The 56,916-nt window shown below is 63.2% G+C and carries 52 protein-coding genes and 1 riboswitch (2 of these 53 running past the window's edge); of the genes, 14 read left to right on the forward strand and 38 right to left on the reverse strand.

What is annotated here, in order from left to right:
• From BMX94_RS06120 to fba, 10 genes are all read right to left on the reverse strand, one after another.
• Positions 1 to 442, reverse strand: the 5' portion of a protein-coding gene (locus tag BMX94_RS06120; RefSeq protein WP_091004824.1) for an ABC transporter permease. The gene continues 569 nt to the left of window position 1, outside the view; the window shows 442 of its 1,011 coding nt (coding positions 1-442); its start codon is at positions 440 to 442; its stop codon lies off the left edge, out of view.
• A 3-nt stretch (positions 443 to 445) separates the two neighbouring features.
• Positions 446 to 1,366, reverse strand: a complete 921-nt coding sequence (locus tag BMX94_RS06125) for an ABC transporter permease (RefSeq protein ID WP_091005009.1) — start codon at positions 1,364 to 1,366, stop codon at positions 446 to 448.
• 156 nt (positions 1,367 to 1,522) lie between these two features.
• Complete coding sequence (locus BMX94_RS06130; protein ID WP_091004826.1) at positions 1,523 to 2,191, reverse strand: helix-turn-helix transcriptional regulator; 669 nt, start codon at positions 2,189 to 2,191, stop codon at positions 1,523 to 1,525.
• 2 nt (positions 2,192 to 2,193) lie between these two features.
• A complete protein-coding gene (locus BMX94_RS06135) occupies positions 2,194 to 3,381 on the reverse strand; it encodes a MalY/PatB family protein (protein WP_091004828.1) in 1,188 nt (395 codons plus the stop codon).
• A 362-nt stretch (positions 3,382 to 3,743) separates the two neighbouring features.
• Entirely contained in the window at positions 3,744 to 4,400 is a 657-nt protein-coding gene (locus tag BMX94_RS06140) for a cytidylate kinase-like family protein (protein ID WP_091004830.1), read from the reverse strand.
• A gap of 14 nt (positions 4,401 to 4,414) precedes the next feature.
• Positions 4,415 to 5,062 carry an amino acid ABC transporter permease gene (locus BMX94_RS06145; protein WP_091004832.1) on the reverse strand — a complete coding sequence of 216 codons (648 nt, stop codon included), beginning with the start codon at positions 5,060 to 5,062 and terminating at the stop codon, positions 4,415 to 4,417.
• A 3-nt stretch (positions 5,063 to 5,065) separates the two neighbouring features.
• A complete protein-coding gene (locus BMX94_RS06150) occupies positions 5,066 to 5,836 on the reverse strand; it encodes an amino acid ABC transporter permease (protein ID WP_091004833.1) in 771 nt (256 codons plus the stop codon).
• Positions 5,837 to 5,875: 39 nt separating this feature from the next.
• On the reverse strand, positions 5,876 to 6,778 hold the full coding sequence (locus BMX94_RS06155) for a transporter substrate-binding domain-containing protein (protein WP_091004835.1): 903 nt from the start codon (positions 6,776 to 6,778) through the stop codon (positions 5,876 to 5,878).
• A gap of 129 nt (positions 6,779 to 6,907) precedes the next feature.
• Entirely contained in the window at positions 6,908 to 7,639 is a 732-nt protein-coding gene (locus BMX94_RS06160) for an amino acid ABC transporter ATP-binding protein (RefSeq protein ID WP_091004837.1), read from the reverse strand.
• A gap of 579 nt (positions 7,640 to 8,218) precedes the next feature.
• A complete protein-coding gene (gene fba, locus BMX94_RS06165) occupies positions 8,219 to 9,091 on the reverse strand; it encodes a class II fructose-1,6-bisphosphate aldolase (protein WP_091004839.1) in 873 nt (290 codons plus the stop codon).
• Positions 9,092 to 9,364: 273 nt separating this feature from the next.
• On the opposite strand from fba, the gene BMX94_RS06170 reads away from it, so the two are divergent.
• Positions 9,365 to 10,456 (forward strand): hypothetical protein, encoded by a 1,092-nt coding sequence (locus tag BMX94_RS06170; RefSeq protein WP_091004840.1) that lies wholly within the window; start codon positions 9,365 to 9,367, stop codon positions 10,454 to 10,456.
• Between the two features lie 83 nt (positions 10,457 to 10,539).
• Here the strand turns inward: BMX94_RS06170 and BMX94_RS06175 are convergent, their stop codons facing one another.
• From BMX94_RS06175 to BMX94_RS06190, 4 genes are all read right to left on the reverse strand, one after another.
• Complete coding sequence (locus BMX94_RS06175; protein WP_091004842.1) at positions 10,540 to 11,346, reverse strand: ABC transporter ATP-binding protein; 807 nt, start codon at positions 11,344 to 11,346, stop codon at positions 10,540 to 10,542.
• Positions 11,347 to 12,432, reverse strand: coding sequence for an ABC transporter substrate-binding protein (locus tag BMX94_RS06180; RefSeq protein ID WP_091004843.1), 1,086 nt, complete (start codon positions 12,430 to 12,432; stop codon positions 11,347 to 11,349).
• Complete coding sequence (locus tag BMX94_RS06185; protein ID WP_091005010.1) at positions 12,432 to 13,178, reverse strand: ABC transporter permease; 747 nt, start codon at positions 13,176 to 13,178, stop codon at positions 12,432 to 12,434. The genes BMX94_RS06180 and BMX94_RS06185 overlap by 1 nt, the downstream gene beginning before the upstream one ends.
• A 126-nt stretch (positions 13,179 to 13,304) precedes the next feature.
• Positions 13,305 to 13,643 (reverse strand): thiamine-binding protein, encoded by a 339-nt coding sequence (locus BMX94_RS06190; protein ID WP_091004845.1) that lies wholly within the window; start codon positions 13,641 to 13,643, stop codon positions 13,305 to 13,307.
• Positions 13,644 to 13,694: 51 nt separating this feature from the next.
• Positions 13,695 to 13,807, reverse strand: a riboswitch (TPP riboswitch).
• Between the two features lie 517 nt (positions 13,808 to 14,324).
• On the opposite strand from BMX94_RS06190, the gene BMX94_RS06195 reads away from it, so the two are divergent.
• Positions 14,325 to 14,537, forward strand: a complete 213-nt coding sequence (locus BMX94_RS06195; RefSeq protein WP_091004846.1) for a hypothetical protein — start codon at positions 14,325 to 14,327, stop codon at positions 14,535 to 14,537.
• Positions 14,538 to 14,670: 133 nt separating this feature from the next.
• Here the strand turns inward: BMX94_RS06195 and BMX94_RS06200 are convergent, their stop codons facing one another.
• Positions 14,671 to 16,182, reverse strand: a complete 1,512-nt coding sequence (locus BMX94_RS06200; protein ID WP_091004848.1) for an aminotransferase class I/II-fold pyridoxal phosphate-dependent enzyme — start codon at positions 16,180 to 16,182, stop codon at positions 14,671 to 14,673.
• Positions 16,183 to 16,518: 336 nt separating this feature from the next.
• On the opposite strand from BMX94_RS06200, the gene BMX94_RS06205 reads away from it, so the two are divergent.
• Positions 16,519 to 16,875 (forward strand): phage holin family protein, encoded by a 357-nt coding sequence (locus BMX94_RS06205; protein WP_091004850.1) that lies wholly within the window; start codon positions 16,519 to 16,521, stop codon positions 16,873 to 16,875.
• Between the two features lie 27 nt (positions 16,876 to 16,902).
• Here BMX94_RS06205 and BMX94_RS06210 read toward each other — a convergent pair whose 3' ends face one another.
• On the reverse strand, positions 16,903 to 17,253 hold the full coding sequence (locus tag BMX94_RS06210) for a winged helix-turn-helix transcriptional regulator (RefSeq protein WP_091004852.1): 351 nt from the start codon (positions 17,251 to 17,253) through the stop codon (positions 16,903 to 16,905).
• 155 nt (positions 17,254 to 17,408) lie between these two features.
• On the opposite strand from BMX94_RS06210, the gene BMX94_RS06215 reads away from it, so the two are divergent.
• The 6 genes from BMX94_RS06215 to BMX94_RS06240 all read left to right on the forward strand — a co-directional run bounded on the left by BMX94_RS06215 (position 17,409) and on the right by BMX94_RS06240 (position 23,574).
• Positions 17,409 to 17,963, forward strand: coding sequence for an NADPH-dependent FMN reductase (locus tag BMX94_RS06215; protein WP_091004854.1), 555 nt, complete (start codon positions 17,409 to 17,411; stop codon positions 17,961 to 17,963).
• A 478-nt stretch (positions 17,964 to 18,441) separates the two neighbouring features.
• Positions 18,442 to 19,809 carry a M18 family aminopeptidase gene (locus BMX94_RS06220; protein WP_091004856.1) on the forward strand — a complete coding sequence of 456 codons (1,368 nt, stop codon included), beginning with the start codon at positions 18,442 to 18,444 and terminating at the stop codon, positions 19,807 to 19,809.
• Positions 19,810 to 19,886: 77 nt separating this feature from the next.
• Entirely contained in the window at positions 19,887 to 20,849 is a 963-nt protein-coding gene (bsh, locus tag BMX94_RS06225) for a choloylglycine hydrolase (protein ID WP_091004857.1), read from the forward strand.
• Positions 20,850 to 21,281: 432 nt separating this feature from the next.
• On the forward strand, positions 21,282 to 21,842 hold the full coding sequence (locus BMX94_RS06230; protein ID WP_091004859.1) for a glutathione peroxidase: 561 nt from the start codon (positions 21,282 to 21,284) through the stop codon (positions 21,840 to 21,842).
• Entirely contained in the window at positions 21,842 to 22,408 is a 567-nt protein-coding gene (locus BMX94_RS06235) for a MarR family winged helix-turn-helix transcriptional regulator (protein WP_286160043.1), read from the forward strand. The genes BMX94_RS06230 and BMX94_RS06235 overlap by 1 nt, the downstream gene beginning before the upstream one ends.
• Positions 22,405 to 23,574 carry a cation diffusion facilitator family transporter gene (locus tag BMX94_RS06240; RefSeq protein ID WP_091004861.1) on the forward strand — a complete coding sequence of 390 codons (1,170 nt, stop codon included), beginning with the start codon at positions 22,405 to 22,407 and terminating at the stop codon, positions 23,572 to 23,574. Before BMX94_RS06235 ends, BMX94_RS06240 begins: the two co-directional genes overlap by 4 nt.
• A gap of 139 nt (positions 23,575 to 23,713) precedes the next feature.
• Here BMX94_RS06240 and eno read toward each other — a convergent pair whose 3' ends face one another.
• From eno to BMX94_RS06255, 3 genes are all read right to left on the reverse strand, one after another.
• Positions 23,714 to 25,006, reverse strand: coding sequence for a phosphopyruvate hydratase (gene eno, locus BMX94_RS06245; RefSeq protein WP_091004863.1), 1,293 nt, complete (start codon positions 25,004 to 25,006; stop codon positions 23,714 to 23,716).
• A gap of 585 nt (positions 25,007 to 25,591) precedes the next feature.
• Positions 25,592 to 26,719, reverse strand: a complete 1,128-nt coding sequence (locus tag BMX94_RS06250; protein ID WP_091004865.1) for a 5-methyltetrahydropteroyltriglutamate--homocysteine S-methyltransferase — start codon at positions 26,717 to 26,719, stop codon at positions 25,592 to 25,594.
• A gap of 73 nt (positions 26,720 to 26,792) precedes the next feature.
• On the reverse strand, positions 26,793 to 27,722 hold the full coding sequence (locus tag BMX94_RS06255; RefSeq protein ID WP_091004866.1) for a LysR family transcriptional regulator: 930 nt from the start codon (positions 27,720 to 27,722) through the stop codon (positions 26,793 to 26,795).
• A gap of 443 nt (positions 27,723 to 28,165) precedes the next feature.
• Between BMX94_RS06255 and BMX94_RS06260 the strand changes: the two genes are divergently transcribed.
• Positions 28,166 to 29,425, forward strand: a complete 1,260-nt coding sequence (locus BMX94_RS06260) for an Nramp family divalent metal transporter (protein ID WP_286160044.1) — start codon at positions 28,166 to 28,168, stop codon at positions 29,423 to 29,425.
• Between the two features lie 480 nt (positions 29,426 to 29,905).
• Here the strand turns inward: BMX94_RS06260 and BMX94_RS06265 are convergent, their stop codons facing one another.
• The 6 genes from BMX94_RS06265 to ahpC form a co-directional block, all read right to left on the reverse strand.
• Positions 29,906 to 30,769, reverse strand: a complete 864-nt coding sequence (locus BMX94_RS06265) for a class C sortase (RefSeq protein ID WP_091004868.1) — start codon at positions 30,767 to 30,769, stop codon at positions 29,906 to 29,908.
• Between the two features lie 88 nt (positions 30,770 to 30,857).
• Entirely contained in the window at positions 30,858 to 32,513 is a 1,656-nt protein-coding gene (locus BMX94_RS06270) for a SpaH/EbpB family LPXTG-anchored major pilin (RefSeq protein ID WP_091004870.1), read from the reverse strand.
• Positions 32,514 to 32,598: 85 nt separating this feature from the next.
• Positions 32,599 to 34,266 (reverse strand): isopeptide-forming domain-containing fimbrial protein, encoded by a 1,668-nt coding sequence (locus tag BMX94_RS06275; protein WP_177171352.1) that lies wholly within the window; start codon positions 34,264 to 34,266, stop codon positions 32,599 to 32,601.
• On the reverse strand, positions 34,259 to 36,832 hold the full coding sequence (locus tag BMX94_RS06280; protein WP_091004874.1) for a DUF7601 domain-containing protein: 2,574 nt from the start codon (positions 36,830 to 36,832) through the stop codon (positions 34,259 to 34,261). The genes BMX94_RS06275 and BMX94_RS06280 overlap by 8 nt, the downstream gene beginning before the upstream one ends.
• Positions 36,833 to 37,115: 283 nt before the next feature.
• On the reverse strand, positions 37,116 to 38,804 hold the full coding sequence (locus BMX94_RS06285; RefSeq protein WP_091004875.1) for an FAD-dependent oxidoreductase: 1,689 nt from the start codon (positions 38,802 to 38,804) through the stop codon (positions 37,116 to 37,118).
• 102 nt (positions 38,805 to 38,906) lie between these two features.
• Positions 38,907 to 39,470, reverse strand: a complete 564-nt coding sequence (gene ahpC / locus BMX94_RS06290) for an alkyl hydroperoxide reductase subunit C (RefSeq protein ID WP_091004877.1) — start codon at positions 39,468 to 39,470, stop codon at positions 38,907 to 38,909.
• An 808-nt stretch (positions 39,471 to 40,278) separates the two neighbouring features.
• On the opposite strand from ahpC, the gene BMX94_RS06295 reads away from it, so the two are divergent.
• Positions 40,279 to 40,701: a Fur family transcriptional regulator gene (locus BMX94_RS06295; protein WP_091004879.1), complete on the forward strand. Its 423-nt coding sequence runs from the start codon at positions 40,279 to 40,281 to the stop codon at positions 40,699 to 40,701.
• Here the strand turns inward: BMX94_RS06295 and BMX94_RS10520 are convergent.
• The 5 genes from BMX94_RS10520 to BMX94_RS06315 form a co-directional block, all read right to left on the reverse strand.
• On the reverse strand, positions 40,625 to 40,933 hold the full coding sequence (locus BMX94_RS10520; protein WP_143052280.1) for a hypothetical protein: 309 nt from the start codon (positions 40,931 to 40,933) through the stop codon (positions 40,625 to 40,627). The genes BMX94_RS06295 and BMX94_RS10520 overlap by 77 nt on opposite strands.
• Before the next feature lie 179 nt (positions 40,934 to 41,112).
• Positions 41,113 to 42,066 (reverse strand): helix-turn-helix domain-containing protein, encoded by a 954-nt coding sequence (locus BMX94_RS06300; RefSeq protein WP_091004881.1) that lies wholly within the window; start codon positions 42,064 to 42,066, stop codon positions 41,113 to 41,115.
• 199 nt (positions 42,067 to 42,265) lie between these two features.
• Positions 42,266 to 44,929 carry a ferrous iron transporter B gene (gene feoB / locus BMX94_RS06305; RefSeq protein ID WP_091004883.1) on the reverse strand — a complete coding sequence of 888 codons (2,664 nt, stop codon included), beginning with the start codon at positions 44,927 to 44,929 and terminating at the stop codon, positions 42,266 to 42,268.
• Between the two features lie 186 nt (positions 44,930 to 45,115).
• Entirely contained in the window at positions 45,116 to 45,370 is a 255-nt protein-coding gene (locus BMX94_RS06310) for a FeoA family protein (RefSeq protein WP_091004884.1), read from the reverse strand.
• Between the two features lie 138 nt (positions 45,371 to 45,508).
• Entirely contained in the window at positions 45,509 to 45,796 is a 288-nt protein-coding gene (locus BMX94_RS06315) for a FeoA family protein (RefSeq protein WP_286160045.1), read from the reverse strand.
• A gap of 494 nt (positions 45,797 to 46,290) precedes the next feature.
• Between BMX94_RS06315 and BMX94_RS06320 the strand changes: the two genes are divergently transcribed.
• Together BMX94_RS06320 and BMX94_RS06325 are read left to right on the forward strand one after the other, a co-directional pair.
• Positions 46,291 to 46,575, forward strand: a complete 285-nt coding sequence (locus BMX94_RS06320; RefSeq protein WP_091004886.1) for a type II toxin-antitoxin system RelB/DinJ family antitoxin — start codon at positions 46,291 to 46,293, stop codon at positions 46,573 to 46,575.
• A complete protein-coding gene (locus tag BMX94_RS06325) occupies positions 46,556 to 46,933 on the forward strand; it encodes a type II toxin-antitoxin system PemK/MazF family toxin (protein ID WP_177171353.1) in 378 nt (125 codons plus the stop codon). The genes BMX94_RS06320 and BMX94_RS06325 overlap by 20 nt, the downstream gene beginning before the upstream one ends.
• A 340-nt stretch (positions 46,934 to 47,273) precedes the next feature.
• Here BMX94_RS06325 and BMX94_RS06330 read toward each other — a convergent pair whose 3' ends face one another.
• From BMX94_RS06330 to BMX94_RS06360, 7 genes are all read right to left on the reverse strand, one after another.
• Positions 47,274 to 48,599, reverse strand: coding sequence for an MFS transporter (locus BMX94_RS06330; RefSeq protein ID WP_091004889.1), 1,326 nt, complete (start codon positions 48,597 to 48,599; stop codon positions 47,274 to 47,276).
• Between the two features lie 594 nt (positions 48,600 to 49,193).
• Positions 49,194 to 51,734, reverse strand: a complete 2,541-nt coding sequence (locus BMX94_RS06335; protein ID WP_091004891.1) for a DNA topoisomerase I — start codon at positions 51,732 to 51,734, stop codon at positions 49,194 to 49,196.
• A 44-nt stretch (positions 51,735 to 51,778) separates the two neighbouring features.
• Complete coding sequence (gene tatC, locus BMX94_RS06340; RefSeq protein ID WP_091004895.1) at positions 51,779 to 52,567, reverse strand: twin-arginine translocase subunit TatC; 789 nt, start codon at positions 52,565 to 52,567, stop codon at positions 51,779 to 51,781.
• A 21-nt stretch (positions 52,568 to 52,588) separates the two neighbouring features.
• Positions 52,589 to 53,260 carry a Sec-independent protein translocase subunit TatA/TatB gene (locus BMX94_RS06345; protein WP_091004897.1) on the reverse strand — a complete coding sequence of 224 codons (672 nt, stop codon included), beginning with the start codon at positions 53,258 to 53,260 and terminating at the stop codon, positions 52,589 to 52,591.
• A gap of 67 nt (positions 53,261 to 53,327) precedes the next feature.
• Entirely contained in the window at positions 53,328 to 53,648 is a 321-nt protein-coding gene (locus BMX94_RS06350) for an STAS domain-containing protein (protein WP_091004899.1), read from the reverse strand.
• A 15-nt stretch (positions 53,649 to 53,663) separates the two neighbouring features.
• Complete coding sequence (locus BMX94_RS06355) at positions 53,664 to 54,590, reverse strand: tetratricopeptide repeat protein (protein ID WP_177171354.1); 927 nt, start codon at positions 54,588 to 54,590, stop codon at positions 53,664 to 53,666.
• Between the two features lie 316 nt (positions 54,591 to 54,906).
• Entirely contained in the window at positions 54,907 to 56,205 is a 1,299-nt protein-coding gene (locus BMX94_RS06360; protein WP_091004902.1) for an aspartate aminotransferase type Ic, read from the reverse strand.
• A 160-nt stretch (positions 56,206 to 56,365) separates the two neighbouring features.
• On the opposite strand from BMX94_RS06360, the gene BMX94_RS06365 reads away from it, so the two are divergent.
• The gene (locus tag BMX94_RS06365) at positions 56,366 to 56,668 is read left to right on the forward strand and encodes a hypothetical protein (protein WP_091005016.1); all 303 of its coding nucleotides are present in this window, start codon (positions 56,366 to 56,368) and stop codon (positions 56,666 to 56,668) included.
• A gap of 185 nt (positions 56,669 to 56,853) precedes the next feature.
• On the opposite strand, the gene BMX94_RS06370 is transcribed toward BMX94_RS06365, so the two are convergent.
• Positions 56,854 to 56,916 carry the final stretch of a glutaredoxin family protein gene (locus BMX94_RS06370; protein WP_091004904.1) on the reverse strand. It continues 255 nt past the right edge of the window, so only the last 63 of its 318 coding nucleotides appear in the window; its start codon lies off the right edge, out of view; its stop codon occupies positions 56,854 to 56,856.

The following is a 56,916-nucleotide window of genomic DNA, read 5'->3' on the forward strand; positions in this document are numbered from 1 at the left end:
CCCGGCCTCCGCAGTAGCCAGCAAGTGAACCATACGCGCATCCGATTACAAGGACCGCAGCTGCGGTAATGAGACCAACCGACAGGGAGATGCGAACACCGTACATGCATCGTACGAGCATATCCCGCCCCATCTCATCGGTACCAAAGAGATGGGTAGCACAAGGGGCGAGTTTCTCCTCTCCACGGAATACTTGGTCGTAACTTGCAGACTGCGTAAGCGGCCCGAGGAAGCCAAAGATTGCGACGACCACCAGGAGAATAAGCGCGAACACAGCGACTTTATTCGAGCAAAAGACGCGTATGCGGCGGCGAGCTATGGACTCCTCAACCGGAATCTCTGAGCCAACGTTCACTCCAAGGGGCACCGGATCGAAGTCATCTGGGAGAAGCTCTATCCCGGCGACGGATGCCGGACGAACGGCTTTAGTATCCGACTGCATGGTTTACTCCTCATCCAGCTTGATTCGCGGATCGATGACGCAGTACACGATGTCGACCAGGAGAAGAATCACAATGATGAATGCGGTATAGAAGATGGTAGTTCCCATGATCACGGGGTAATCGCGTTGTGAGATGCATTTGACCAGATAGGATCCAAGCCCAGGTATGGAGAAGACCGTCTCCACCACGAGATTGCCCACCAGGATTCCGGCTGCAAGCGGCCCCAGAGTAGTCACAATGGGGATGGCGGCATTGCGCAGGGCGTGCTTAAAGAGAATCACCTTGGTCCTCATGCCCTTTGCCTTGAGAAAGCGAGTGAAATCCTGCGAGAGTACATCAAGGAGCGATGCACGCGTAATGCGGGAGAGAATCGCGCTTGGGCCTGCGGAGAGCGCCAACACTGGCAGAACATATCCCTGCCAGCTTGTAAGGCCAGAGGTCGGAAGCGCATGGAGAACCATTCCAAATACGTACAGCAGGATAACCGCTAGAACAAAGCCAGGAAGCGAGGAGAAAAGACTTGAGAGAGACGTAATGACACGATCCATCGCGCTTCCACGACGATAAGCAGCAAGGATGCCGAGTGGAATGCCAATGAGACAGCTGAGGATAATGGCAATAATCCCTACGCTGAAGGAAACGGGAAACTTGTCGGCAATGATGTCGTTAACCGAATAGCCAACGTTCACGATAGAGGTGCCGAGATCACCATGGATTAGCCTGCCAAGGTAGTTAACGTACTGAACCGGAACGGGCTGGTCAAGGCCATACTTTGCCATAATGAGCGCCTGCGCCTGTTCGGAAAGCTTATCAGAAGTGAAAGGACCTCCCGGAACCATGTTCATGAGGAAGAATGTGAGCGTGGCAACGACAAAGATTGTCAGTACCCCGAAGCCAACTCGTTTTGCTATGTACTTGATCATGTCCATCCCCCTTAACGGGCCTGACCATGCTGTTCAGAAAGAATGTGCACCTTTCATTACAAATAATTGGACTATTTATCCATCTCTTAAACAATCTTTCTAAGTACGAAACAAGCGGTGGCTGGCTGGTTGTCTTGTCGATTAATGGCTCGGAGCCTAGGAAAGTTCCTTAAGGTAGTTGTAGATAGTGCTCTTCGAGACGCCCATCCGTGCAGCAAGCATTGCGGCTGAACGTTGGTACTCGAAAAAGCCTCTCTGCTCGAGCAGTCTCACAAGCTCTACCCGGTCAGTCTTAGAGAGGGCCTCAACCGGTTTGCCCAGACGTTGCAAACAATCGTCGACAAGGGCATCCGCATCCTCAGAGACCTGCGAAGTGCTGTGATAGAGAGTGTCCCTGAGCTCTCCGCCGACCTTGACCATCCCGGCAAGCAGGTCCGCGGCGCGAGTCAGCTCCGTTACGTCTACGTTGACACCTATGGCCATTACGTAGCCGTCCCCCCTGATAAGCCACGTGGATGACTTGACGAGTCTTCCGTCAGCGGTGTGGACCGCCTCGCAGTTAATGTCCAAAAACGGATCGAAGTCCTGATCGCCATCATCGTATGTCGTGTCAACACCGTAGATGGAAAGCGTTGAACCCACCTGGCGTCCAGAAATCTGTCCATTGTAGATTGAAAGCACGGTGAAGGTTTTCCCGATGACCTCCTGGACGAGCGTTTCGCACGAAGAGCCCATGACGAGGGCAATGCCACACGCAAGTCTGTCAAGCATCTCGAATGCTTCGCCGCGGGTCATGTGCGTGTACTGCAAGCCTTCATGTGACATGGCTACCCCTTTTTACGAAATCCACAGCAAGACACGGCGGCCTTCAAACGCTCCATGGCTTCACACGTCTGCTGGTGTCGACCGGAGATGTTAATTCTGCTATAGCGTTCAAGATGCCTGCCGTATTCTGACCCCTGCTCCACTTCCAGTAGCGCCTTGCGCTCGAAGAAGGAATTGAGCTCCTCTCCCTCAAGCGAAATTCCATCCCAGCGCACCCAGCATACGTAGGTCCCTTCGGTCGGATAGACATATCCCAAACCCCCGTCCTCGATTGCTGAGGCAATAATCCTGCGGTTTTCCCCCATGTATGAGACGCATTCGCGGAGCCACGCAAGTCCCTCGGGAGTGTAGGCAGCCATAAGCGCCTGGCGCCCAAATGGGTCGATGCTGCCAAAGTGGTCGCGGGTACGTTGTGCCTCGAAACGCTCGCGAAGAGCATCATCCGGAACGATTGCGTTGGCAAAATTGAGGCCGGTGCACGAGAACGACTTTCCGATTGACGTGAGGACGATGGCATTATTACGCCCAGGGCCAAGCGACGCATAAGGGACCGTTTCGTGTCTTTGGAAGGTAACCTCTGCAAAAATCTCATCGGATACGACAATTGTCCCGTACCTGCGCGAGAGCTCCGAAACGGACATTAACTCGTCGCGTGTCCAGACGCGTCCAACCGGATTTGCGGGATTGCAGATGACGAGCAGCTTGTTATGCTCATCTGCCATCAGCCGCTCAAGACCGGCAAGGTCCATCCGGTAGTATCCGTTCTCCTCGATAAGAGGATTGTAGACGGTCTTGAGGCCAAGCCGAGTCGCTGCCTGCTCGTAACGATAGTAGACAGGCGGCTGAACAATCATTGAATCCTGCGGTCCGAGTAGCATTCGCAAGCAGGTTGCAACGGAGAAAATCGTCCCTAGTGTAGGAACAACCCATGCGCCATCAATCTCCCAGTTGCGAGCGTTGGCCATCCACCACTCGATGCGATCGCGGTAGCCATCAATGGGCCATGTGAACGCATAGTAACCATTCTCGGCGTATTCAACTAGAGCCCTCCGTATGCAGGGGGCAGTTTTGAAATCGAATTCCGCTCCACCCATACTTGCAACTCCAGCGGAGCGAATGTTTATTGGGGTAAGCTCCTCTTGAAGGCTTCCCAGACCATCGCGCGACACCTCTTCGGCCACAAACCCCATAATGTCACCTTTTTACTATTTGTCCAACTGATGGACAAATAGTAAACTTGCTCCGCATTGAGTGGGTTTCCAAAAGGTATCCAAATGGCTGCTTGAACATATGCGTCGAGTGAAACCATTTGTGCTTCGAACCGACACCCTGGCGGTATTCCGCTCGCTCCCCGGGTCCCCAATCCACCGTCGCTGACGCCGCCATGACCACCGCCAACACCACTGGCGCCGCCGAGAAAACTGCGGCTTAGTTGCAGTCCGCAAGAGGAGCTGCCGAGAAGAACCGCAGGTAGACGGCCTGCGGCCCTTCTCGGCACTGCAATTAAACCGCAGTTTTGCCGCCCGCAACCGTGGCCAGCGGCCCTGCACAGTCAGCGGCCCTGCGCCTGACCCAGCTTGACCTCGTACGCACAGGCGATGATCTCCGCGCAGCCCTCGCGCCCAAACTCCGACCTGCTCACCACCAGGTCCTTCCCGGTATGGAGGCCCCACCTACCGCCGGAGTAGTGTGCATAGAACTCCTCGCGCTCCCGCTGCTTGCGGTGGACAAGCCGCCAGCCTTCGCGCTCTGATAGCCCGCGCTTCTCGCTCACGATTCGCACTCGATCAGCCATGGGGGCCGTCACCAGCACTTTTATGAGATTGGGATTGCCGCGCAGAATGTAGTCCGAGAGACGCCCCTCAATGATGCAGCTGCGCGTGAGTCCCAGGTCCAAGATCACCTGACGCATGGCGGTGAAGAGTTTGTCGGAGTCGATGTCCTTTCCCAGCGGCACGTAAGGCAGAAGCGCCAACGGCCGCCCCTGGACCTTCTCGTCATAGGCCGCCAGCTGGTCCTCGGTGAAGCCCGTGCGAAGGGCAGCGCGCACGAGAAGTTCGTTGTCATAGAGGGGAATCCCCAGCTTAACCGAGAGGAGCTTACCCACCTCGTGGCCCTCGGCGCCATAGTCGCGAGAGATGGAGACCACCACGGGGCAGTCTTGCCGCGCAGTCGCCTCGGCGTCCGTTGCATCGCGTGTCTCAGCCATTCCGATGCTCCCTCCTAGGCCGCCACAAGTCGCCGCTGATACGCGCGGACGGCAAGCGAGATGCAGAAGTTGAGGACAAAGTACGTCAGGAACACAAAGCCGTAGAGCAGCAGAATCTGTGGCAGGGTCACCGCCTGCCCCATGACCACGGCAGAGTTGCGCATGAACTCGTGAACGTCAATGCCGCGCAGGTACGAGGTGTCCTTGATGACCGTTGTGCACTGGCTGAAGAGCGCGGGCACAATGTGTCGGAACGCCTGTGGCAACACGATGTGCCACATCATCCCAAAGAACCCAAAGCCCTGGCTGCGCGCGGCCTCGAACTGCCCGCGCGGGATGGCGTTGAGGCCGCCTCGCACAATCTCGGCCATGACTGCCGAGGTGAACGTCGTGAAGACAGCGATGGAGATGGCCACACCACTGCCCTTGAGCGTGAAGCGAAAGATGAGAATCCACAGCAGGTTGGGCGTGCAGCGGAACAGCTCGATGTAGGCGCTCACAACCCATGCGAGCGGGCGGAGCCTACCGGTGCAGTAGGTCTTCACCAGGGCGAGAACCGTGCCCACCAGGATGGAGAGAAGAATCGACGACGCCGCGATGATAATGGTGTTGACGAGGCCCTGAAGCATGAAGGTGACGTTGTCGGCAGTGAAGATCTCCATGGGCTACGCCACCTCCCCCTTGGTCGCGCTCGGGGCACCACCGCGCCCGGGCTTCTCGCCACGCTGGCCACCGGCTCGGCCGCCGGGCTCCTTGGCCCGACGCTCGAGCCAGGTGACGAGCATGGCAAGCGGGAAGCAGATGATGAAGTACATCACGCAGCACAGGATGTATCCCTGCAGGTAGCCCGTCTCGGAGACAATGACGTCCGCCTGGTACATGAGGTCACCGCCGGCGATAAGGGCGAGCACGGAGGTGTTCTTCACGAGGTTGAGCGCCTGGTTGGCGAGGGGCGGCAAGATGATGCGAAGCGTCTGCGGCAGGATGATGTAGCGATACGCCTGCACGCGCGAGAAGCCCTGCGACTGAGCCGCTTCCATCTGCCCACGAGGAATGGCCTCGATGCCGGTGCGGATGACCTCAGCGACGTACGCCGCGTGGTAGAGGCCAACGCCAACGACGCCAAGCACGAACGGGGCGATTCTCGTGATGGTCTGCGCTCCCGTGATGGCCTTGATCACCTGCGGGCCGGCTGTGTACATAAAGAACACCTGCACCACAACGGGCGTGTTCTGGTAGATTTCCACGTACACGCGGGCAATGCCGCGCAGGACGCGCGAGCGGGTCGTGGAGAAGGTGCCCAGGATGGTACCAACCACCAACGCCACGACCAGGCCGACAAGCGCCACCTGCAGAGTGAAGAAGAAGCCCTGCCAGAGCGCGGCGGAATCGGCCAGCGTCACCGACCACCTCCTTGCGCTGAAAAGCCCGTTCATCCCTATCCCCTCCTCGTCACCTCTCGTGCGCTGGCACCACTAGGCGCTCTGAAGCCCGTTCGCCTCGAGGAGCTTGTCCAGCTCGCCGTTGTCCTTGTACTCGTCGATGAGGTCGTTGACCAGCTTGGTGAGCTCCGTCGCGTTCTTGTTGGTGGCAACGCCGTACTCCTGGGTGCCAAAGACGATGTCGGGGCAGAGCAGCTCGTTCGTATCGTCCATGTAGCCGCGCAGGATGGAGCGGTCAACGGAGAAGACGTCAATCGTGTTGGACGAGAGTGCCGCGGACAGCGTGGGGTAGTCGGGGAACTCCTGGAAGGTCACGTTGAGGTTCTCCTTGCCCTGGTCCTTGAGCATCTGGGTGAGGGTGTCCTTGGTGGTTGCGCCCTGCGCGATGCCGATGATCTTGCCGTCCAGGTCATCGAGCGTCTTCATGCCGGAGCTCTTGAGGACCAGCATGCCAATGGAGTCGGTGTAGTACGGGTCGGAGAAGTTCCAGGACTCCTTGCGCTCGTCGGTGATGGTGTAGGTGGCCGCCACCACGTCGAGTTCGCCGGAGTCGAGCATGGGGCCACGGGTCTTGGCGGTCACGCCCGTGAACTCGACCTTCTTGTTGGACTTTGCCTCGTCGGCCGTGATGTCGAAGATCTTGCCGGCGATGGCGTAGCAGAGGTCGACCTCAAGGCCGGTGTAGGTGCCGGCGGAGGGGTCGTCGTAGCCAAAGCCGGGGACATCGGTCTTGATGCCGCACTTGAGCGCGCTGCGGTCGACGATGGACTGAACGCCCGGGTCGCTGGTGACGGAGTTCTCCTCGGAGCCCGCCGACGCGGTCGAGGTGGAGCCGGAGTCGTCCGCGTCATCTGCGCAGCCGGCAAGGCCAAGGGAGAGAAGTGCTGCGGAACCAAGGGATGCGGTAAGGAACGACCTGCGGGATAGCGTGGACATGGTGCTCTCCTCTCGTTTGAGTATGTATGGACTCCAGCCGAGGCTGGGTGACGCCGTTTTGTGGGGCGTTTGGCAGACGCGGCGCGGCGGGGCTGCCGGCTCAGCCGGGGCGGCCACCGCACCGGCCGCCTACCGAAGGATCTTGCTGAGAAACTCCCTGCAGCGGGGGTTCTCGGGGTGCTCGAAGAAGTGGTCGGGCGTGCCTTTCTCGAGAATCTGGCCGTCATCCATGAAGACGACCTCGTCGGCAACCTGGCGGGCAAAGCCCATCTCGTGGGTCACGCAGACCATCGTGATGTTCTCCTGCGCAAGCTCGACCATCACGTTGAGTACCTCCTGGACCATCTCGGGGTCGAGGGCGGAGGTGGGCTCGTCGAGCAGCATGATGGGCTGCTTGGTGCAGAGCGCGCGTGCGATGGCCACGCGCTGCTGCTGGCCACCGGAGAGGTTCTGCGGGTACTCGTCAGCCTTCTGGGCAAGGCCGACGCGCTCGAGGTTCTCCATGGCGGTCTTTCTCGCCTCTTCGCGGCTCTTCTTCTGCAGCTTGATGGGCGCGAGGGTGAGGTTGCCCAGCACGGTCATGTTGGGATAGAGGTTGAACTGCTGAAAGACCATCGAGGTGTACGTGCGCGTGAGCTGCATGTGGTTCTTGCGCGTGAGGGGAGTGCCGTTGATGATGACCTCGCCGGACGTGGGCTCCTCGAGCCGGTTGACACAGCGGATGAGCGTGGACTTGCCCGAGCCGGAGGGGCCAATGACCACGAGCTTCTCGCCTTCATGGACGTTGAGGCTCACGTCCTTGAGCACATGGAGGTCGCCAAAGTACTTGTTGAGGTGCTTGATCTCTATCATGTCCGCCACGGTCGTCCCCCTTCCGACGCTGGAGCAGGCCGGGCGGCTTCCCTGCGCGCCGGCGCCCCTCCCCCTCCGCTCTGGCTAGCGTTGGGTTTGTTGAGCGCAATCCTAAATCCCGCGAGCGGCTGGATGGCTTCCGTGGGCGGATTGTTTTCTCGGCGAGACGGCACGAAAACAACGCTGCAACGTTACGTAACACTTTGGTAATGGTGGGGCGCAAGGCACGCATCCAGACGCCTCCGACCAACCTTGCAGATTCTCGGCTTGCAGATTCCGATCGTTTAGAGCGCCTCAACCAATCGGAATCTGCATGTTTTGTCTCGCCCAAGGCAAGCAAGCAACCCGAGCCAAGCACCATCAACCAAACCTGCGGGTTAATAGAACCCCGCAAGAGCCGCTGCCGAGAAGAACCGCAGGTAGCAGGCTTGCAGCTATTCTCGGCACTGCTATTAAGCCGCAGGTTTGCTCGGATCAGCCAGCCCCAGCACCCGCTGCGCACACAAAAGGCCCGTCCGGACATTGCCGGACGGGCCTCAGCAACGCTATGCGGCGAGAAGAACTCGCGGCGCGGAACCCGTGGAACCGTTAGTTCCAGCCCTTGCCGTCGGAGCCAAACTCCTTGATGAGCTCCTCCGTGCGCTCCTTGATGGCCTCGCGACCGGGCTTGAGGAGCTTGCGGGGATCGTAGCCCTTGCCCTGCTGGTCGAGGCCCTCCTCGATGTACTTGCGGGTAGCGGCCGCAAAGACAAGCTGGAGGTCGGTGTTGACGTTGATCTTGGAGATGCCCAGCGAGATGGCCTTCTTCACCTGGTCAACGGGGATGCCGGTGCCACCGTGGAGGACGAGCGGCAGGTCGCCCGTCTTGGCCTTGATCTCCTGCAGGCGGTCGAAGGACAGGCCCTCCCAGTTGGCGGGATAGATGCCGTGGATGTTGCCAATGCCGCAGGCCAGAAAGTCAACGCCCAGGTCGGCGATGGCCTTGCACTGCTCGGGATCGGCCAGCTCGCCCTTGGCGGTCACGCCGTCCTCGGTGCCACCAATGCCGCCGACCTCGGCCTCGACGGAGATGCCCTTGCTGTGGGCAAGCTTCACGATCTCGGCGGTGTGGGCAAGGTTGGTCTCGAAGTCCTTCTCGTGCGAGCCGTCGTACATGACGGAGGTGAAGCCGGCGTCGATGCACTCAAGGGCGGCCTCGTAGGAGCCGTGATCGAGGTGAAGGGCAACGGGCACGGTGATGTTCTTGGCCTCGACGAGGTCCTTCACCATGTCGGCGACGAGCTTGAAGGAAGTCTGCCACTTGGCGGCACCGCTGGTGCACTGGATGATGAGCGGCGACTGCAGCTCCTCGCCAGCGTCCAGAATGGAAGAGGCCCACTCAAGGTTGTTGGTGTTGAAGGCACCAATACCATAGTGGCCCTTCTCGGCGCTCTGAAGCATTGCGGTTGCATTGACGAGCATGGTGTGACCTCCATCTGTTGGAAGATGAACGATGTGGTACTTCGACAATCATACCCGATGTGAGAACCTTCACACCCTAGAAGGGCTGCAAGAACGCGATTCCTGCAGGCATTACAAAACGTCGGCAGGCAGGTTGCCAAGGACAGCGCTAAGGGTTGAGGGAAGGCTTGTCTCTTCTTCGTGAGGATGGGCGCAAGGCGTTGCCCGCAGCCTATACTCGGGTATCCCAAACAGTAGGGCCGCGCGGGGATGCGACCGAAGGAGGGATGGGCCTTGGCGCAAGAACCAAAGACGTACGCCAACGGTGCGGATGCAGAGAAAGACGAGCAGGGTGATCGTACGGGAGGCGTGTTTGGTGACCTCTCGTTTGCGCAGATTCTTGCCAGCGCGCTTGCAGCAGGCGTGTCGTTTGCGTTTTCTTCTCAGATAGGTGTGGCGGGGTCGCTCATCGGCGCCATCGTGGGCGCGGCCGCAGCTACGGTCTCGTCCTCGGTGCTCAACAACGTCTTCTCGAAGTCCGCCGAGGCAATCAAGGGAGCCGTGAACACCGACGACGGCACGGCGCAAGATGCCGAGAAGCCCGCCGCCTCCCCCACCGCAGGAGAGACCGCGCTCATGCCCCACCCCGTGGACGCCAGCCAGCCCGCTGGTGCGGAAGATGGCGCGGAAGGCCCGGCCTCCGCAACGGCAACGCAGAGCATCTCGGCCGGCACATCCACGGCGGACGACACGGCGGTCAAGTTTGCTCCCTCTGGCACGCGCATCGCACCCGCGAGCTTTCGCCGCGCTGCCCGCGAGCGTCAGCACCGCGAGACCAAGCGCCGCCTTGTTGTGGTGTCTATCGTGGCGGGAATCGCAGCGGTACTTGTCTCGGCGCTTCTCGTCTACGCGCTCACCCAGGGCAGGGGCATCGGCGCAACACCTGGCCGCACGCAGGAGCCGGTAAGCACCGAGCAGACCCAGACCACCCAGGAGCAGACCGAGGCCGAGAAGCCCGAGGAAAAGGCCCAGCCCGAGAAGACCACGGAGTCCGAGTCCGCCCAGACCACAGACACGAACTCCAACACGACAAGCGGCACCGCGGACTCGACCGCAACCAACTCCGGCTCGTCGTCCTCGAGCACCGGCAACGGCGACTCGAACAGCACCTCCAGCTCGACTACCAGCAACAACTCCGGCACCAGCAACTCGGGCACAGGCTCCACGACCAACTCGACGGGGTCTGGCTCAGGCACCAACGGCGACTCGTCGAACAGCTCTAGTAGCAACGACACCACCAAGAACAACAGCTCCACGTCCACCACGTCCGGGACAGGCAGCTCGAGCGGCTCCGGTGCCACCACAAGCAGCGCCGGCAACAAATAAGAAGCGGCCACAAGCCCCGCAACGGGAGCCTGCGGCACATCGCGTACGCGGCGCGCGGCCTCGATCGGCTGCGCGCCGCTTTTTTATCCCAGGAGCGAGAGCACGTCTCGTTTGGCGGCGAGAAACTCCGGCGTGAGGGCAAAGTCACCCTCGCCTGCGCCGTGGTCAACGCGCACCTCGCCGGCAATGTGGCTGGGCACGCCCTCGGAGGGATGCCCAGCAAGCACGTAGACGCGGCTCGCCATCGAGACCGCCTCGTCCACGTCGTGCGTGATCACCAGCGCGGAAAGGCCCAGCTCGTGGGCCATATCGCAGAACCAGCGGCGCACCTCGACGCGTGTGATGGCATCAAGCGCCGAGAAGGGCTCGTCCAGAAGCGTGACGTCTGCGCCCATGAGGTAGGTGCGCATGAACGCCGCACGCTGGCGCATGCCGCCAGAGAGCTCGACCGGCCACTTCTCCTCCGTGCCCGCAAGGCCAAAGCGCTCGAAGAGCGGCTCGGCCTTCGCGCGGGCATCGGCACGGGGGACGCCCGCCAGCAGCAGGGGCAGGCACACGTTGTCGATGATGCGGCGACTGGGCAGCAGGAGGTCCTTCTGCAGCATGTAGCTCACGTGGCCGGGCGTGCCGGTGATGTCTGTGCCGTGGAGCAGCACCTGGCCGGAGAGCGGCCGCGTGAGGCCCGAAAGCGCGTGCAGGATGGTCGTCTTGCCGCAGCCGGAGCGGCCTACCAGGCACACCACCTCACCTGCGGCAACGGTAAGAGAGATCCGGTCCACGACCGTCGCACGACCATCCCACGAGAGCGTGAGCGAGCGCGCCTCGAGCGCCGGCGCGTCGCCGGCACCCGAGGCCTGGGGCTTCTCGGCATATGTGACGCCTGTGCCCACCTATGCCTCCAGGTACGAGAGATCGTAGCCCTTGGTGACGTCAAGCTCGTTCTCGACCAAGTTCTGGTCGTTGAGCCACTGGTAGAACTTGGACCAGCGGTCGGCGTCGATGACGCCCCAGGACGAGGCGTCAGCAATGTACTGGCCTGCCAGGTAGTCCTGGCTTGCGTGGACGAGGTCGGGGTCAAGCTCGGGAACCGCGTCGCAGAGGATGTCGGCGGCGTCGCTGGGGTTCTCGACACAGAACTCGTAGCCCTTCTTGACGGCGCGCAGGAAGGCCTTGACCTGGTCGGGGTTCTCCTTGGCAAAGTCGTCGTTGGCCGCGATGACCGGCGTGTAGTAGTCAAAGACGTCATCGATCGAGATGAAGGAGAAGTAGTTCACGTCGTAGTTCTGGACCTTGGCGTTCTGGACTGCCCAGCCCTCGTAGACCCAAACGGTGTCGAACATGTTTGCCTTGAGGCCCGAGACCTCGTCGTCCACGTTGTAGGGCACCAGGTTGATCTTGGAGTAGTCGCCGCCGTCCGCCTCGACCACGTCCTTGATGGTGGCCTGCTCAACGGGCATGTCCCACGTGGCGTAGGTGTGGTTCTCCATGAGCTTGGGGCGCGTGATGCCGTCGGCCGCGCGGCTCATGATGCCTGAGGTGTTGTGTTGGATGATGGCGGCCACGGCCGTATAGGGCATGGGCTGGTCGGACGAGAAGCTGTTGGCCATAACGTCCTGGTACGAGACGCCCATCTGGGCACCGCCGGCACCGATAAGGGCGTCCGCGCCGTCCTCGGGCGGCTGGACGATCTCCACGTCCAGGCCCTCGTCGGCGAAGTAGCCCTTGGCCTGGGCCACGTAGATGCCGGTGTGGTTGGTGTTGGGGGTGTAGTCAAGCACGAAGGAGATCTTCGCGAGGTCGCCCGAGGCGTTTGCGCTGGACGAGCTGGATGCATCGCTCGACGCGGCCGCGTCGGACGAGCCGGACTGGGCGGCCTGGCCGCAGCCGGCAAGCGCCAGTGCGGCGGAGGCAGCAGCGGAGCCGCGGAGGAACGCGCGGCGAGAGACGCCGCCGGAAAGCATGGACTTGGAAGTCATTATCGTTTGTTCCCTTCTACCCTCTTCCAGGGCATGCAGATGCGCTGCAGCAGGTCAACGAGCTTCATGAGGCCAAGCGACAGCGCGGAGATGACAATGATGACCGCGAACATGCGGTCGTACGAGAAGGACTTGCGCACGCGCGTCATGTAGACGCCCAGGCCGAGGTTGCCGCCGAGCCACTCGGCGATCACCGCGCCAACGATGGCGTAGGTGGCGCTGATGCGCAGGCCGCTGAAGAACTGGTCGGCCGCGGCGGGCAGCTTGGCGTAGAGAAAGACCTGCCAGCGGGAGGCGTTCATCGTGCGCATGAGGTCGATGACGTCGGGGTCGACCGAGCGAAAGCCCGAGATCAGCGAGACCGTGATGGGAAAGAACGTGGTGATCACGATGAGAATCACCTTGGGCGCCAGGCCGTAGCCAAACCACAACACCAGAAGCGGCGCGATGGCGATGGTGGGGATGGTCTGCGAGATGGTCACGAGCGGCTGAAGGGCCAGGTAGAAGCCCTCGAAGCGGTCCATGAGCACCGCGATGGCAAAGCCGAGCGCCACGCCGATGAGAAGGCCGATGGCCGTCTCGACGAGCGTGGTTGCCGCGTGACCAAGGATGAGGGCGATGTCGGCCACGAGTGCCTGTACCACCTGGATGGGCGTGGGGAGCAGGAAGTTGGGAATGAGCCCCAGGTCAACGACGAGCTCCCACACGACGAGAAGGGCCACCACCGTGAAGAGCGGCGTGAGCACGCGACGCGCGCGGGATGCCTCGGCACGCGTTGTGGCAGCGGCGCGCGTGGCGGCTCCGGAGGACGTGGAGGCCGCAGCACGCGGGGCGGCAGCGCTTCTCGGCTTGTGCTGCTGACGCGACACCGGCTACGCGACCTCCTCGGCCTTCTGGGAGAACTCGGAGTCCGTAGGGTGATACTTCCCCACCTTGTGCTCGGTGGTCATCACGTCGCCTTCGGGGCGGTAGTCGATCTTCACGTAGGTGGCCATCTTCTTGCAGCCCGCCTTGGCACCCACGAGCTGGCAGTTCTTGACAATCTCCATGCAGGTGTCGTAGTCCGCCTCGATGGCGGTCTCGAACGGGCCAACAAAGTAGTCGACGCCCGTCGAGTCGATGTAGGCGATCTCCGCGTCGACCACGCGGCAAACCTCCTCGTCGGTCTGAGCGTCCATGGGCAGGAACTGAATCGCGACGGAGCAGTCCATGCACCCTCCCTTCCGGGTGCCAAAAAAGGCACCCACGTTTTCCGTAGGTGCCCGAACTGTGCGCTCTGGTCCCTACGCCGGCATTACCCGGACAGGTTCGATGGGTCGCGGCATTGGTGCCGCCTCTCAGCCGGGCCATTGTCCCAGCTCCCCTTTGCGTTGCCCAGTATAGCGCGGATGCCGCCCGTCCGCGGGATTTTGTTCCCCGGCAATGGGATTCCATTGCCGGGGAACAAAAGCCCGCGGGTTAATTGCAGTCTGCGAGAAGGCCGCAACGCGTCTACCTGCGATTTTTCTCAGCAGCATGCCTCACAAGCTGCAATTAAGTCGCAGTTTTGCAGCCGGGGCAACCGGACTATGGCCGCCCACCGTCAGCCAGCACGATACCGGCCACAAGCACGGGGCCCATCGCACAAGGCGGCACCTGCGGGGTGGTCGGGATAAAGGTTGGCCGCGTTTTGCCTGTTGGCGATCTTTTCGTAGGCATTCAAGACAAAGCCCAGCCCTACCTCTGCCCTTTGGGAGGACACCGGCTTCCACCGAAGTTCACTTTTGCACGTTTTTTTCTCGGCGGTGCCTGCGCACGTGGGTGGCGGGGGCGCCTCACAGCCGCAACGCCGCCGCAGCCAACCGCTGGTGATATCGTTTCAGCAAGGCAAATCGCGGAACGGAGGGCTCGCCATGGGACTCATCTTTGGCCGGAAGAAACGCCGCAAGCGCAACACGTACGACCGCGACGACTACCTAGACGATCAGGACCCCCTTTTCTCACGCGGCGCCACAAGGGATGGCGGCTCGTCTCACGGCTACGGCGACGAGGGCGGCCGCTATGCCGACAACGAGAACTGGGACGACTCCCCACGCGACAGCTGGGACGACGGCTGGGACGGGTAGCGGCCAGCTGACCGCGTGCCGAGAAGCTCCTCCGGGGATGAGACAAAGGGACTGTCCCTTTGTCTCACGCCTTTATCTCACGACGAGTTTTGTTGTTGTGGCGCTGGGGGGTGCGTCGCTCACGCAATCTTAGTTACTGCCGGTAGTAGCTCAGGAAGTCCTCGAGCTTGTCCATCGCCTCGTGCAGCGTGTGCTTGCGCGGCAGATAGACGATGCGGAAGTAGCCGGGTTTCTCCCAGTTGAAGCCCTTGCCCGCGGTGATAAGGACGTGCTCGTCCTTGAGCAGGTCGAGCGCGAACTGGTCGTCGTCGGTGATGTTGAACTTCTCGGGGTCAAGCCGCGGGAAGATGTAGAACGCCGCCTCGGGCTTGGTCACCGTGACGCCGTCCATGTTGGAGAGGCGCTCGTAGACGTACTCGCGCTGCTCGTAGATGCGCCCGCCGGGGACGAGAAGCCCCTGGCTGCGCTGGATGCCGCCCAGGCACGTCTGCACGATGGACTGCGCCGGCACATTGGAGCACAGACGCATGTTGGACAGCATGTTGATGCCCTCGATGAGGTCCTTCGCAATGCGCTTGTTGCCGGAGAGGCTCATCCAGCCAATGCGGTAACCGGCGACCATGTGACTCTTGGAGAGACCGTTGAACGTGATGCAGAAGAGGTCCGGCGCAAGGCTCGCGATGGAGACGTGCTGCTTGCCGTCCATCACCAGGCGGTCGTAAATCTCGTCCGCAAAGATGACCAGCTGGTTCTCGCGCGCCACGTCCACAATCTGTTGCAGCACCTCGCGTGGGTACAGGGCGCCCGTGGGGTTGTTGGGGTTGATCACGACGATGCCCTTGGTACGCGGCGTGACCTTGCTCCTAATGTCCTCGATGTCGGGATACCAGTTGGCCTTCTCGTCGCAGATGTAGTGCACTGCGGTGCCGCCGGCCAGCGTGGCACACGCGGTCCAAAGCGGGTAGTCAGGGCTGGGGACGAGAATCTCGTCTCCCTCGTTCATGAAGGCGTTCATCGCCAGCTGAATGAGCTCGGAGGCGCCGTTGCCGGTGTAGATGTCCTCCACGTCCACGTTGGGGATGCCCTTGAGCTGGTCGTACTGCATGATGGCCTTGCGCGCGGAGAAGAGGCCCCGGCTGTTGGAGTAGCCCTCGCACTCCGTGAGCTGGTCCTGCATGTCCTTCACGACCTCGTCAGGCGTGCGGAAGCCAAAGGGCGCGGGGTTGCCAATGTTCAACTTGAGCACGTGGATGCCCTGGTCCTCCATGCGATAGGCCTCGTCCAAGACGGGCCCGCGGATGTCGTAAAGGACGTTGTCGAGCTTGGATGACTTCTTGAACTGGCGACGAGGCATGGTGGTTTCCTTCTCCTTCGTGGATGAGACAAAGGGACAGTCCCTTTGTCTCATCTCTTGTGGTGTGGGGGCGTCGGCCGCGCCCAAGAGCCACTCGGCGCTTACACCGAGCGCGCTGGCGAGAAACGAGAGCGTTGCCTTCCTGGGCTCGGTCTTGCCGCTAAGGTATTGGCTGAGCTGCGACTTTCCCAGCTTGACGCCCTCGTTGGCAGCCATGCGCACAAGATCTGCCTGGCGAAGGCCGCGCTTGTCCATCGCCTGGCCAAGGCGTGCCGAGAAGTCCGCGTGCATCTGGTCTCCCACGACCCCTCCGTTCTGGACCTCCTCCTGGCGCTGTACGAGAAGTTCAATTTCTCTTCTCGGCAACTAATGCTACGTGGTCCAAAAGTTCATTTTCTAAGAACGAGAAGTTCAATTTATAGGTAGCCTAGCACTGTACGTCTCGCCGTGGGACGAAAAATTGAACTTCTCGGCGTATCCACGCCCCAAACGGAATTTTGTTCCCGGGCAACGGGATTCCATTCCCCGGGAGCAAAATCCCGGGCGAAACGTGCCCTCCGGCGTCGCGGCGTCACCTCGGGTATCATTGAGCCTCAGACGTCAGCAATCGGAACGCGAGGAGCCGCCATGAGAACGCTAATGTCCGTACTTGCGACCGCCATAGCGTCATTCGTCGCGGTTGCCCTTGTTCCTTCGGCGCACGTAGTCGGCCAGCCGCAGTGGGCAGCGTACCTGGCCTTTGCGCTCATGCTCTGCGTGATGAACACAATCGTGAAGCCCATCATCAAGATTCTTTCGATTCCCGTGACGGTCATCACGCTGGGGCTCTTCTCGTTTGTGATTGACGCGCTTATGGTTTCGCTTGCGTCCAACCTTGCCGAAAGCGTCTTTGGCATGGGTGTCGTTGTCACGGGGTTCTGGGCAACGCTATTTGTGGCGCTCATCGTAAGCGTGGTGAGCGGGCTTCTCGGCGCCAAAGACTAGCGCCAAGCGCGCCGCCGCGCGGCACCCCTAACGCAGCTCAACCTCCCCCTTGCGCAGGTGCTCGATGTAGCCCTCGCCCCACCTCTCGATGCTCGCAAGCACCGGGACAAAGTCCTCCCCCACCTCCGTGAGCGAATACTCCACGCGCGGCGGCACCTCGGGAAAGACCTCGCGATGCACCAGACCCTCCATCTCCAGGCGCTTGAGCTGTGAGGAAAGCGTGGAGTGCGTAAGCTCGGGCATGCGGTGCTCGAGCTCGCCAAAGCGCAGCTTGCCCGAGCTGAGGTGGTGGAGAATCACGATCGACCACTTGCCCTGCAACAGCCACTGCGCAGTCACAAACGGGCAAACGCCAAAGTCCCTTGGCGTACTCTTCATGCGTCTCCGCTCCTTTCTCCTGGTAGGCCATTGGTATCACACTTGATACCTAGTATTGAGAAAAAACGTTATTCAACAAGTCTCATATATTGCTACACTGATTTTAGTACAGAGTCGCTACCAAGTCGATGCATTAGACTGAACAGGAGAGAACCATGGCAGAGAAGAACGTCCTCATCGTTGTTGGAACCCTACGCAAGAACGGCTTCAACGAGCAGCTGGCCCAACGCATCGAGGCGCTGCTCGAGGGCCGTGCCAACGTGAGCAGGCTTGACTACGCCGCGCTGCCCCTCATGAACCAGGACCTCGAGAACCCCGAGCGTCCCGAGGTCGCGGCCGTGCGCGAGGCGGTGCGCCAGGCCGACGGCGTGTGGTTTGTGAGCCCGCAGTACAACGCCTCGTTCCCCGGACACGTGAAGAACCTGGTTGACTGGCTGAGCAGGCCGCTTCCTGGCAAGGGCCGCGACACAGCCGTTGCCGGCGGCATGCGCGCCACCGTCTCGGGCGCCGGCGGCCGCACCGCCACCGCCGAGATGCGCGCAGCGCTCGACTCGCTTCTCACCTTTGTGGGTGCGCAGGTCATGACCGAGAAGGAGACCGGCATCGCCCTCTCCGGCGAGTCGTGGACTACGGGCACGCTCGCGCTCTCTGCCGAGGACGAGGCCGCATTGGCAGCCCAGGCGGACGCCTTCCTCGAGTTCATCGCGTAATCTGCAGCCGAGATTTTGCATGAAGGTCGCCCGGCACCAAGCGTGCCGGGCGACCTTTTTTCTTCCAAGCTAGACTCGGCGCATTTTTCCAACCTCGGATAACCCCTCGCGCAAGAGAAGCTCCCCACATTACGTGCAAAAGTTAGGATATGTGGATTATTTTCCTGCTGGGAGGCTCCGACAAGTCCCTTCCCCGGCTACGCGGACAAGACTCGTTCGCGTTTTCCCTGTTGGCAGTCCTCGCGGGTTTTCGGAGACGCACCAACATCCCCGGCATAGGCCTTCGGGGCAGCGGCTGACTACTACACAACCTCACTTCTGCACGTAAATTGGCATCAACATCTAGCGCAGTGTCGCTTCAACAGCGGTCTTGAGAACAATACGCCGTCCGGCCGCCATTGCCATGGAAGCGCATCGACGGCATGCGCCCCGCCCGCGTGCTACGCTCAAGGCGAGCCAACCAACAGAGAGGACGCACATGCCAGACGAGAAGCACCCAACCGCGGAGGGGGCGACGGCCGAGGACCTCGAAACCTCGGAGCGCCTCATCGACTTCATCCACCGCTGCCCCAGCATGTTCCACACGGCGGCAACCATCTCCGCCCGCCTTGACCAGGCCGGATTCACGCACCTACCCGAGGGCGATGCCTGGGAGGTCAAGCCCGGCGGCTCGTACTACACCACCCGCAACGGCTCCAGCGTCATCGCCTTCCGCGTAGGCGAGGACGCCCTCGACCGCGACCGTTACCACTTCCAGATGACCGCGGCCCACGCCGATTCCCCCACCTACAAGGTGAAGTCCGTGCCCGTGCTCGAGGGGCCCGAGGAGTACCTTCGCCTCGACGTCGAGGGCTACGGCGGCATGATTGACTACACCTGGCTCGACAAGCCGCTCTCGCTTGCCGGCCGCGTATTGGTGCGCACCGCCAGCGGCATCGAGAGCCGCCTCTTCGCACCCGACCGCGACCTGCTGCTCATCCCCAGCGTGGCCATCCACCTCAACCGCTCCGTGAACGACGGCAAGGCGTTCAACAAGGCCGTGGACCTGTGCCCGCTCTTCTCGGCCGGCCGTCTGCGCAAGGAGGACTTCGACCGCATGGTCGCCGAGGAGGTTGGTGCCAGCCCCGAGGACGTCCTGGCCCGCGACCTCTTCCTCGTGAACCGCGAACGTCCCTGCGTCTGGGGCATGGCAGACGAGTTTGTCTCGTCCCCCAAGCTTGACGACCTGCAGTGCGCCTTCGCGTCGCTCGAGGCGTTTGTTGCCGAGAAGAACCGCAGGTGCGTGACCGTGTACGCGTGCTTCGACAACGAGGAGGTGGGCTCCAACACCAAGCAGGGAGCCATGTCCACGCTGCTCCACGACACGCTGACGCGTGCCAACGCCGCGCTGGGCATGAACGAGGAGGACTACCTGCGTGCCCTCTCGCGCTCCTTCCTCGTGAGCTGCGACAACGCCCACGCGCTGCACCCCAACCACGCCGAGCTCTACGACGCCTTGAACCGCTGCCACCTCAATGGCGGCCCGGTGGTGAAGGAGGCCGCCAACCAGAAGTACACCACCGACGCCTTTAGCCGCGCCGTCTTTGTGGCGCTGTGCGAGCACGCCGGCGTGCCGTACCAGACCTTCGCCAACCGTTCCGACATGGCCGGCGGGTCCACGCTGGGCAACCTCTCGAACACGCAGGTAAGCGTGCATGCCGTGGACATCGGCCTGCCCCAGCTGGCAATGCACTCCAGCTACGAGACTGCGGGGACCCGTGACACCGCATGGACCATTCGTGCGTTACGCGAGTTTTTCTCGGCCAATCTGCGCATAACCGGCGCAGAGCGGGTAGAGATGGACTAGCAGGCACTTGTTTGGATATCCTCGGCGCCGCCACGCAGGCGCGCCGAGACCACAACTAGGAACCAGGAGGCGTTGTCATGTGCACGGCTGTTAGGTTCACGGACGACAAGGGTCAGATGTACCTCGGGCGCAACCTTGACTGGAGCTGCGGGTACGGAGAGCGTGTGGTAGTAACGCCACGCGGATTCAAGCCAAACTCGCCTTTTGGCGCCGTAACGGGGATGCGCGAGCCAGTTATTGGCATGGGCATCGTCGAGGAGGGCATGCCGCTCTACTTTGACTGCGCCAACACCTCTGGCCTAGGCGTGGCCGGCCTCAACTTCCCGGGCTACGCGCAGTACGCCGATGCGCCCGTGGAGGGCAAGACAAACGTGGCCGCCTACGAGTTTCCGCTGTGGGTGGTTGCCAACTTCACGACCGTCGACGAGGTCGAGCGCGCCCTCGACAGCCTGGTGATCGTTGGCAAGCCCATCAACGACAAGTACCCGGTGTCGCTGCTGCACTGGATTATTGGGGACGCCACGCGCAGCATCGTTGTTGAGCAGACGGCGCAGGGCATGGAGGTCTACCACGACGACGTGGACGTCCTTGCCAACCAGCCCGGTTTTGCCTGGCACCGCGAGAACCTGCGCAACTACATGAACGTCACCAACGAGCTGCCGCAGAACGTGGTGTGGGACAAGGCCGAGCTGCTGCCTTACGGCTCTGGTGCCGGCATGCGCGGGATTCCCGGCGACTACTACTCCACCTCCCGTTTTGTGCGCATTGCCTACCTCAACGCCCACTACCCGGTGCAGTCGGGCGAGAAGGCCAATGTGAGCCGCATGTTCCACGAGCTAGGGGGCGTCGCGATGATCGATGGCGCGGCGCGGATGACCAACGGCGACTTTGAGCGCACTGTCTACACGGGTGGATACTCTGCGGCAACGCGCACGTACTACTACTCGACCTACGAGGACCCGGCAATCCGCAGCGTCGCCATGGACGACTACGACACGGATGGCACCGAGCTTGTGCAGGTGGCGGACCCGAGGGCGTAGTTGGGGTCTGTCGGCACTCTGTTTTCGCTGGTGGTTGGCGGCGCCGCGGCTTTGCCGGGGCGCCGTTTTTGTCGGCGCGGTGGACGCGGCACTTCTCGGCGGCACTTCTCGGCAGCAACATCTTGCCGCCAGATTTCGCCATTTAGGTTTTTTCCGAACGGTTAGGCACCTCTAAACGGCAAGATTTCGCGGCATGCCCGGAGATGCCGCGGATTCCGAACGGTTAACCCCTCTTAAACGGCGAGATCTCGCGGCATGCCCGAGCGCTGCGGATTCCGAACGGTTAGCCCACCCCGCACGACCGGCCGTCGCGATAAATTGTGTACAATCGGTTGCGCCCAACCTATTCCCGTCGCCATGCGGGCGGACCATGCCATACTAAATCTGCTACCCGCAATGCTGGGCCCCAAACGCCCGGAGGAAGGAGCCATCATGGCATCCGAGAACACCACCAACTACCTCGACTTTTCCGTCACCGCTCAGGACGGCAGCACCGTCCCCCTGCGCACCTATGCCGGCAAGGTCCTGCTCGTCGTGAACACCGCCACCGGCTGCGGCTTCACGCCCCAGTACGAGGACCTCGAGCGTATCTACGCCGCCCACCATGACCAGGGCCTCGAGATCCTTGACTTCCCTTGCAACCAGTTTGCCGGCCAGGCACCCGAGTCCGACGACGAGATCAACACGTTCTGCTCGCTCAAGTTCAACACCGAGTTCCCGCGCTTCAAGAAGCTCGACGTGAACGGCGACACCGCCGATCCGCTCTTTGCCGCGCTGGCCACCGAGCGCCCCTTCCAGGGCTTTGGCAGCGGCCTCAAGGCCGCGGCACTCGACAAGTTTGCCAAGGCCAACAACAAGAAGTTCGGAGACAAGGCCTACATTATGTGGAACTTCACCAAGTTCCTCATCGACCGCAACGGCAACCTCGTGGCTCGCTTCGAGCCCACCGCCAGCATGGACGAGGTTGAGCGCGCAATCGAGGCGCAGCTCTAGTGGCAGCCCAACCGCACTCGCAGCCGTCACCGCAGGGCGCCCCCACCACACCGGCGGGGGCGCCATCTCTGGCAGGCGTCTCCCCTGCCGAGCTGCTGCGCCTTGACAACCAGCTGTGCTTTCCGCTCTACGCCTGCTCCAAGGAGGTCGTCCGCAGCTACCAGCCCCTCCTCGGCCCCCTCGGCCTCACCTACACGCAGTACCTGTGCATGATGGTTCTGTGGGAGGAAGGCGCGGCCACCGTAAGCCACCTCGGCGAACGCCTCTACCTGGACTCGGGCACGCTCACACCAGTCTTGAAGAAGCTCGAGGACCGCGGCTACATCACGCGCGAGAGAAGCGTGGCGGACGCGCGCGTGCTCGAGGCGCGCCTCACCCCCGAGGGCCGCGCGCTGCGTGACCGCGCGGCGTCGGTGCCAGCGGCGATGGCGTGCCGCGTGCGCCTCTCGGCGGACGAGGCAGCAGAGCTCAGGCGGCTCCTGGCCAAGGTGATTGCCAGCGTGCGCGATGGCGAGACAACCGGAACCACCGCTTGCGCACAGATGAAAGAAAGCGATAGACAATGAGCACTGAGCAGGACAAAGACACCAGGGAGGACCAGGCATCCTCGCCCATCCCCACCACAGATCGCGAGAAGACCATCGTCCGCACCAGTATTCTCGGTATCGTGGCCAACGTGCTGCTCGCCGGATTCAAGGCCGCGGTGGGCGTTCTCTCGAACTCCATCGCCATCACCCTCGACGCCGTGAACAACCTATCCGATGCGCTCTCCTCGGTCATCACGATCGTGGGCACCAAGCTCGCCGGACGAGCGCCGGACAAGCGCCACCCCATGGGCTACGGGCGCATCGAGTACCTCACGGCAATGGTCATCTCGGTCATCGTGCTGTACGCCGGCATCACCTCGGGCGTGGAGTCCGTGCAGAAGATCATCTCGCCCGAGACCCCGGACTACTCCGCCGCAGCGCTGATAGTGGTCGCTGCCGGCGTCGTGGCCAAGGTGCTTCTCGGCCGCCATGTGCAGTCGGTCGGCCGCCGCGTGAACGCCGACTCGCTCGTGGCCTCGGGCCAGGACGCGCTCTCGGACGCGGTGCTCTCGGTTTCCACGCTGGGCGCTGCCGTGGTCTACCTGGCCTGCGGCATCTCGCTTGAGGCTTGGGTTGGTGCCGTCATCTCCGCGTTCATTGTGAAGGCTGGTCTCGAGATGCTCTGGCAGACGCTCAGCCAGATCCTTGGAGAGCGCGTGAGCTCGGAGCTTGCCGAGAAGGTCAAGAGCATCGTTGCCGAGGAGGACTGCGTCCTGGGCGTCTATGACCTATTCCTCAGCAGTTACGGCCCCGAGCGCAGGGTTGGCTCGCTCCACGTCGAGGTCCCCGACACAACCACGGCCGAGGAGATCGACGAGCTCGAGCGTCGCATCGCCGAGCACGTCTTCCAGCGCACGGACGGCCAGGTCATCATCGCCGCCGTGGGCATCTACTCGAGGAACACGAGCAAGGCCGTCGCCGACATGCGCGAACGCGTGAGGCGCATCGTCGCGAGCCACGACCACGTGCTGCAGTTCCACGGCTTCCACGTGGACGAGACGCGCCACCTGCTCGAGTTCGACGTGATCATCGCGTTTGAGTCGCCCGACCGCCAAGGCGAGTACCACCAGATTGTGAGCGAGGTCGAGAAGGCCTTCCCCGACTACACGGTGCGCGCCACGCTCGACAGCGACATCGCGGATTAGCGTCCCTCTTTTCGGCGCCATTCCCCGCGATAGAATACCTAGCCCACGCGAGGGCCCCGGACGGCAGCTGCCATCCGGGGCCCTTTCGATGAGACAAAGTGAGACAAAGGGACAGTCCCTTTGTCTCATCGCCTTTGTCTCATCGGGCGATGTTGTAGAACGCGGAACGGCCGGCGTACTCGGCGGCGTCGCCCAGCTCCTCCTCGATGCGGAGCAGCTGGTTGTACTTGGCCACGCGGTCCGAGCGTGCAGGTGCGCCAGTCTTGATCTGGCCGGCGTTGGTGGCAACGGCCAGATCGGCGATCGTGGTGTCCTCGGTCTCGCCCGAGCGGTGCGAGACGATCGTGGCGTAGCGGGCGCGCTGCGCCGTCTGCATGGCCTCGAGGGTCTCGGTGAGGGTGCCAATCTGGTTGACCTTCACGAGCAGCGCGTTTGCCGCGCCAAGCTCGATGCCGCGACGCAGGCGGGCGGTGTTGGTCACAAAGAGGTCGTCTCCCACGAGCTGCACGCGCGAGCCAAGTCGAGCCGTGAGCTGGCGCCAGCCGTCCCAGTCCTCCTCGGCCAGGCCGTCCTCGATAGAGATGATGGGATAGGACGAGACGAGCTTGTCCCAGTAGTCGACCATCTGCGCGCTGGTAAGCGTGCGGCCCTCGCCCTTGAGGACATAGGTGCCGGTAGCGGCGTCGTAGAGCTCGCTCGTGGCGGGATCCATGGCAAAGACGAAGTCCTCGCCCGGCTTGAAACCGGCCTTCTCGACGGCCTTCATGAGGTACTCGAAGGGCTCGGCGTTGGTCTTGAGGTCGGGGGCAAAGCCGCCCTCGTCGCCCACGCCAGTGGAGAGGCCCGCGTCCTTGAGGACGCCCTTCAGGGTGTGGTAGACCTCGGCCGACCAACGAAGTGCAGTGTGGAAGTTGGGCGCGCCAACGGGCATGATCATGAACTCCTGGAAGTCCACGTTGTTATCGGCATGAACGCCGCCGTTCAGGATGTTCATCATGGGCGTGGGCAGCGTGTGGGCGTTGGGGCCGCCGAGGTAGGCGTAGAGCGGAAGCCCCGCGGAGGCCGCGGCCGCGCGGGCAGTTGCCAGGCTCACGCCCAGGATTGCGTTGGCGCCGAGCTTGCCCTTGTTGGGGGTGCCATCGGCGGCGATAAGGGCCGCGTCAACGGCGCGCTGGTTACGGGCGTCGATGCCCAGGACGGCCTCGCGCGCCTCGCCGTTCACGTGGGCGACGGCCTTCTCGACGCCCTTGCCCTGGTAACGAGCGCCGTCACCGTCGCGAAGCTCGACGGCCTCGAACTCGCCGGTAGATGCGCCGGAGGGGACAATCGCCCTGCCAAAGCTGCCGTCGACGAGCGTGACCTCGGCCTCGACCGTGGGGTTGCCGCGAGAGTCCAGGACCTCGCGTGCGTGGACCTTCTCAATTGTGCTCATGATGTGCCACCTTTCGTGTGGTCGCGCGTGGGGCAAGCCTGCCTCGTGCGCCATTAGATCTAAGTTATCCTTCTCTTACTTCTAGTAGTGTACCCATAGCTTTCCGTTCCATTACCAGAATTACCGATGTAGCGAAAATTTCTGTTGTGATGAGAACATCGCACTGAGAAAGACGCGCCGCCGACGCAAGAAAGGGGAACGTCGGCGGCGCCTATTGTGCCGATCGGTCCGGGGAGAGGGTCCGGACGCTACGGCGGGAGTCAACGGCTCATGCTCCTGCGCTGCAGTCGGGGTCGCAGGTGTTAGCCTTATTTAACTCGAAAAGAAGAGTACACCATGGTTAACTATTATGGGTCGAGAATTTGATAAAAACTCGACTATTTTCCCGGGGGCCGTTACGGCGCGTGGACAACACCCGACCCCGGGCTTTCGCCGCGGGGGACTCAGACAGCCCACGGCGCCGGAGGGCGACTTTTGGCAGCAACTGCGTACGAAGGTGCCGCTGCGGCGCCAAATCGGCGCCACAGCGGGGGGCAGCATCATCTCTTTGCCGAGAGAGGCGGGGAACAGCGCCGTCGCGGTCCCCTACCCCCAGACCTGCTCCGCCACCTGGCGCACCAGGCGAACCTTCGCCCACTGCTCATCCTCGGTGAGCTTGTTGCCAATCTCGCACGACGCAAAGCCGCACTGAGGCGAGAGGCACAGGCTCTCAAGCGGCACGTACTTCTCGGCCTCGTGAATGCGCGCGACCACGGCCTCGGGATCCTCCAGCGTCGCCGACTTGGTGGTCACAAGCCCCAGCACAACCTTCTTGCCCGCCGGGACTTTGGCCAGCGGCTCAAAGCCGCCCGAGCGCGCGTCGTCAAACTCCAGGAAGAACGCGTCGACATTCTCGCGTGCGAGAAGGAAGTCGGCCACCTCGTCGTAGCCACCCTCGCAGGCCCACGTGGAGTGGAAGTTGCCGCGGCACACGTGAGTGTTCACGGTGAGATCGGCGGGCCGGCCCTCCAGCGCGCGGTTGTTGACGTCGAGCAGGGCCTCCTTCACGCGCTCAAGACCGGCAGCGTCGGTGCCAAAGAACTGCTCGGCGTGCGGGTCAACCACCATGCCCCACGAGCAGTCGTCAAACTGCAGGTTGCGGCAGCCCGCGGCGTACACGTCGGCGATAAACGCGCGGTACGCAGCCACGATGTCATCAGCCAGCTCCTCGTCGTTGGCGTAGTAGCGGCGCGTGGCCTCCAGGTTGAAGGGCATCGCGAACTGCTCGAAGAACTGCGCGGGCGCAGGGATGGTGAGCTTGGCCACGCACTTCTCGTCCTCGAGCGCCTGAACAAAGCGGAAGTGCTGGATAAACGGGTGGCCGCCGCGATAGGCAATCTTCCCGGTGAGGTAGGTGTCGTCGATCTTTGCCGCCTCATCGTGGAAGGGCAGGCCGGTCTCGGTGGGCTTGTGCGCCACGCCGTCGAATGCCCACATAAAGTCGAGGTGCCAGGTCTCGCGGCGGAACTCGCCGTCGGTGATCACGCCCAGGCCGGCGGCCTTCTCCTTTGCGACCAGGTCGCGGATGCACTCGTCCTCGATGGCCGTGAGCTCCTCGGCCGAGATGCGCCCGGCCTTCCAGTCGACGCGGGCCTGCTTCAGGCGCGCGGGCCGCAGAAAGCTGCCAACCACGTCAAAGCGATGCGGGGTCTTCTTGTCGTATGCGATGCTCATGGGGCTACCTTTCTCTTGTTGTTGACACGAGAAATGGTGCCCCATGTGAAAACCCAAAGGAACTATCGATGCGCTATCGCTTGCCATAGCCAGAAGCTATGTACTTCGAAACGTAGGCGCTCAGGTGCTCGAGGTAGCGCTCCGCCATGGGCGAGAGCGGCCGACGCGGCTGGTGGATGTAGCCTAGCTCCATCACGCCTCCATCTTCGAGCGGGACGGCCACGATGTTCTCGCCGTTTAAGTCAACGCTCAGGATGCCGGAGGAGATGGTATACCCGTCGAGGCCAATGAGCAGGTTGAAGAGGGTCGCGCGGTCCGTGACCACAACGGCCTTGTCCACCTGTTCGGTGATGTGGGGCTCCTCGGCGAAGTAGAACGAGTTGCGCGAGCCCTGGTCGTAGGAGAGGCGCGGGTACGGCGCCAGGTCCGCAAGCGTCACAGACGCACGAGCAGCCAGGGGGTTCGTCCGGCTTACAAACACGTGCTCACGGGCCTCGAAGAGCGGCTCGAAGCGCAGCTCGGCGTCGCGGATGGCGCTGGTGAGCACCTCTCGGTTGAAATTGTTCCGGTAGAGCACGCCCAGCTCGGAGCGCTGCAGGCGCACGTCCTCGATGGTGCCAAAGGTGGTCCCCTCGCGCAGGCTGAACTCGTAGCGGCTCTCGCCGTGCTCGCGCACCAGCTCGGCGAAGGCGTTGACCACGAAGGCGTAGTGCTGGCTTGAGACGCCAAAGATGCGGCGCGGCGGAGTACCGTGCTTGTACTGGGCTTCGAGGAGGGCGGCCTGCTCGACGACCTGCCGCGCGTACGAGAGGAACCGCGTGCCATCCTCGGTGGGCACAACGCCCTTGCTGGAACGCTCGAAGATGGTGATGCCCATCTCGGCCTCGAGCTCGGAGATGGCCTTGGAGAGCGACGGCTGCGCGATGAAGAGCCGCTGAGACGCGGCGGTGATCGAGCCTGCCGTGGCGACCTCGACCACGTAACGAAGTTGCTGCAGTGTCATGCGGTGCTCCTCCCCCAGGGCGGCGCCTCTGGTGCGGCGCACGTCGAGCGATGTTACCCGACGATCCGCGTGCGGACGGGCACAGTCTGCCCTTGGCGAAAAGAGCACACGTTTCCAAGCAGTGGAATCGGGGCGCACATGGGGACGGGCCCAGCAAGGGCCTGCGTCACCTGGCTTGGCCCGCACGAGGAGGGGGGTCACTGGCGTGTTGTTCGAGAACAAGGGTAGCCGGCAACGGTCTTGGGCACGTAAGCAAACGTTAGCCCTGTTGGCAAGTGGTGTTAGGGTCTCGTTCTGTCATAGCGCCTCGGGCCGCTGCCGAAAAATACACCCGACCCACCCGTTGTTTGACTAGCATGCCAACTAAGAGTGCATAATGGTACTTGATACTAATAATTCACCGTGCCGCGTGGCGGCGCACCCCTACGCATCTGGAGGAAACCATGGACATACGCGAGGAGATGACCAGGCAATTTGGCGCCGAGAAGACCGGAGGCCACGGTGGCCTCGAGATTCTCAAACACATCGGCCCCGGCCTACTGGTGACCGTTGGCTTCATCGATCCCGGCAACTGGGCCTCGAACATGGCGGCTGGGTCGCAGTTTGGCTACTCGCTCCTGTGGGTGGTAACGCTTTCCACCCTGATGCTCATTCTGCTTCAGCACAACGCCGCCCACCTGGGCATTGCCACCGGTGAGTGCCTTGCCGAGGCAACACGCAAGCACTTCCCACGCTGGCTGGGCACCGCAATTCTCGCAACCGCATATGCAGCAACCGTCGCCACAGCCATGGCCGAGGTCCTCGGTGGCGCCATTGCGCTCCAGATGCTCTTTGGGCTGCCCGTGCGGGTGGGCAGCGTCATAGTTGGCGTTTTCTCGGTGGCGATGCTGGCCACCAATTCCTACAAGCGCATCGAGCGCTGGATCATCGCGTTTGTCTCCCTTATTGGCCTGGCGTTTCTCGCCGAGCTCGCGCTGGTAAACGTTGACTGGCCGCAGGCGGCGGTCGCGTGGGTCGCGCCGGCCTTCCCCGCCGGCTCCGCCGCCATCGTGATGAGCGTTCTTGGCGCCGTGGTCATGCCGCACAACCTGTTCCTGCACTCCGAGGTCATCCAGAGCGTCCACTACGAGAAGCAGGGCGAGAAGGTCATCCGCGAGCGGCTGCGCTACGAGCTCTTCGACACGCTCTTCTCGATGGGTGTGGGCTGGGCAATCAACTCCTCGATGGTGATCCTCGCGGCAACGACATTCTTCACGCAAGGCGTTGTCGTGGATGACCTCGCCACCGCCGCGGCGACGCTCTTCCCCATCCTGGGATCCGCGGCGACGCTCATCTTTGCCGTGGCTCTGCTCCTGGCGGGACTCTCCTCGTCCGTTACGGCGGGTATGGCGGCGGGCACCATCAGCGCCGGCATGTTTGGCGAGGAGTACGACATCCACGACCGCCACTCTTCCGTGGGCGTGGCGCTGTGCATGGGTCTGGCCACGCTTGCCTGCCTGCTTGTGGAGAACACATTCCAGGGGCTGGTGCTCTCGCAGGCGCTGCTCTCGCTGCAGCTGCCCATAACGATCTTCACGCAGATTCGGCTCACCAGCTCGAAGCACGTCATGGGGCGCCACGCCAACTCCCCCCTCACCAACGCGCTGCTGCTGGCAACCGGTGTCGTGGTGACCGCTATCAACGTTGTTTCGCTACTTGGCTAGAAGTTGGCCGCCAGCACACCCCGGCCTCCCGGGCGCCGGCCGTAGCGCTCGCAACTCGGCCGCCGCTGCCCATGCCAGCCAGATGGGACGGCGACGGACGCGTTATTGTTGCGGCCGGCGGCTGGCGCAGTAGTTCCAGAGGAACAGCTGCATAAAAGTGCTCTATCGGACGGAGTTTTGCGGCCCTTTGCACAAAAACGCTCTATCATACAGCACCAAAATTACTTCGGTATCAAATATCAAACTATATTTACAATATTTGCTATACTTTGTACTTAATATACATAATACTGTATATATGATTTAACTTTTTATGTCGGAGCACAAAAGCCACTGTCCGATAGAGCACTTTTATGCAGCAGTTCCGAAATCGCCGTCCAATAGAGCACTTTTATGCAGCCTCGGGGAGTTACGACCCCTGGGGCCGGGCGCTGCGGTCCCCCGCTGAGCAACGCGGACGCCCGGCTGAGGCCGCATCCCCTACCGGGACCCTCGCGCCTTGCGAGCGCGGTGCACAACCACGTCCACGGCAACGCCCGCAAGCGCCACGACAACCACGATGACTGCCCACTCGCGCGCGCCCCAGTGGCGCTCCGTGACGGCAGCCTGCTCCTCCGCCTCCTCGGGCACGTAATCCGTGCGCTCGCAGTGCACCAGCAGCCGGTGGTCGTTCACGCCATACGGCGTGCAGGTCACCAGCGTGAGCAGATCCTCCCCCGGAACGATTGCAAGCGAGGAGGTCTCGTCGGGCAGCACCACCTCCGAGGAGGTCACCCGGTAGGCGTACACGTCGCCCATCGTGTGCAGCAGTACCAGGTCGCCCGGCTCGAGCTGCCGAATGTCGTCGAACATGCGGAGGTTCCGCATGCCGGAGTGAGCCGTGATCACGCAGTGCGTCGACTCACCGCCCACAGGCAGGCTCGTCCCCTCCAGGTGGCCCACACCGGCCATGAGCGCAGATTCGCTCGTGCCGTGGTAGATGGGCATGCTCACGTCGATGGAGGGAATCTCGACCCAGCTCATCATGGGGTCGCGGTCGTACGTGAGCTGGTCGCCGTAGTCGACAATCTGGGACGGGTCAATCGACGGCTCTTCGCCAGCGAGCACCGCGTTGTACGCATTCGCCTGGTCGATGTACCACTGCTTCTCGTCGGCCGGCATCGAGTCAACGCGCGCCGACACCTCGGAGATGGTCGCACCTACACCGTACTCCTCGAGCATGTCGACCACCCATGGCCACACCATGAGGCCCACGCCGAGAAGGATGAGCCCCACGGTGATGAGCCGGTCCACCCACCGTGGCAGCCGGCGTCGCCTCTCGTTGTGCTTGGCATGCGTGCCCACACGCGCCTCCCCACCAGATGGGCCCCGCACGCGGCGGGGCCCACGACTTGCCAACCTTTGCAACCTGCGTTACGTACCTGCCGCCACGCTACTCCGCACTATCCTCGGCGTTCTTGCGGGACCGGACGAGGTGCGTGATGCCCAGGGCCAGAACGGCGCCGCCAGCAATCCAGGTGATGGTCACGCCAGCCTGGCCGGTAAGGGGCAGGCTCATGCCCGCCTTGTCCTTGACGACCAGATCGACCACGCCGTCATAGACGTTGATGTCGGACACGTTGGCGTTCGAGGTCTGGACGCGAATCGTGTCGATGTCGCCCGTGACCTCCTTGTAAACGGGATAGATCTGGAAGGTGAAGCTGGGCACCGTGTTGTACCCATCGGGAGCCTGGGTCTCGACGACCGTGTACTCGCCCGCGTCGAGCCCGCTCACCGCGATGCTGCCGTCAGCGCCCGACGTGAACTCGTAGGCCGTGTCGCCGAGCGAGCCGTCGGACTGCACGTACTTCGTGCCCGCGCCCTCATCGGCACCAGTTGCTTGGATGGTGAACTTGGCGCCCTGAAGGCCCTTGGAGTTATTCGAGCTGTCGACCTTCATGAGCATGAGCTGGTAGGTGTAATCGCGCACCGTTGCCGGCGTGGTGTCGCCGTGGCTTTTGGTTCCCGGGTTGTTGGAATACGTGAGCGTCACCGTGTTGTCGTTGGAACTACTGGCAACCTTCGCATTGCTGTTGAGCCGGGCCGTGTAGTAGACGTTCACGACGGAATTCGGCGTGATGGCGATAGCGTTGCCATTCGCATCCTTCACCGACTTGAGGTCGTTGATGGTCACAGTGAGCGTATTGGTGGCAGAGTCGAGGGAGACCGTGTAGTCATCAGCGCGCACCTGGGTCTCGGTCTGGGCGGCATCCCCCGTTGCCGGATTCTGCACCATCACCTTCACCGAGCTGGAATCGGCAGTGAGCCCCGAGCCGAGGACGTCGCTGAAGGAGTAGTAGTACGTGTCGTAGCTCGCAAGCGCCGTGGCGACCGTGCCCGTGAGCTTATAGTCGATGTCCTGGCCGATCTGGGAGTCCGCAACCTTTGCCCAGACGGAGCCCGTCGCATCGTTCTTGATGAACTTGTTTACCGTAGGCAGGCTCGACTTCTGGTCGACCGTCACCGCGCTGCCACCGACCACCGCGTAGATGGGTGCCGTGCCCACCTTGTCGATCAGATCTTCCGTCGTGGCACTATCGGTCACGAACAGCCAGTAGCCCTCATCGAGCGTCACCTTTGTGCCAGGCGTGATCGTGGTTGCAGGCGCACCTGCCATGCGCATGGCGGCGGCGATCTTGCCAAACGCGTCGTTGGCGTCAACGACGGTGGCCGACCCTGACCCAGACGCATGCGTGCTCAGCCAGTCGGCTGCATCCTGCGCGGACGTGCCCGCATAAGCAGGCTCGACGGCCTTGATTGCGGCCTCGACGGCCTTCTGGGCCTGGTCGCTGCCCCAGGTGATGTTGGACACCGCCTTTGACGTCGTGGTCCCCACCGTCTGGTCGGCAACGTCCGCCTTGAAGAGCTTGTAACCCAGCAGCTTCGTGGTATCCGACGTTACGTGCGTGTTCGCGTTGATCGTGATGTCGCCCTGGGTCGCCGTCCCGTCGGCCGCGAACGCTGCGACCGGTGCCGCAACCGGGCCGAGGGCCATCGTGAGCGCCAGACCTGCCGCCGCTGCCATACGAGCGATGTTGTGCTTCCTCATGTTTTTCCTCTCTAACCTTCGGGCGCTTCGCCCAGGTCATATAAACCTAGTTCGTCTCCCATGCAAACCGTAGTGGCTTCCAGCATCAGGGCCGACGCTTTGGGTCTCCCCTCCCTCTCCGGATCGCGAACACAATCAGAGCCACACCGACCACCGCAAGGCAGATGGCGGGCAGGTACGACGTTGGGTCCCCGGTGAACGGAGACGAGCCACCCGGCCTGCGCGGCGCGGGCTTGTCGCTCGAGGGAACGGTCGTGGCGCCATTGAGCACCGAGACATCGGCCTCACCGGAGTCCTTGTCAAAGCTGTCGGCCCTCAAGGGCAGCTCAGCCGAAAGGTGCTCGTCACTGGTCGAGCGGAGGATTTGGGGATCGAGCCCCACCGTCAGCGTTATGGAAGGCGTGCCCGAGAAGGGCTCATAGCCCTCGGGTGCCTGGACCTCCTCAACCGTAAAGGTACCGGAGTCGACGCCGCTCACCGCAATGGCGCCGTTCTCGTCAGTGGTCACGGTGGCGTCATCCGTGGTCCAGGTGCCGTCCTGCGTGAGGTGACGCCCGCGGTCATCGGTCACGCGCAGCACCGCGCCAGCCAGGGTAGCCTCGCCCGTGGCGTCACGCTTGACCAGGTTGAGGTCCCACGTGTAGGCGATGGCCTCGTCCTCCTGCGTCTTGGCCTGCGTCTCCGAGTACGGCGTGCTTGGATAGCGAAGCGTCACCGTGTTGGGGTTGCCGTGCGCCGCGCCGCGCTCCGCGTCCTGCGCAAGCGGCGCGTCGTAGACCACGCAGACCTCAAGGCCCAGGTCGGCGTAGACGCTGTGGCTGGATGCAGAGGCGATAAGGTCGGCAACGGCGACATCGAAGGTCGAGCCGTTCTCGCCCGCGGTGTAGCTTGTTGCGTATTCGTTCTCGTCCAGCTCGACCCACCCGCCGCCGGGCTCGGTTCCCTGCGCCCACGCCAAGGCGCCCGCGGGAGCAATGTACACGTGCACGCCGCTTGGCTGCTCAAGGCCGACGGACAGCACGTCATGGAAGGTGATTGAGTACGCCTTGTAGGCGGAGTTGGGCGAGAGATTCGCAGGCACGGTGGCAACAAGGCGCCAGTCGAGCTCTTCCCCCACGGTGGCGTCGGCCTGCTTCTGCCAGCTGTTGCTCGAGTCCTCGAGCACGCTCTTCTCGACCGTGGGCACCGAGGTCTTGGTAGTCGCCGTCACGTCCGCACCGCCCACAGCAACGAGGATCGCCGCGGTTCCGGACTGGCCCGTGCCCACCGAATCGCCATTGGCGGTGAGGAGCCAGTAGCCCGCCGGGAGCGTGCTCTGCGTACCTGCGGCAAAGCTCGCCGTGGGCGTGTCGCCCGCAAGCGAACGCGCAATGGCGGCGGGCACGGAGGAGGCCGTTGGCGCGGAGACCGCGTCGCTCTGGACGTTCTCGTTCAGCCAATCGGCAGCGTCCTGTGCGGTGGTGCCGCTGTAGGACTGGTCGACGGACTTGATGGCGGAGGTGACGGCCTTCTCGGCGGCGACGCTTGCCCACGAGACGTTGGCGAGGTTCTTGTGGCCGCTCTCGGCATCGCTCACGTCTGCCGAGAAGAGCTGGTAGGCGTCAAGTGCGGTGGACGCGCCGTCGGTTGCGGTGACGGTGAGGCGCCCGGTCTGCTGGGCCAGCGCGCGAACGGGCGAGCAGAGCGCGAACACGGCAACTGCCAGGGCAGCCGCGATGCAGGTTGCAATGGTGCGCGAGATGGACTTAGTCACGGCCATCGCCTCCCTTCCCGGCTGCGTGGCGACGGATGTGCATCCATACCGCCGAAGCGGCAAGCGCGCCGAGGCCTATGGCGTAGGTGACGCCAAAGCCCGCCTGACCAGAGAGCGGCAGCGTAACCGCACCGCGCGTGTTGGTGAAGGTCACCTGCGCCGTTTCGCCCTTGGCGATGGTGCCCTCGGCATCCTCGGACGTGGTGACGTAGTCGCCCTCCGACTGCTCGGTCACCGTGTAGGTGGCGCCGGCCGGCAGGGCGGAAGCGGTCTTGGTCTCGCCATCCTTGAGCGTGAAGGTGGCCTTGCCGTCAGTGAAGGTCATCTCGCCATAGGTGCCGGAGAGATGGGCACCCGAGCCGTGCAGCTCCACGGTGAACGTGAATTCGCGGGTGGAGCCCACCTCGCCCACCACGTGCTTGGTCACGGAGAGGGAGCCCTCTTGGACGGCGTTGTTCACGGCGACCGTGGCGTCAGCGGAGAGCGCGCCCGTCGCCGTCTCGGAGCTTCCGTTATAGGTTGCGTCGTAGAGCAGCGCGTCGGCCGCGGTGCTCGCAGTCTCCTCCACCTGGTAGGTGGTGCCGGACGGGATGCCCGCTATCGTGATCTGCTGGCCGCCGGTCAGGGTAACGGAACCCGTGCCGTCGGCGCCGAACGAAATCGTGCCGTCGGCCGGGGCCGTGGCCCCCGAGCCGGACACCGTGCCGCCCGTGTAGGCGTAGGTGCCGGAAAGCGGGTTACCGCTCGCATCCTTCAGCGCAACCTTCAACGTGAAGCGCTGGGAGGAATCGGCCGCCTGACCGGTGACGGTCTTGCTCAGCGTGAGTTTGTAGAGACGCGTGTTGGTGAAGGCAGCCGTAACGGTTTCGTCCTTGGCTATCGCGCCCGAGGCGCCCGTCGCGGTAGACGCATAATCCGCATTCGACGTTTCGGCAACCTGGTAGGAAGTGCCCACGGGCAGGTGCGTGGCCGTCGCGCTCTGACCGGCCTTCAGGGTGACGGTCGCCACGCCGTTCGTGAATGCCATGTCACCGTAAGTGCCGTTGAGGCTCGTATCGCCCAGCGTGACCGTGAAGGTGAAGGCGGTTGCGGAGTTCGTCTCCCCCACCACCGACTTGGAGACGGTGAGGCTGCCCTCGTTTGCGGGAGCGAGCCGCAGCGTGGCCTCCACCGGCTTCTGCTTGATGACCGCGCCGATCATGTGCTGGAAGTTCTTGCCGTCGGAGGCAGTGTAGGTTTCGGGGTTGGGCGAGTACTGGCGATACTCCTGCAGCCAGGTGAGCGTGTCCGAAGCCTTGATGCTCATATCGGTCGCCGTCGGCTTTGTCGTCGAGACAAGGTAGAAGCTCGTGCCGGCGGACACCGTCGAGACCGGGGTGCCGTCGAGCTTGTGGGCCGACACGCCCGAGGGGAGCGTGAGCGTGTACATGCCATGGTAGTTCGCGCCTTCGTTTACCGAGAGCGTGCCCGTCTTCCACACCCCGTACTCGGGGTCGTAGACGAACTGGCTGTCGCCGGAGACCGTAACGTCGGCCTCGTCAGGCTCGGCGCGCAGGACTTGGTCGGCGGTGGCATAGTTGAGCAGCTTGACGGCGAGCGCCTTCTGCGTGACCTCGCCGCTCTTCGAGGTGAGCGAGTTGTACTCGATGCCGTAATCCCCGAGCACTGCCCAGATGGCGTACTGGGTGGCCTCGTAGGCCTCCGCCTCTGTAACCGCAGTGTCATCCGAATGGCTCTTGTCGTATATCTCGAGCGGCGTATTACTGGAATTGGGGGCATAGGCCATGGCGGTTGCCGCCTGGTAGAAGGGCGTGGCGCGGATCTCCGCCGACGTGTGCCCGGAGGGGGTCGTCGTGCCGCCGAAGAAGTATTGCAGCTCTTCGTTCACGAACTGCTGGAGCTTGTAGAGGTTTGCGGTGTTGTCCGGATAGTCGCTGTAGGAGAACACCGTGTTTCCAATGGAGTCGGGGAAGTCGGCCCTAATCCAGCTTGGCGGGTTGAGCAGGGCGTTGAAGGCGTCCTCGGAGATGCCCGTGGTCGAGTCGACGACGGTGTACATGTTCATGCCGTTGTAGGGGTAGCCCGCGTAGAGGATGGCGAGGAGCTTGTCCATGCAGGCATCGTAGTCGGCCTGGGACTTGAACTTTTCCGGCGTCAGATAGCCTTCGATGTAGGAAGGCACGTTGGAGATGCTCGGCGTGGTATGCGGCCAGTGCGACTGGTTGTTCATGCAATAGAGGATGATGCGGCCGATGGCGCTGTCGGCGTCGGGCACGTAGTGGATATCGGTCTTATCGTCGTACTTAATCTGCACCGTGTCGCCCGGGGACGCGGTACCCGTGCCATCGGCGGCAGCGAGAATCGCCCTGAGGGTCGCAGCTCCAGCCGCGGAGCTCGTGCCATCGCTATCAGAGCTCGCGCCCTCGGCGTCCGAGCCAGTGGAGCCGGTCGAAGAGGCGTCACCCGTGGACGCAGCCTCCTCGGCGGCGACCCCTCCGGACGTCTCCGAGGAACCCGATTGCGAGTCTCCGGACGACGAGCCCGTGGGACTCCTCCGTCGAAGCATCGGCAGCTGCCGTGCTGTCGGCAAGCGCCCCAACCGGCAGGCACAACGACAACACGAGCCCCACGACTGCCATGAAGACAAGCGCAGGTACATAGGCTCGTTTTGTTCGTCTCATTTAGGCTCCGTTTAGAATCAATGTGACGTATTTGGTAGCAATACAGTTACGTATCAATATAGAGCAAAGACGTCCTAAAGGGTTCAGAAAAGCACGCGTTTTTTTCACCGACGCATGAAAAGTGGGCGTCCCACGGTTGCTGGACGCCCACGCAATTACGCCCCCGGGCTAGCCTACAAGCGCGAGGATCTCCGAGAGCCCCTTCTTGCCAAAGCTCACGCGCTCGCCCGTGCCGTCATCCACCACAAGACACGGCACGCTCATCACGTCGTAGCGCTCGCGCAGCGCCGGGAAGCGGTTGACGTCGTAGACATCGGCTGTGACCAGCGGGTTATCCGCCGCCATGCGCTGGCAGGCCACCACCACGTCCGGGCACATGGTGCACGAGAGACCCACCAGCACGCGCAGGCTCACCGGGCGTGCGATGCCAGCGATGCCCTGACGGTCTGCGTCGGCGATGGGCTGACCGGGACCCGAGGCGTTGTAGAGCCCCAGCACAAAGGACGTGAACTCGTGGCCGCCGGGAACACCGTGGAAGGCGAGGCCAGAAGGTGCGCCGTCGGCCCGCACGACCTCAACGAAGGGCAGCTCGGCGGGGTCGTCGGCGGAGGCGTCCGTCTCGTCCACCGAAAGCAGCTCGGTCTGCGCCGCCAGTGCCTCCATGTATGAGCGAAGCTCTGCCGAGACGTCGCTGCCATCGAGGTGCAGGCGGAGCACCAGAGGGCTTTGCATGCGCGAGAAGACCGCCTGGAGCTGGGCAGCCATGGCATCGTCGATGGGAGAGCCGGGCGTGCCGGTGGACGCCGCGGCCGGGGCGGTCGCGGGCTTCTCGGCCACGTCGCGCGTGCGGCTTGCGGGCTGCTGGGGAACGATGCCGGTGCGCTCGCGCGCGGCCTTGAGATAGCGCTCCATCTCGGTGGCCGTGGCCGCGCCCTCCCCTACGGCGGTCGCAACCTGGCGCAGGCGCTTCTGGCACACGTCGCCGGCGGCAAAGAGCCCCTCCACGCTCGTCATCTGGCGGTCGTCGGTAATCACGTAGCCCTGGGAGTCAAGCTCGGCCACGCCCTTGACCAGCGACGTTGCCGGCGCGTAGCCCACAAAGACAAAGACGCCCACGGGACCGCCATCGGGCGACGAGAACTCGTGCTCCTCGCCCGTCGCGCGGTCGAGCCAGCGAACGCCTCGCACCACGGAGTCACCCTCCACGGCCAGGAGCTGGGCGTTTGTCTTCACGGTGATCTTGTCGTTGGCATAGGCGGCGTCGGCGGTGGCCTTAGCGCAGGTGAAGTCGTCGGTGTAGACCAGGATGGTCACGTGCGAGGCGTACGTGGTGAGAAAGACCGCCTCCTCCGCCGCGGCAAAGCCGCCACCCACCACGAAGACCTCGCGGCCGGTGAAGAACTCGCCGTCGCAGGTGGCGCAGTACGCCACGCCGTGGCCGCGGAATTCCTTCTCGCCTGCAAAGCCAGCGCTTCTCGGCGAGGCGCCCGTGGCGAAAAGGACGCCGAGGCAGCGGATGTTGCCGCGCGAGGTGTGCACGACCTTGACGTCTGCCGCGAGGTCGAGCGACTCGACCGTTGCAAGCAGCATCTCCGCGCCAAAAGCCTCTGCTTGGCGCCGCATGGTGTCGGTGAGCTGCTCGCCGCTCGCGGTGAGCACGCCCGGGTAGTTAACGACCTCGGAGGTGATGGTGATCTGACCGCCAAAGTGCTCTCGCTCGACCACCAGCACGCGGTAGCGCGCGCGGGCGAGGTAGAGCGCGGCCGTGAGCCCTGCCGGGCCGCCGCCAATCACCACCGCGTCGTATACGTTCTGGGCGCCACTGGGGGCGCCGCTCTCGACGGTATTCTCGCTCATCTTCTAAACCTCCCCCGCCGCACGCGGCGAATCAAAGAGGGAGCCCGCCGAGCCAGTGCGGCGGGCTCCGAAACGTGTCTGGGCTCTGCTCGCCCCGCCTGCCTAGAGCTGGCCGACAAGGTCAAGCGAGGGCTTGAGGGTCTCGGCGCCCGGCTGCCACTTGGCGGGGCATACCTGGTCGCCGTGCTCGCGCACGAACTTGGCGGCCTGGACCAGGCGCAGGAGCTCCTTGGCGTTGCGGCCAATGCCGCCCGCGGTGACCTCGTAGACCTGAATCTTGCCGTCGGGGTCAACGATGAAGGCGCCACGCTCGGCAAGGCCGTCGGCGGGGATCAGGACCTCGAAGTCCTCGGCGAGGACGTGCGCGGGGTCGGCGAGCATGGGGTAGGTCACCTTGGAGATGCGCTCGGACTCGTCGTGCCAGGCCTTGTGGACAAAGTGGGTGTCGCAGGACACGGAGTAGACCTCGCAACCCTCGGCCTTGAAGGCGTCGTAGTTCTCGGCAAGCTCCTCAAGCTCGGTGGGGCACACAAAGGTGAAGTCGGCGGGATAGAAGAAGAACAGGGCCCACTTGCCCAGGACGTCGGACTTGCTGACGGTCTTGAACTCGCCGTTCTGGAAGGCCTGGACGGTAAAATCGCCGATCTCCTTGTTGATGAGGGACATGTGATGCTCCTTCTCTGTACTAGCTGGTTGTTTTCCGTACCACTATTGGTACTGGGACTTATTATCGACAAGAAAAAGAGGATTGCAAGGGGGAAGTTCGACTTTTTTGGGGGGTTACGGCACCGATTGCGCCGCAACGTCGACCTCGGCGCCATTGCCAGCACTTAGCAGCAGAGAATATCGCTATTTCTGCAAAATGCTGCGGCCCAACTGGGCAAACGTTGGTCTCGTTCCACAGATACCGAAAAAGAACGGAGACCGGGGGACGGTGCGGCCGGAGTAGCGCGGGCGGAGCAGCAGGCAACTCCTCGGGCGAGGGGCCGAGGTTCAGGAGGGGGCTACACAAAAATCGCGATTGACGGCCCAAATTCGGGGTTCCGCTTAGTATCACCTCAGGAGTGCCATTTCCCTACCTGCGGCTCCGCAAAAAGTTAGTGCCTTCGTACTCGGCAATTCGCCGAAAATGGGCCGTCAACCTCATATTTTGTGCAATGGTGCCGCGATTCGCAGAGAGCCGAACCCGGCGGCGTCCGGTTCCCCAACCTTTCTAATCGGCCTCCCCCCCCGTTCTATATCGGTATCTGTGAATCGCGTTGGCTGCCAACTGGGCGAATGCAATGTCCAAATCACGGATACCGATAATGAGGGAGAGGAGGAGAAAAGGGTGACTATTGTTCGACTCACGAGCGCACAATAAATAAGATATAGTCCTATTACTACTTGGGTATCATCACCACGTAACGCAAAAATCCCCCTGGGCGGAAAGACGCGAGAAGCCCAACCTACGCACGGAGAGCAGGAGCACGTCATGGAGAGAAGAAACACACGCCAGCGCCAGCTGGTGCTCGAGGCAGTTCAGGAGCTGTGCGACCACCCCACCGCCGACGAGATCTACCTTCGCGTCCGCGAGCAGGACGACCACATCAGCCGTGGAACCGTCTACCGCAACCTGCACCTTTTAGCCGACACCGGCGAAATCCTCTCGGTGAAGACACCGGGCGGCGAACGCTTTGACCGGCGCATGGACCACCACGCGCACCTCGTGTGCTCGGAATGCGGCACCGTTATCGACGTGCCCATGCCCAAGCAGGACGACTTCTGCCGCCAGATTGAGTGCTCGACCGGCTACGCCAGCGTGTCTACCAGCACAATCCTCACGGGCGTGTGCCCTGCGTGCCAGGAGCGCATACGTCGCGAGAAGTCCGCGCCGGCAGCAGCGGACGCGCGTTAGCCGCCGCTATCGCGAAGGTTGAGAGGTTGTGCGCCGTCGACGCCGAGAATCTCGACGGTAAGCTCGCCGCACCCGAGGCCTCGCCCAGGCCGGGCTCTGCCGTGGGAAGCGCCAGCACGTCGAGCGAGCGCACGGCGAGAAGGACCACGTCACGCGAGGCGGGCACAAAGGCGACAAGCACGGAGCCGTTCACCGGGTGCACCTCGGCCACGTGCACACCATCCACGGACATGAGCGCCTGCCGCCGCCGCGCCACCTGCAAAGAGCCAAAAGTGCTGAGCGCTCATATCGAACCCCTTTCGTTGGTTACGTTGTTGATACGCTCGCACGGTGGGTGACCAGCGGCAACCCCAAAAGGTCCGACCGTCCCAAACGGACGAGGTCCCACACGGCATCGACACCCGCGCGGTCCTACCCCTGGCCCTCCGCGCGCCTGGTGGTCGTCCCGCGCGCAGCCCCGCCCGCGGCGCGCCACTCGCGCGGCGTGGTGCCCATGGTGTCCGTGAAGGCCTTGGTGAACTTGGACGGATTGGAATACCCCACCGAGGCGGCAACCTCGGCAATGGGGCGGCCGCTCTCGAGCAGAGCGTCGGCGGCCAGCCTCACGCGGTACTCGCGGTACCAGGTGTAGATGGGCACGCCAAAGGTCTCGCGAAAGGCCTCCTTCAAGACCGTGGGCGAGGTGCCGCAGATGGCGGCCAGTGTTGGGATGGTCTTTGGCTGCGAGACATCGTGGGTCATCTCCTGCTGGGCGCGCAAGGCAAGGCGCACATGGCGCACGCGCGCGGAGCTTCCCTTGTGGCTCCCGCGCCCGTGTGGCGAGGCGCCGGCAAACGTGGTGAGGCAGCGGAGAAGCTCGATGGCCTTCAGGCGCAGGTAGCCAATGTTGCCCTCCTCTACCAGGGGGTACGTCTCGGCAAAGACGTGCGAGAGCTCAGGGTTGGCCTGCATGACCATCACGGGGCGCCCGGGCGGCACCATGCGCGCAACGGCCTCGAGGTTGACCTCGAAGCTCGCGAAGACGCGTCGGATGTCCGCGGGGAGCTTGCGGCCGTCAATCAGAAGCTCTAGCCCGGCAACGGCGCCCCAGCAGAGCTCCACGCCCACCGTGCTCACGCCTGGGCCGAGAAGCACCACATCCCCCTCGGCCGCCTCCGCCCGGCTGCCATCCGGCAGCGCCACCACGCAACGACCACGACGCACGTGAATCACGCGCAGGTATCCAGGCGCGGTATGCAGTGTCCCGCTCGCCTGATCGAGCGCAGGCGACCCCCAGGCGATGGCCATGCCTCGCGCCACGTCAAGACGGTGCAGCGACCCAGGACCACCGGGCGAGGCGGCGAGTCGTACCTGCTGCGAGCTCATCGCAGCGCCCCCTCGCACGCGCGACGCACCTCGACGCACGTCCCCGCCACGGCCACCGAAAAGGCAACCGCAACCAGCATGTCCACGTCCATCGCCTACCTACCTTCTTGCACGAGCGTCGGTCGGCCGGAAGGCCGAGAAAAGAGAGACGGCCCTCTCCCCTGCCATGCGGCGGGTCGAGGGCCGTCCGGAACGTCACCTAGGCGACGGGCTCCTCGGCCAGGTTGTCGAGGATGTGCTCGTCCTTCTCGTCCCACTTGGGCATGGGGCGGAAGAGCTGGAACAGCATGGGCGCGAGCAGGGCAAAGGCAACCACGGTCCAGAACCCAAAGCTCCCAAAGACGAAGAGCTCGTAGAACTGGTTGATGAGAAGACCCACGACCCAGCCAAAGCCGCACTCGTAGCCAATGGCGAACCAGAACCACTTGGGGTCGTCCATCTGCCTGCGGATGGTGCCCATGGCGGCAAAGCACGGCGCGCAGAGCATGTTGAAGGCAACAAACGCGCACATGGCACCAACGTGGAGCGTGCCGGCGATGGTGAACATGTTGGCGAAGCCCTGCCACATGGAGACGGAGTTCTCGGTGGCGTCGCCAAGCCCGTACAGGACGCCAAAGGTGGAGACCAGGTTCTCCTTGGCGATAAGCGCCGAGATGGTGGACGCGGTTGCCTGCCAGGTGCCAAAGCCGAGCGGGGCGAAGATGAAGCTCAGGGCACCACCGACACCGGCGAGGATTGAGTAGTCCATGTAGGTGTCAGGCGCGCCGTCCATGGCCTGCAGGAAGCCGAAGGAGCCGTCGCCGCCCTCCCAGCCGGCCAGGCCAAAGTTGGAGAGCACCCAGATGCCCACGGCAGCCGCGAAGATGATCGTGCCTGCCTTCTTGACGTAGGCAGAGACGCGCTCCCACACGTGCAGTGCCCAGCTCTTGATGGACGGCAGGTGGTAGTCGGGCAGCTCCATCACAAACGGGATGGGCTCGCCGGCGAAGCGCTTGGTCTTCTTAAGCATGACAGCCGAGACGATGATGGCAACGATGCCCATGAGGTAGAACATCGGGGCGACCCACCACATGTCGGAGCCGCCGGCGAGAACACCCATGACCAGCGCGATGATGGGGAGCTTGGCGGAGCAGGGAATCATGGTGGTGAGCATGGCGGTCATGCGACGGTCGCGCTCGTTCTCGATGGTCTTGGTGGCGAGCACGCCCGGAACGCCGCAGCCGGAGGACACGATCATGGGGATGAAGGACTTGCCGGAGAGGCCAAAGCGGCGGAAGACGCGGTCCATGACGAAGGCCACGCGGCTCATGTAGCCGCAGTCCTCGAGGAAGCAGAGCATGACGAAGAGGACGAAAATCTGCGGGATGAAGCCGAGTACCGCGCCAACGCCGCCGATGATGCCGTCAACCACGAGCGAGATCACCACGTCGGAGGCACCGGCGTCGGTGAGCCAGCCAGTCACGGCGTTGGGGATGGAGTCGACAAAGCCGTCGTAGTCGTGCTGGTCGGGCTCGGGGTTGTCGAGCGCGGTCTCGAAGTCCGCCTCGGTGACCGTGGGAAGCACGTCGAGCTCCTGGCCCGCCTCGAGGACGGGGTTGCCGTCCGCGTCGAGCGTGGTGATGACGTTGCCGTCGGTGTCGAGGTAGTTGCCGTCGGAGTCGGTCACGGGGACGTCGGTCGCAACGACGCCCGCCTCCTTGGCGGCATCCTCGAAGTCGGCGATGGTCGCCTCGTCGTCTGCGGTCTGCGGATCGGCGTCGATGGCGTCCTGGACGCCGTCGGTGTCGACGCCGGCCTCGTCGGCCGCGGCGATGAAGCCGGAAATCTGGTCGGTGTAGTGGGCGTCCTGCCAGGCCTCGTCAGCCTCGTCGAAGGCCTCCTGGCCGCTGCCGCTCACAAAGAAGCCGTCAGAAAAGAGGTTGTCATTCACCCAGTCGGTCGCAGGCGTACCCACGGCAACGAGGGCCACCCAGTACACGCCGATCATGATGGCGATGAAGATGGGCAGGCCGAGCACGCGGTTGGTAACCACGCAGTCGATCTTCTCGGAGACGGTGAGCTTGCCCGGCGCCTTGACCACGCACGCGTCCATGACCGTGGCGATCCACTCGTAGCGCTCGGAGGTGATGATGGACTCGGAGCCGTCGTCACGGTCATTCTCGATGGCCTCGATGAGCTTCTCCATGTCTGCGAGCTGCTGCTTGGAGAGATTGAGGGGCTCGATGGCGGCGGAGTCGCGCTCGAAGACCTTGATGGAGTACCAGCGGAGAAGGTCGGGCGAGCAGGAGTCGGCGATGGTGTTGGCAATTGTGTCCAGGGCCTTCTCGACATCAGGCGAGAAGCACTTCACGCCCTGGGCCACCTTGTTGGCGCGTCCCGAGTCGACGGCGGTGCCAACCAGCTCGTCGAGGTTCTTGGAGCGAAGCGCCGAGACCTCCACCACGGGCACGCCGAGCATCTTGGAGAGACGCTTGGAGTCAATCTTCTCGCCGCGCTGCTCAAGCAGGTCGCACATGTTGAGGCCAACTACCACGGGGCGGCCGGTCTCGAGGATCTGCGTGGTGAGGTAGAGGTTGCGCTCGATGTTGGTGACGTCCACGAGGTCGATGATGGCGCTCGGGCGGCCGGAGATGATGAAGTCGCGCGAGACGACCTCCTCCGGGGAGTAGGGGGAGAGCGAGTAGATGCCGGGGAGGTCGGTAAAGAGGACGTCGGCGTCCTTCTTCCAGACAGCCTCCTTCTTCTCCACCGTGACGCCCGGCCAGTTGCCCACGTAGCCGTTCGAGCCGGTGAGCTCGTTGAACAGCGTGGTCTTGCCGCAGTTGGGGTTGCCAGCCAGGGCTATGTCGATCTTCTCTACCATGCCTTGCCTTTCCTGGTTGAGTGTGTGCGGGCTGTTGGGTGAGCCGCTCTCCGTTGTTCGTGGTGCTTTTCGGCGAGTTTCTTATGGCTAACTGCTACCCGCGAGGTGCTAATTGTTAGTTTTGGCTAACTTACAGGGCCAAAACATGGGGGCCTACGCCCCCCATACTCCCAATGCAGCCGGCGCCTACGCAACGCCCTGGGCAGCTGCCTTCGCCACGTCCACGACCTCGACGCAGGACGCCTCGTCCTTGCGAAGCGAGAGCTCGTAGCCGCGCACGGTGACCTCGATGGGATCGCCGAGGGGCGCAACCTTGCGCACGTAGATGTACGTGCCCTTGGTGATGCCCATGTCCATGATCCGACGCTTGATGGCGCCCGCGCCACTGAGCTTCGAGACCGTGCAGGTCTCCCCCACGCGCACGTCCTTGAGACTTGCCATGCTTTCCCTTTCTTCATGCCGTGGACGACGCGTGCGCGACGCCTGCGGCGACTGATAGACGATTGTGAGTCTGGCGGCGGCCGGAGCCCGGGCCGCTGTATGCCGGCGGAAGCCCGGGCGCGGTCTGCGGCACCGGCGCTAGTACGTGACGATGCGCATGGCCATGTCGCGGCCAATACCAAAGGTTGAGCCCTTGACGCTCACCACCACGTCGCCGTTGACGCGCGAGACAACCTTGACCTCGGCGCCTTCGACAAAGCCCATCTCGGAGAGGTGCTGGCGCAGCGTGGCGCCGCCGCGCACCTTGAGGACACGGATCGTCTCGCCCTCGCTCACCATTGCCAGGGGAAGCTGGGCGCCCTTCCCGGTGGTCGTCGCCTCCACGCGCGCTCCCGCCCGGCTGGCGGGGTTGCTGCCTGTTAGCACGGCATCACCTCCATGGTCGACATCGCGACTCCCTTCTCGCTTCTCCGCGGCATGCCTCGGCGGACGAGAGCAACGCTCCCCGAGCCGATTGCACCGATGACTGCACGAGTTATGCATAGCTAACTCAGAAGTAGTATATGGCTAACTTGCCGGCGGTTGCCCGAAAAGTCAGCCTTTCTTAACTGACGCGACGAACGCGCTGGTAGATTGGGTGTGCGGCGTTCCTGGCTAGCCCATTCGGACGGGAATGTGTGGGATGAGACGCACATTCCGCTGATGTTGGTGGGATGTCGGCGCTTGGCGGCGGCCTCCCTGCGAGCGCACGTGCTGCGACATACCACGCATTTCAGACGGTTAGATGGCCCTAACCGGCGAGATTGCGCGGCATGACGAGAAGGGCGGCCGCCCCTCTCGCCCGCGGCAGTCAGTCGGTGTAGATTCCTGCCAAACAGGGTATAAATTATCCCTAGTTAGGTCTTGCTTAGGAGGACCCCATGGCTTCAAGGACGGCAGAAGTTAAGTCGTACGTTGACCCCCAGATCAAGTCGAAAGCATCAGAGGTCTATGCCCGCTGGGGAATGAGCCTCTCGGACGCCGTGAACACATTCCTCATCAAGTCAATTGAGGTAGGCGGACTTCCCTTTGACATGCGTCCCGAGACCAAGCCCGTCTACAAGGCCTCCACGGTATTGCCAGTCGACCCGGCCTACGGCTCCAGCGTCCTGCCCCATGACATGGACGACGAGGAGGACGGTCTCTATGACAGGCTTATCGGATAGCGCCGCAAGGAAGAGCGGGCTTGACCCGCGCCCGTGGGAGATCTGGCTCGCATATGTGCGTTTTGCCGACCACCCAGACGTAGGCAAAGTGCGCCCAATCGTCATTATCGACGAGCGCGTCTCTGCAATCGTGGCAGCGAAGGTCACAACTGCCGCTCCCCAAAAGCGCTTCTTGTACTGCGAGCTCACCGATTGGCAGGCCGAGGGTCTGTTGCGCCCATCGCGCGCCCAGATAGTGCCGCTCTTCCAAGTCTCGCGTGCCGACGTGTTGCGCGATACTCCCCTGGGGACGCTGACTGAGCGGGACCGTGCCGCGCTGCAAGCAGCGCTCAACGCGGCCGATGGGCATGGGCGCTAGGCGCTTCTCGGCCGCCCTCCCCGCGAGCGCGCGTGCTGCGACATGCCGCGTATTTTGGACGGTTAGGTGGCTCTAACCGGCGAGATTCCGCGGCATCTCCTGTGATGCCGCGGATTCCGAACGTTTAGAGGCCTCTAAACGTTCGGAAATTCCCTAACCGGCGAAATCGCACGACATGACGAGAAGGACGGTCGTCCTTCTCGCCCCCGGCGTTGCCGAGTGGGACCACCGTCCTTCTCGCCCACGGCATTTCTCTGCTCCGCCTCTCGAAAAAACGACCCGTCGCCGGGCCGAGTGCCCAACGACGGGTCGTCGCAATCGCAAGAAGAGCGTGCCAGCACTACTTCTCGAACTGCATGTCCTTGCTCTCCTTGATGAGCAGCAGCGCCACGAAGGCAACCACGGACATTGCGAGGAGGTACCAACCCACGCCCTGGATCCCAAAGGCAAGCACGAGCGCCGTAGCGATGGTGGGGGCAAACGCGCCGCCGAGTATCGACGAGAGGTTGTACGCCAGGCCGGAGCCGGAATAGCGCACGTTTGCCGGGAAGAGCTCGGGCAGGTAGGCGCCGCACGGCCCAAACAGACCGCCCATCAGGCAGAAGCCAACAGCCAGGAACAGATACACGTTCACCGCGTTCTGCGTCGCGAGAAGCTGCGGCGCAAAGAGGCTAAAGACAACCGTAAGGAGCGTGGTGAAGATGAGGACCGGGCGACGGCCAAGCTTGTCGGCCTCGACGCAGCCAACGACGATGAACACGGCAAAGAACGCAACCGCGGCGAGCTCAAGCTTGAGGTACGAGGTCTGCGAGAAGCCCAGGGTCTTCACGCCGTACGAGAGGGACCAGGTGCCCAGCAGATAGAACAGGGTGTACGTGATGCCCATGGCACAGGTGCCGAGAACAACCTGCTTCCAGTACTTGGTGAGCTCGTGGAGCGGGCTCTTGACCACGCGGTCCTCCTTGACGGCCTTCTGGAAGACGGGGGTCTCGCTCATGCGCTCGCGAACGACAAGGCCAACCACCACGAGGACCGCGGAGAGCAGGAACGGGATGCGCCAGCCCCAGGCAACCATGGTGTCCTGGGAGAAGTTGCTCTCGAGCAGAAGGTTGACGCCGTAGGCGAAGAAGAAGCCAAGAGGTGCACCCAGGTTGGGGAAGGAGCCCCACAGCGCGCGCTTATTTGCAGGCGCGTTCTCCGTGGCGACAAGCGCGGCGCCCGACCACTCGCCCGCGAGACCCAGGCCCTGGCACGCACGGCACACGCACAGCAGCACGACCGCCAGTGGCCCAAGCACGTCGTAGCCAGGGAGCACGCCCACCACGAAGGTGGAGATGCCCATCATCATGAGGGCAACTACCAGCGTCTTCTTGCGCCCTAGCTTGTCGCCAAAGTGACCGAAGAGCAGCGAGCCAAACGGACGGGCAAGAAACGACACGGCAAAGGTAACAAACGAGAATAGCGTGGCGAGGAAGGGGTTCTGCTTCGCGACGTCGGTGAAGAAGACGAGGCCAAAGTAGCTCGCGGCGGCGATCGAATAGCAGTAGTTATCGTAGAACTCGATTGCGGTGCCCACCATCGAGGCAGCCATCACCTCGAGGACGGAGTCCCTCTTTGGGGTCTCGGCAACTGCCGAGGCAGTTAGTGCTGCAGGCTGAGATGACATTGCAAATCTCCTTGTGGTCTGGGTCCTTGGCTGGCGAGAACCTCTCGTCCTACCTTGTGTGGACCCGTCTCTTCCTGTGGAATGGAATCGTTCTCACAACATCGCTGCAAATGTGCGTGCCTGCCATCTCCTCTCGTCTGCGATGTCCCTGCTATCCGAAGGTCTGTGGGATGACGGCGCATAAAAGAAGGCCCGGCGCTGTCTCTCTCCCCAACAGCCCCGGGCCCAAAGGTCCGCGGCCGCCCGCAGGTGCGGACGGCCGTATGTAGCCATCCGCACCTAGCTAATGCTCGTAATCTCGATGTGCTCGTGCATGGTGGCTTGGAACATCTTGGTCTCCCTTTTCGTTGCGCCCGCGTTTGCATGGCGTGCCTGAGACTATGCGCCCTAGGAGTTTACGTAGCGCTACTATCCTATATGCTGTAATACACAGGTAACATTTCGGCGAATGGTTGGTTTGTGTCGGCCAACGATAGCCGAGACGATCGCTGACGTCTTCGCAGGTCACCGTAACCGCAGACGGAGCCAATCCTGGAGCCCGGTCGCCCCTCCGGCGCGATCGCGGCCCACCGCCAGCAGCCCCGCCGCCGCGGGCTACGCCTTCTTGCGCCGAGAAGAACTGCGCCCCGTCGCACCGCTGCGACCGGCAGCGCCACCCTTCCGTGCCCCACGCGCACCGCGCGCGCCGGAAGCGGCCTTCTTCTCCCTGCTCGGGCAGTCCATGTTCACGCAGATGCGCCACGGGCCGCGCTGCGTCACCACCTCGACGATGGGCGCACCGCACTCCGGGCAGGTCTCGCCCGTGGCATGCAGCTCGCCTCGCTGTGGCAGCGGATAGCTCGTCCCGCACTCGTCGTAGTTGGTGCAGCGGATAAAGCGCTTGCCGCTCTTCTCGGACTTGTGCGCCACCAGATCACCGTGACGGCCGGCCGCCTTGCAGGCGGCGCACTCCCCCACCACAATGTCTGGCTCGCGGTTGGTTGGGCACGCAGGGTTGATGCACGTCTCGTACGGACGGTTGCGGAACGGGTGCACCTTCACGCGCGGCGCGCCGCACTCCGGGCAGACGCCCGCCTCGCCCTCGATGGGCTCGATGCGACCCTTGGGCAGCGGATATGTCACGTCGCAGTCGGGCCAGCCCATGCAGCCGGCAAAGCTCCCGCGCGTCTTGGCCGAGGTCTTCACAACCAGGTCGCGGCCGCACTTGGGGCACACGCCAATCTTGGCGTCGGCAGTCACGGCGTCGGCGATGGCCTCGGAGAGGTCGTCCTTGTGGTCGATAAGGCCGTCCATCATACCTGCGAGAAGCGCGCGCGAGTGGTCGACAACCTGCGTCTGTGTGTCGGTACCCTCGGCAACCTTGGTCATGTCACCCTCGAGCTCGGCGGTCATCTCAGGCGTGGTGATGCGCGGCGCGTAGTTGGTAAGCGCGTCGATGATGGCCATGCCGAGCTTGCTGGGCTCGGCTGGGTCGTTCTTGAGGTACTTCACGTCGTACAGGCGCTGGATGATCGAGGCGCGCGTGGACTTGGTACCCAGCCCGCGCTTCTCCATCTCCTGGATGAGCTTTCCCTGGCTGTAGCGCGCAGGCGGCTCGGTCTGCTTGGCGTCAAGTGACATGGACGCAACGCCGCACACGTCGCCCTCGTTGAGCTCGGGCAGCTGGTCGTCCTTCTTGAGGCCGTAGGGGTAGATGGCTCGAAATCCCGGTACGGCCAGGACGTTGCCCGTGGCAACGAAAGGCTCGCCAGCAACGTCCAGCTCGACCTTGGTGCCAGCAATGGTTGCCGGCCCCATGAGCGTGGCCAGGAAGCGACGCGCGATGAGGTTGTAGAGCTTCCACTCGGCAGGCTGCAGGTTGTCCGGGTTGGCAGCGCCCGTGGGGTAGATGGGCGGGTGGTCGGTGGTTTCCTGCTTGCCGCGCGTGGCATGGAGCGCGTCCTGGCCGAGAAGCGCCTTGCACGTGGGTGCAAACTGCGGCACCGAGGAGAGCGTGCGCACGCACTCGCGCAGGTCAAGCGAGGAGGGATAGACGGTGTTGTCCACGCGCGGATAGGAGATGAGGCCGTCCATGTAGAGCGACTCGGCCAAGCGCATGGCGCGCGCGGGCGAGATGCCCTCGGCCGCTGCGGCCGCCTGCATCGACGTGGTGTTGAAGGGCACCGGCGGGTTCACGCGACGAGTCTTGCGCGTGACTGCGCGCACGGTGGCGGTCTTCGCATCGCGCACGTGGCCATAGGCCTTCTCGGCAGCATCATGGTCGGTGAAGCGCGCGGTGGCATGCGTGATGCGGAACGGGTCGGAGTCCTCGTGCGTGGCCTCGCCCGTGAGAACCCAGTAGTCCTCGGGCACGAAGGCCATGCGCTCGCGCTCGCGCTCCACCACCAGGGCGAGCGTGGGCGTCTGGACACGGCCGGCCGAGCGGGTGTTGCCCAGGCCGCCAAAGCGAACGCAGGTGAGGTAGCGCGTGAGCACCGCGCCCCAGATGAGGTCGATGTGCTGGCGGCTCTCGCCGGCATCGGCAAGGTCCTGGTCAAGCGCAACCAGGTTGTCGAAGGCGTGGTCGATCTCGGCCTTGGTGAAGGCCGAATAGCGAGCGCGGGAGACCTTCACGTTGGGAGCAACCGAGAGAATCTGCTTGAGCGCATCCGAGCCAATGAGCTCGCCCTCGCGGTCGAAGTCCGTGCCAATGATCACGGAGTCGGCCTTCTTGGCGAGGTTCTTGAGCGAGCGGATAATCTCCTTCTCGGCGGGAAGCTTCTCGATGGGAGCCCACACCAGGTACGGCAGGCTCGGGATCTTCCAACCCTTGATGTCCACGCCGTCGGCCAGGAAGGGCTTGCGCTTGGTCGAGAAGGGCGGGCGTGCCAGGCCGTCGGGAACGTCGGCCGGCAGGTGCTCTCCCTCGGCCGTGAGGCCGTACCAGCCCTCCTGAGGATCAAACTTGAGCTCGGGAGGAAAGTCCGGCTGCATGATGTGACCGCGCAGGCCTATGGTCACCCAGTCTTCCCCGCCCTTCCTAAAGCGGTAAATGGGCGTGTTGTAGACCTTGTCCGCCTTGGGCTTGCCAGATTCGGAGAGGAGCCTGGCAATCTGCTGGGCGGCATCGTTCTTCTCGGTGACGACAAGGATCAAAGAACATTACCTCGCTTGCTTCGTGACGGCAGAGTTCCCCTAGTTTAAAGCTTGTCGAGCTCCGCGTTCTCGTAGTCCTCGCGGGACCACTTGAGGGCCTTCTTGCCGTCGCGAGCCACAATCACGTAGCGGGCAATGGCCAGGGCGATCTCGTACAGGCCGACAAGCGCGGCAAACATGAGGAGCATGGTCACGGGCGAGGCGTCGGGAGTGACAACGGCCGAGAGGACCATGAGGCCAACATAGATGTAGCGCCACTGGGAGCGGAAGGTCTTGTACGGCACGATGTGCAGGATCGAAAGGTAGAAGATCACGAGCGGCAGCTCGAAGGCAATGCCAAAGCCAATCTCAAGCAGCATGTAGATGTTGAGGTAGTCCTCGGCGTCGGCCATGTTCTGAGCGAACTCGAAGGACTGGTCGAGCAGCCACCCAAACGCGGCAGGCTGGATCACGTAGTAGCAGAAGATCATGCCGATGAAGAACAGGGCGACAAGGGCAGCCACCGTGGGGACGACCCACTTGCGCTCCTTGGGCTTGAGCGCAGGCAGGATGAACGCCATGATCTCCCAGATGATGATGGGGGTACAGATGATCATCGAGAAGAACATGGCGACCTTGAAGCGGATGGTGAAGCCGCCGAGCGCGGTGAGAACGTAGAGGTCGCCGCCGCGCATGGCCTCCTTGATCTGGTCGATCATGAGGTCGATGAGGGTTGGGGTGGCAAAGTAGACGATGACCGCCACCGTGAGAAGCGAGACCACGATGATGGTGAGCCTGCGACGAAGCTCGCCGAGGTGATCCATGATGGGCATGCGTGCTGGTCCGATAGGCATGGTGGTATGGGGAGCGGGGCGCTAGGCCTGCTGCTCGCCGCCCTCCTCTCCGTCTGTTGCGGTAACGGTGTTGCTGGCCGCGGTGGTCTCGCTGGCGGGAGCCTCCGATGTGGGCTCGGCCTTCTCGTCTGCGGAGGCCTGCTCGCGACGACGCTTGGGGCTCATCGCGTACAGGTCGGCGGCCGTCGTGGGCTTGGGCTTCTCGTCTGCGGGGGCTGGCGCCTTGGCCGGCTCGGCCGCGGGCGCCGCGGGTGCCGCTGACGGCTCGGCCGCGGGATCGGCGTCGGCGTCGCTGTCGGCGTTGGCATCCGAGGCAGCGGGCTCGGCCTTCTCGGCGGCAGCGGCCTCGGCCTTTGCCTTCTCGGCAGCGGCGCGCTCGGCCTCGAGGCGCTTCTTGCGCTCGGCGAACGTCTCGGTCTTGGGGGTGGACTTGGAGGCGCCGGAGCCCTCAATGTCCGCATCCTCCTCTTCGCTGCGCTTGCGGTTGGGCTTCTTGGGCGCGTCGCTCATGGCCTCGGTCGCGGGATCAACGATCTCGGTCTGCACCACCTGCGTGAAGCCCTCCTGGGCGTTTCTGAACTGCCGCAGCGCGCGGCCAATGGTGCGACCCATCCCGGGCAGCTTGTCAGGCCCAAAGATGAGGAACGCGAAGAGCAGGATGAGAGCGAGCTCTGACTCTCCAATGCCAAACACGGTTGGTTTCCTCCAGCGTGGATCGAATGCCTACAGTCTCCCGCGGCGCGCGGGCATACCGAAAGCGCTACTGCTGCGCTCCGGTGACGTTAAGATCGGCGCCCACGCCGAGAAGCGAAAGGACGCGCGCAACGTTTCTCTGCGGACGCTCCACCGAGAGGGAGCGGCCCTGCTCCTTGGCGCGGTGCGCCGCGCCCACCAGGACGCCAATGCCGGTGGAGTCGATGTAGGGCACGTCGGCCAGGTCGATGGCAAGCGCCCCCTCGCCAGAGGAAAGCTGCTCGTCAAGGGCATCGCGCAGCGCGGAGGCGTTGGAAACGTCCACCTCGCCCGAGACTGCCACGCGGCAGCCGCCGTTGGTGGGTGTAGTTGAGATGTTGATGCTCATAGGGGTTCCTCCTCCTTAGAATCCGGTGCCAGAGAGGTTGTTCAGCGTGTCCGTAAGACCCTTCGCCCCGGTCTCGCCCGAGGTCGAGGACGTACCGGACGTCGTGGACGTCGGGGTGGATGACGTGGTGCTCGATGTGGTCTCAAGCGCGGAGAGGCGCTGCGTGGCGTAGGACTTCGCGCCGTACTCGTCGTTGGGGTCGTTGTCGATGGCGGTCTGGTAGGAGGTCTTGGCGGCATCCTTGTCGCCAGCGTACTCCTGGACCATGCCGAGGTTTGCCCAGGCAGGGGCGTAGGTGGGCGAGTTCTGCGTGAGGGTCTCGAGGTCGGACTGCGCCTCGCTCGTCTCGCCCTCATAGAGTTTGCAGAGCGCTATGTCCACGCGCACGGCGTCGGAGTCCTTGAGGTCGAGGTACTGCTGGTAGTAGCCAATGGCCTTCTCAAGAAGCTCATTGCCGTGGGAAGTGTCGCTATCCGAGGAGGACGCCGAGAGAACCGAGGCGCCCCAGCGCATGTAGTTGCGGCCCAGGTTAAGCAGGGTCGCAAGGTTGGTGTTGTCCGAGGAGAGCTTGGACTCGAGCTCCGATACGGTGTCCTGGTACTTGGCGTCAACGGCAGCCACGCCGGTAGCAGCACTGGAATCCGTGGAGCTGGAGTCGCTCGAGGAGTCCGAGCTGCTGTCAGAGCCGGAATCCGAGCCGGAGTCCTGCGAGCTTTCCTGCTCGGCCTGCTGGTTGTTCGAGAAGGCGGTGGAGAGCGTGGGCATCATGAGCGAGACAACCATGAGCACGGCAAAGATGATGATAACGACCTTGGCAGGCGTCGAGATGCCACCCGTGGAGGCGCTCTTGGCCTTATTGGTCGAGCCGCCCTTGCCCTTTGTCGAGGCAGCGCCCGCCGGGGCACCCTTCTTGGTTGCCTTCTTGTTTGGCCTCTTCGACATGCCGAACAATCCCTCCGTGTCCACATGCGCCTGGCAGGCCCTAGAGCCGGGCCGCGCCTCTTGCGCCAGCACCACTTGGTAGCGCCACCGTTTGTGACTCTTTAATGTATGCCACATCGGGCCCACCCTCGCGGGCGATGTGCGCGCCTCCCGATTCTACAGAACTCTGCGAACCCGGTGGCTCTGGCCAGACGCTAGTCCCATGCTAGGCATCGGCCTCCCGAACGAAAAATACATTCTGGAGGCCGTTGCCATACATAGATTGTATATGTTCGTTCTTCTCGCCCGCTTGGTGGACGAGAAGAGCAAGTCGCCCCTACTCCTGCTTGCCCTCGCGCTCGGCCTTGGCAAGCCGTGCCGAGACGAGCTTGACGGCAACCACAAAGACGTCGAGCGCAGAGCCGAGGTCCTCGAGCGACGGGTACGTGGGCGCGATGCGGATGTTCGTGTCCTCGGGGTCGCGGCCATAAGGCCAGGTGGCGCCAGCGGGCGTGAGCTTTACGCCCAGCTCGGCGGCGAGGCTCACGATGGACTTAGCGGAGCCCTTGGGGCCGTCGAACGAGACAAAGTAGCCGCCGTGGGGGTTGCTCCAGGTGGCGCAGTCAAGGCCGTCGAGACCCGCGTGGAGCTTCTCCTGCACCAGCTCGAAGCGCGGACGCACGATCTGGGCGTGCTTCTCCATGTGGGCCTTTATGCCGTCGAGGTCCTTGAGGAAGCGCACGTGCGCAAGCTGCGAGACCTTCTCGGGCGAGACACGCATCACCGAGAAGGCCGCGCGAATCTCGGCCATGTCGGCGGAGCTTGCGGTGACAAACGCGATGCCCGAGCTGGGGAACGTCACCTTTGCCGTGGAGCCAAACTCGTAGACCATATCGGACTTGCCGGCCTCGGCCAGCGCGTCGAAGATGTTGAGCAGGTGGTCGCCCTCGCCCTCGAAGGTGTGCACCACGTAGGCGTTGTCCCAGAAGATGCGGAAGTCGGGCGCGGCGGGCGTGAGCGCGGCAAACTTGCGGACTACGTCGTCGGAGTAGGTGACGCCCGTGGGGTTGGCGTACTTGGGAACGCACCAGATGCCCTTGACCGCGGGGTCGTTCTCGACCAGGCGCTTGACCATGGCCATGTCGGGGCCGTCATCGAGCATGGGGACGGGGATGTTCTCAATGCCATAGTGGGCCGTGACCTTGAAGTGGCGGTCGTAGCCGGGGGCGGGGCAGAGGAACTTGACCTTGCCCTGCTGGCTCCAAGGCTTGTTGCCGCCGATGCCGTGGGTGTAGGCGTTGCAGACCAGGTCGTGCATCAGGTTGAGGCTCGACGAGCCGTTCACGATCACGTTCTTGGGGTCGACGCCCAGGATCTGCGCGGCAAGGGCGCGCGCGGAGGGCAGGCCGTCGGGGGCACCGTAGTTGTCAACGGCCACGCCCTGGTCGTTCATCTCGGTGGAAGAGTTGAGGACGTCGAGCATGGGGTGAGAGAGCGCGGTCTGCTCGGGGCTGGGCTTGCCGCGCGCCATGTCGAGCTTGAGGCCCAGCGAGCGAAGTCGCTCGGCCTCGGCCTCGAGGCGTGTGATTTCCTGTGCGAGTTCCTGGTCTGACATGAGCTCATATGCGGTGGGCATGGGCCCCTCCTCGTGACAGCTGCATGGACGGATGCGATTGCCGTTGCACCCGAAACGCATTTCGGGTTGCCACCGCGCTGCGGTTGCGAGCGAAGCGGCGAGAAAGAAGTATAGCGCGACGCCCTGTAGGGGTGATGCAGCTGGTACCATGGGTTTCATGATGAGAAACACAGACACACACGAGCACAAAACCGCCCGCAGCGTCACGCACGGGGGGCTGCGCGCTCCCGAGTACGGCGAGCTGCAGCAGCTGGTCAACGAGCTCTACTACCACAACATGTCAGGCTCGGTTTCCAAAATCGACGTGCTCACGCGCGCCGAGATTGACGACCTGTGCGACGACCTCATGGAGGTCGTCGACCTTCTCCCCGCGAGAAGGTACAAGCGCGGGCGTCTGTGCGACCAGCTCAACAGCATCGTGACGGCCCACGGCTGGGGCAACGTCTACGGAACGGTGGAGTAAGGCGGCTGCGCGGCGCGCCGCAGGTGGGGACGAGCTCGCTGGCGCGAGATGGCGCCATAGGGTGCATTCTCGCAGCAACTACGTACGAAAAAGCCCTTGTGGCGCCGTTTTGACGCCGCAAGGGCAGTTCTAGCAGCAACTACGTACGAAACGCCCGCTGTGGCGCCAGCCACAAGGGCCCGACGCTAGAACGAGCAGCCGCCGCCAATGGTGCACGAGGCGCCCGTCGCGGGGGCGTCGTTCTTCTC

It is taken from the genome of Olsenella sp. KH3B4, from assembly GCA_900111695.1.
In the GTDB taxonomy this organism is placed as follows: domain Bacteria; phylum Actinomycetota; class Coriobacteriia; order Coriobacteriales; family Atopobiaceae; genus Tractidigestivibacter.

What these genes read in the sequence shown, in the direction of transcription:
- BMX94_RS06230 (WP_091004859.1), top strand. Translation starts at nt 21,282, where the DNA reads ATGGCATCCGAGAACACCACCAACTACCTCGACTTTTCCGTCACCGCT.
- BMX94_RS06280 (WP_091004874.1), bottom strand. Translation starts at nt 36,832, where the DNA reads ATGCTTCGACGGAGGAGTCCCACGGGCTCGTCGTCCGGAGACTCGCAA.
- BMX94_RS06200 (WP_091004848.1), bottom strand. Translation starts at nt 16,182, where the DNA reads ATGCACGCGGACTTCTCGGCACGCCTTGGCCAGGCGATGGACAAGCGC.
- BMX94_RS06365 (WP_091005016.1), top strand. Translation starts at nt 56,366, where the DNA reads ATGAGAAACACAGACACACACGAGCACAAAACCGCCCGCAGCGTCACG.
- BMX94_RS06135 (WP_091004828.1), bottom strand. Translation starts at nt 3,381, where the DNA reads ATGGGGTTTGTGGCCGAAGAGGTGTCGCGCGATGGTCTGGGAAGCCTT.
- tatC (WP_091004895.1), bottom strand. Translation starts at nt 52,567, where the DNA reads ATGCCTATCGGACCAGCACGCATGCCCATCATGGATCACCTCGGCGAG.
- BMX94_RS06310 (WP_091004884.1), bottom strand. Translation starts at nt 45,370, where the DNA reads ATGGCAAGTCTCAAGGACGTGCGCGTGGGGGAGACCTGCACGGTCTCG.
- BMX94_RS06240 (WP_091004861.1), top strand. Translation starts at nt 22,405, where the DNA reads ATGAGCACTGAGCAGGACAAAGACACCAGGGAGGACCAGGCATCCTCG.
- BMX94_RS06285 (WP_091004875.1), bottom strand. Translation starts at nt 38,804, where the DNA reads ATGAGCGAGAATACCGTCGAGAGCGGCGCCCCCAGTGGCGCCCAGAAC.
- BMX94_RS06330 (WP_091004889.1), bottom strand. Translation starts at nt 48,599, where the DNA reads ATGTCATCTCAGCCTGCAGCACTAACTGCCTCGGCAGTTGCCGAGACC.
- feoB (WP_091004883.1), bottom strand. Translation starts at nt 44,929, where the DNA reads ATGGTAGAGAAGATCGACATAGCCCTGGCTGGCAACCCCAACTGCGGC.
- bsh (WP_091004857.1), top strand. Translation starts at nt 19,887, where the DNA reads ATGTGCACGGCTGTTAGGTTCACGGACGACAAGGGTCAGATGTACCTC.
- BMX94_RS06140 (WP_091004830.1), bottom strand. Translation starts at nt 4,400, where the DNA reads ATGGCTGAGACACGCGATGCAACGGACGCCGAGGCGACTGCGCGGCAA.
- BMX94_RS06215 (WP_091004854.1), top strand. Translation starts at nt 17,409, where the DNA reads ATGGCAGAGAAGAACGTCCTCATCGTTGTTGGAACCCTACGCAAGAAC.
- BMX94_RS06145 (WP_091004832.1), bottom strand. Translation starts at nt 5,062, where the DNA reads ATGGAGATCTTCACTGCCGACAACGTCACCTTCATGCTTCAGGGCCTC.
- BMX94_RS06180 (WP_091004843.1), bottom strand. Translation starts at nt 12,432, where the DNA reads ATGACTTCCAAGTCCATGCTTTCCGGCGGCGTCTCTCGCCGCGCGTTC.
- BMX94_RS06325 (WP_177171353.1), top strand. Translation starts at nt 46,556, where the DNA reads ATGACAGGCTTATCGGATAGCGCCGCAAGGAAGAGCGGGCTTGACCCG.
- BMX94_RS06270 (WP_091004870.1), bottom strand. Translation starts at nt 32,513, where the DNA reads ATGAGGAAGCACAACATCGCTCGTATGGCAGCGGCGGCAGGTCTGGCG.
- BMX94_RS06355 (WP_177171354.1), bottom strand. Translation starts at nt 54,590, where the DNA reads ATGTCGAAGAGGCCAAACAAGAAGGCAACCAAGAAGGGTGCCCCGGCG.
- BMX94_RS06295 (WP_091004879.1), top strand. Translation starts at nt 40,279, where the DNA reads ATGGAGAGAAGAAACACACGCCAGCGCCAGCTGGTGCTCGAGGCAGTT.
- BMX94_RS06260 (WP_286160044.1), top strand. Translation starts at nt 28,166, where the DNA reads ATGGACATACGCGAGGAGATGACCAGGCAATTTGGCGCCGAGAAGACC.
- BMX94_RS06150 (WP_091004833.1), bottom strand. Translation starts at nt 5,836, where the DNA reads ATGAACGGGCTTTTCAGCGCAAGGAGGTGGTCGGTGACGCTGGCCGAT.
- BMX94_RS06320 (WP_091004886.1), top strand. Translation starts at nt 46,291, where the DNA reads ATGGCTTCAAGGACGGCAGAAGTTAAGTCGTACGTTGACCCCCAGATC.
- BMX94_RS06190 (WP_091004845.1), bottom strand. Translation starts at nt 13,643, where the DNA reads ATGGACTGCTCCGTCGCGATTCAGTTCCTGCCCATGGACGCTCAGACC.
- BMX94_RS06210 (WP_091004852.1), bottom strand. Translation starts at nt 17,253, where the DNA reads ATGAAGAGTACGCCAAGGGACTTTGGCGTTTGCCCGTTTGTGACTGCG.
- BMX94_RS06360 (WP_091004902.1), bottom strand. Translation starts at nt 56,205, where the DNA reads ATGCCCACCGCATATGAGCTCATGTCAGACCAGGAACTCGCACAGGAA.
- BMX94_RS10520 (WP_143052280.1), bottom strand. Translation starts at nt 40,933, where the DNA reads ATGTCCGTGGATGGTGTGCACGTGGCCGAGGTGCACCCGGTGAACGGC.
- BMX94_RS06255 (WP_091004866.1), bottom strand. Translation starts at nt 27,722, where the DNA reads ATGACACTGCAGCAACTTCGTTACGTGGTCGAGGTCGCCACGGCAGGC.
- ahpC (WP_091004877.1), bottom strand. Translation starts at nt 39,470, where the DNA reads ATGTCCCTCATCAACAAGGAGATCGGCGATTTTACCGTCCAGGCCTTC.
- BMX94_RS06300 (WP_091004881.1), bottom strand. Translation starts at nt 42,066, where the DNA reads ATGAGCTCGCAGCAGGTACGACTCGCCGCCTCGCCCGGTGGTCCTGGG.
- BMX94_RS06130 (WP_091004826.1), bottom strand. Translation starts at nt 2,191, where the DNA reads ATGTCACATGAAGGCTTGCAGTACACGCACATGACCCGCGGCGAAGCA.
- BMX94_RS06220 (WP_091004856.1), top strand. Translation starts at nt 18,442, where the DNA reads ATGCCAGACGAGAAGCACCCAACCGCGGAGGGGGCGACGGCCGAGGAC.
- BMX94_RS06155 (WP_091004835.1), bottom strand. Translation starts at nt 6,778, where the DNA reads ATGTCCACGCTATCCCGCAGGTCGTTCCTTACCGCATCCCTTGGTTCC.
- BMX94_RS06195 (WP_091004846.1), top strand. Translation starts at nt 14,325, where the DNA reads ATGGGACTCATCTTTGGCCGGAAGAAACGCCGCAAGCGCAACACGTAC.
- fba (WP_091004839.1), bottom strand. Translation starts at nt 9,091, where the DNA reads ATGCTCGTCAATGCAACCGCAATGCTTCAGAGCGCCGAGAAGGGCCAC.
- BMX94_RS06205 (WP_091004850.1), top strand. Translation starts at nt 16,519, where the DNA reads ATGAGAACGCTAATGTCCGTACTTGCGACCGCCATAGCGTCATTCGTC.
- BMX94_RS06250 (WP_091004865.1), bottom strand. Translation starts at nt 26,719, where the DNA reads ATGAGCATCGCATACGACAAGAAGACCCCGCATCGCTTTGACGTGGTT.
- BMX94_RS06125 (WP_091005009.1), bottom strand. Translation starts at nt 1,366, where the DNA reads ATGATCAAGTACATAGCAAAACGAGTTGGCTTCGGGGTACTGACAATC.
- eno (WP_091004863.1), bottom strand. Translation starts at nt 25,006, where the DNA reads ATGAGCACAATTGAGAAGGTCCACGCACGCGAGGTCCTGGACTCTCGC.
- BMX94_RS06350 (WP_091004899.1), bottom strand. Translation starts at nt 53,648, where the DNA reads ATGAGCATCAACATCTCAACTACACCCACCAACGGCGGCTGCCGCGTG.